This window comes from Dolomitihabitans soli (assembly GCF_022213955.1).
GTDB classification, from domain to species: domain Bacteria; phylum Actinomycetota; class Actinomycetes; order Streptosporangiales; family Streptosporangiaceae; genus Streptosporangium_A; species Streptosporangium_A soli.
Genome location: NZ_JAKNTW010000007.1, coordinates 344,529 through 400,894, shown reverse-complemented (window position 1 = coordinate 400,894; position 56,366 = coordinate 344,529). Strand labels below are relative to the sequence as shown.

Genomic DNA, 56,366 nt, shown 5'->3' with positions numbered 1-56,366 from the left:
GTGAACGTCGTGGTCGGGCCGAGCACGCCGTACGGGAGCTCGAACTGGCCCAGGACCGAGTCGGGACCCATCGCCATGCGGGCCGCGCCCACCCGGGACCTGCCGGACTCGCCGTGCGTGATGAGCACGGTGTGGCACAGGCCGGCCCGGATCGCGGCGGTGGCGTGCCGCACGTGGAAGAGGAAGGAGGAGCCGCCGACGCCCGTGCCGTCGAGCCAGGCCGGGGTGATGCCGAGGGAGTGGGCGATCTGGATGGGGCTGCCGACGCAGGCGACCCCGTCGATGTCGTCCTTGGTCAGCCCGGCGTCGGCCATCGCGTTGCGCGCCGAGCCGAGCTGGAGCTGCAATGTGGACAGGTGGGGCAGCTTGCCGAGCTCGTCGCTCTCCGCCGCCCCTGCGATCACGACCGCGTCCTTCACAGGCCGGCTCCCGTCGGCTCGAAGAGGGGGAGGTGCATGTCGCCGCGCTTCTCGAAGACGACTTGGAGCGGCATGTCGAGTTCCAGGTTCTCGGGGGTGATCTCGACGCCCACGATGTTGGTCATCATCCGGACGCCCTCCTCCAGCTCGACCACGGCGATCGCGTACGGCCCGTCGTCCTCGAAGCCGGGCGCGGGGCGGTGGTTGATCACGTAGGAGTAGAGCGTGGCCCGGCCGCTGGCGGTGATCCACTCCAGCTCGCCCGAGCCGCAGGCGGGGCAGCTCGGCCGGGGGTAGAAGCAGTGCCGGGAGCAGGCGGCGCAGCGCTGCACGCGGAGTTCGCCGGCCGCGGTGCCGTCCCAGAACGGCTGGGTGTCCGGGGTCGGCTTGGGGACCGGCTTTCGGGATGCTGTCATCGTTCTCCTCGGCTGAACTGGTTCCTAGAGGTTCATTCTAGAACTCACCTCTAAGAATGGCGAGGGCGGTGGTATGAAATGTCACACTGTATGAATAGGAGGTGCGCACGTCGGCGGGCCCCAGGGAGCGGTGCGGGGCCGCGGGAACGCGCTGAGGCGAAGCTGAGACGAAGGAGAACGGATGACCGGGCTGCCCCACCTCGACGGGGAGACGCTGCGCGAACTGGTGCCCATGCCGCGTGCCGTACAGGTGCTGGAGGACGCTCTGCTGGCCGGGCTGGACCCCGAGGAGACGCCGAAGCGGCCCGTCGTGGAGGTGCCCGCGGGGCAGTTGCTGCTCATGCCGGCCGCCTGGGGGGCGTACGCCGGGGTGAAGATCGCGACCGTGGCGCCGGGCAACGCCACGCGCGGCCTGCCCCGGATCCAGGGCGCCTATCTGCTGTTCGACGGCCATACCCTGGCACCGCTCGCCACGTTGGACGGGATCGCGCTCACCTCGCTGCGCACTCCCGCCGTCTCCGCGCTCGCGGTCCGGCACCTCGCCGCCCCCGCCGCCGCCTCGATGGTCGTCTTCGGCGCGGGGCCGCAGGCACGCGGGCACGTGACGGCGATGCGCGCGGTCCGCCCGGTCGAACGGCTCACCGTGGTCGCCCGCGATGCCGCCAGGGCCGCCGCCCTCGCGGAAGGCTGCGAAGGACTCCGCGTGACGGCGGTGGCGGCGGATGATCCAGCCGTTCACGCGGCCGTCGCGGAAGCCGAACTGATCGTCTGCTGCACCACCGCCAGAACCCCCGTGTTCCCCGGTAAGCTCGCCGGGGACGGCTCCACCGTCGTCGCCGTCGGCTCGCACGAGCCCGAGGCCCGCGAGCTCGACGGCGAGCTCGTGGCCCGGGCCACGGTGGTCGTCGAGGCCAGGGCCGCCGCCCTCGCGGAAGCCGGCGATCTGATCATTCCGATGAGTGCAGGTATGATCACCGCCGGCCATCCAGCCGGAAATCTGGCGGAGCTGGTGAAGGGGGCCGTCGTGCCGGGAACCGGCCCGCGGGTGTTCAAGGGCGTCGGCATGGCCTGGGAGGACCTGGTCGTCGCCGCCGCCGCGTACGAAGCCTGGACGGCGCGGGACGCGTCGCGCGGACGAGGAAAGGGCATCCGATGACGCCTTCGGCGGACGGCCGGCTCGACCTGCCGGTGGTGGGGGAGCGGCAGAGCCTGCGGGAACAGGTGGCGCAGGCGTTGCGCATCGCCCTGATCACCGGGGAGATGCGTCCGGGCGTCGTCTACTCCGCGCCGGTGCTCGCCGCGCAGTTCGGCGTGTCGGCGACCCCGGTCCGCGAGGCGATGCTCGACCTGACCAAGGAAGGGCTGGTCGAGGCGGTGCGGAACAAGGGCTTCCGGGTCACCGAGCTCTCCGACCGCGACCTCGACGAGCTCACCCACATCAGGGAGCTCATCGAGGTGCCCACCGTGGCCCGGCTGGCCGACGCCGGGCGCGAGACGGAGTTCGAACGGCTGAGGCCGGTCGCCGAGGAGATCGTCTCGGCCGCCGAGCGCGGCGACCTGCTGGCCTACGTCGCCGCCGACCTGCGCTTCCATGTGGAACTGCTGGCGTTGTCCGGCAACTCCCACCTCGTCGGCGTGGTTCGCGATCTGCGCAACAGGGCCCGGTTGTACGGCCTCGACGCGTTGAAGAAGCGCGGGACCCTGGGCGACTCCGCCCGCGAGCACCTCCACCTCCTCGACGCCCTGTGCCGCGGCGACGAGTCCGCCGCGAGGTCGATCATGGCGCACCACATCGAGCACGTGCGCGGAATCTGGGCGCAGAAGGACTGACCGCCTCCCGGACCCGGCGGCGACCGGGCCGACCCGGTGCGGAAACCGGTGCACGCGACCTGGCGACGGGCGGGTGCGCGGACCGGACTCGGTACGTGACTCGACGTCGGCCGGGTGCCGCCAGTCACCGAACAGGCAGTTCGACGTGTGGTTCACGGCGGTCACGTCGATGATCGCGGGCCGGTCGGGTCGATCACCAAGGGCTGATCGGGCGCGACCGATCAAACCACGTGGCAACGCCCTCCGCCGGAAACGTCCGCTTTCTCCATCGAATAAAATTCGGGCACAGGCCAGAGTCGGCGACGCTACGCGCAGATCGTTCGTCTTGCCCGTGTGAGAGTGAAGGGACTGCGTATGGATGCCATCGATCAGGCGATCCTGCGTCGGCTGCAGCGCGACGGCCGGCAGACCAATCGCGAGTTGGCCGAGGCCGTGGGGGTGGCGCCGTCCACCGCGCTGGAACGCACCCGTGCCCTGCGGGCTCGCGGAGTGATCACCGGGTTCCACGCCGCGGTGGACACCGAGGCGCTGGGCCGTGGCGTACAGGCCCTGATCTCGATCAGGATCCGGCCGCAGTCGCGGGAGGCCATCGAGTCGACGCGCGACAGCATGGCCGCGCTGCCCGAGACGCTCGGCGTGTTCGTCGTGACGGGGAACGAGGACATCCTGGTGCATGTCGCCGTCCCCAGCACCCAGTACCTGCGTGACTTCGTTCTGGACCACCTGGCCAGGCGCAAGGAGTTCGTGGACGTCCGCACCACCGTGGTCTACGACTACGTACAGCCGGTGGAACAGACGGAATTTCCGGCGGCGGAAGGGCGTGAACGCCGAAGCCCCTACGGCTGATCCGGCTGATACCCGAGAGTCGCCGACGAAGCTGCGGCCTCTGGCGTCAGTATCGAACTATCTTCGGATGATCGGCTGATGTTCGACACGGACTTCTAGTGTTCCGGAAATGAACCAAAGGAACGATTTCTCAGGCGGTCTCCTGGTGCTCGGGGCTGGGCTGCTGTGGGGCACGGTCGGTCCTGCCCAAGTGCTGGCTCACTCACCTGCGGGGCCGGTGACGCTCGGCGGTGCCCGGATTCTGTTCGGCGGCGCGCTTCTGGTGGCCTTCGCCCTGCTCACCGACCGCGCCGCCTTCCGGTCCCTGACCGTGGCGACCTGGCCGTGGCTGGCAGCCGCGGCCGCAGCCACCGGGATCTTCCAGGCGGCGTTCCTGAGCTCGGTCTCCCGCACGGGAGCCGCCGTGGCCACCGCGGTGACGTTCGGCATCGTGCCCGTCTCCACCGGTCTTTGCCAGCGTCTGTTCCTGCGGACCGCGCTCAGCCGTACCTGGCTGGCCGGCACGGTCACCGCGGTCGCCGGCGTCACGCTCATCATGGTGCCGGCCGGCTCCGCACAGGTTGATCCGCTCGGCCTGGCGCTGGGGATAGTGGCCGGTGGGTGTTTCGGTGTCTACACCATGTCGGCCAAACGACTCCTCGACGACGGGGTGCCGATGCCGGCGGCGGTGTCGGTGACACTGCTGGCCGGTTCGGTGGCCCTGCTTCCCTGGCTGATCGCGGGGCTGCCCGCGCTCGCCGACGCGCGTTCGCTCGGTCTGGTCGCCTGGCTCGCGGGAGCCACCACCGCGCTGGCGTACATGTTCTTCGTGACCGGGCTGCGGCGCGTCACCGCGGCCACGGCCGGCACCCTCAGCCTGGTGGAACCGCTGGTGGCCACCCTGCTCGGCGTCCTGGTCCTCGGTGAACGCATGTCGGGGCCGGTGACCGCGGGCTCGCTCGTCCTGCTGGGCGGGCTCGTCGTCGTCGCCCGCCCAGCAAGATCTCCCAAGGCGAAGCCTCGTCCTGGTTCGCCGACCGCCGGAGAACCTGCCCGGCCGTGAGCCGGAGGCCGATCGTATCGACGTGTAACCCCGCGGCGGAGGTGAACGGTTCCGCCTCCGCGAATGGGTGACTGGGCGTAAGGACTGACCCGCCTCCTGGACCCGGCCGACCCGGTGCGGAAACCGGTGCACGCGACCTGGCGACGGGCGGGCGCGTGGACCGGACTCGGTACGTGACTCGACGTCGGCCGGGTGCGCGGACCGGACGCCCGCCGGGGGAGGGCCGGGTACACGCCCCCACGGCGAGCGGGTGTGCGCAGGTGGCGCTAACCGGCCATCGTCAGCTTGCCCGGTTCGACGGCCAGGACGCGCAGCGTGCGGGCGGGGGTGTCGGCGTCCTCCGGCCGGAGTGTGATCAGGCCGCCGTCCACCGTCCACCGGCCTCGTGCCTGGGGCGATCGGTCGTCGGCGCCGAGCCGATGGTCGACGTAGCCGCCGTCCGGGTGGAGTTCGAGCCGGTGCCGCCACCGCGAGGGCGGCAGCGGATGCCCCAGCGGCCGGTAGACCCTGGCGCCCTCGTGATCCTCCTCCCGGGAGTGCACCCAGTCGCCGGCGGGGTCGATCACGATCCGGCGAACGTCTCGGGCACGCCCTCCGCCATGGCGCCGAGCACCGTCCCGGGTACGAAGGACGAGCGCGGCCCCGCCGTACGGGCGTCCGATCGTTCCGCGGTGAACATGAGCGTCACCCGAACGACCCTAGGCCGATGTGACCTGTGCCGGCCAGTCTCCGAACGGGCAGGCCGCCGTGAGGTTCGCGGCGGTCGCACCGTTCCCTGCGGGGCGTGGGCGGGAGTTGCTCGACAACCCCCATTCCCTGCGGAGCGCGTGCGGGAGTCGCACACCTGCCGGATCACGGGTGGGCGTACAGGGCGGCGATCAGGGATCGGACCCGGGAGTCGCCGCCTTCCAGCAGTTCGGACCCGCGGTTGGGGACGTAGCCGAAGGCGAGCCCGCGGTCCGGGTCGGCGAAGGCGAACGAGCCGGTGGCGCCGTACTGCCCGAACAGCCCGGTGACGTGCTCGGGCGCGGGCCAGAACGGCCCGCCGGGCACGGTGAAGCCGATCCCCCAGGCGGTGTGGACCCGCAGAATCTGGTCGATTCCATTGGTCTGAGGGGTGCGCACCTGCTCGACCAGGCCGGGGCTGAGCAGCCGGATCCCGTCGACCTCACCGATCAGGGCGGCGAAGTAGCGCGCGAGGGAGTGGGCGGAGGCGACGCCGTCCATCGACGGGCTCTCCACCTGGTACGTGCGGGGGTCGTTGGCCGCGTCCCAGTCCACGACGACGCTGCCGTGGAGGGCGCGGAAGGACAGGGTCGCGGGGTCGGTGAACGCCCTGACGAAGTCGGCCAGCTCGGGCACCTCCATGCCGAGCCGTACGGTCTCGGCGTCGGGGACGACCATGCGGGCCAGCCGCGGCATCGCGCTGTCGGGTACGCGGACGTAGCAGTCCAGGCCGAGCGGCCGGGTGATCTCCTGCGCCAGGAACTCGCTCAGCGTCGATCCCGACACCCGTCGGACGATCTCTCCGGCCAGGTGGCCGATGCTGACCCCGTGGTAGCCGTGCGCCGTGCCCGGCGGCCATTCGGGGGCCGAGGCGGCGAGCGTCTCGGTGATCGGCGTCCAGTCACGCAGATCCTCCCAGGTGATGGGTCGCCTGTGCATGCTCGGCAGCCCGGCGCGATGGCCCAGCAGGGTCCGTACGGTGATCTCACCCTTGCCGTTCTGGGCGAACTCGGGCCAGTAGCGCGCCACCGGCGCCGCCAGGTCCACCTCGCCGCGTTCGACCAGCAGCAGCACCGCCCCCGTGGCGAACGTCTTGCAGGTGGAGGCGATGGCGGCGATGGTGTCGCGCCGCCACGGCCGCCGGGTCTCCGCGTCCGCGTACCCGCCCCACAGGTCCACCACGGGCTCCCCGTGCCGGTAGACGGTCACCCCGGCGCCCACCTCGCCGCCTTCGGCGAAGTTCCGCTCGAACGCCTCCCGCACCGCCTCGAATCCGGCCGCGGTCATGCCTTCGATGGCCATGTCCTCACACCCCTTCCTGAATCACCCGACCTACCGGTCGGTCGGGTGTCACGGTAGCCATCGACCGATCGGTAGTCAACCGACCGGTAGGTAGCCTGTTAGGGTGGGGCCCGATGAGAGGAGCGCCGTTGACACGCGCCGGGCAGGGCGACACCCGCTCGCGGATCATCGACACCGCGCGGGAGCTGTTCACCGCGCAGACCTACCGCGCCGCCTCCATGCGGGACATCGCCGAACGGGTCGGCATCACCAAACCCTCGCTGTACCACCATTTCCGGAGCAAGAGCGAGATCCTGGCGAGCCTGGTGGGGCCGCCGATCGACGAGCTGGAGGCCGCGGTCCAGGCCGCCGCGGCCCGTCCGACCCTCGACGAGGTGCGCGAACACCTCATCGGCGGCTGCCTGGACGTCATGCTCGCCCACCGGGAGACCATGATCCTGCTACTCCGCGACGCCTCCATCTACGGCGAGGAGACGACCGAGACCATGTCCCGGGTGCTCGCCCTCGTCGATCAGGCCATCGCACTCCTCGCAGGCCCCGACCCCGACTGGCGCCATCGCGTACGCGCCGCGCAGGCGTTCGCCGCCGCCACCGACCCGATCAGCCAGCTGCCCGACATCCCCGCGGCCGACCTCCGGGCCGAACTGCTCCGCGGTGCCAGGGCGATCCTCACGCCGGCCGCCGGGGACGCGGGAGCATCCGCAGCGGCCGGGCGCTGACCGGCTCAGGCCGGCGTCGGCTCCTGCGACACTCCCTCCCACATGCTGTCGAGCACCACCTTGGGGACGAACGACGAGCGCGGCCCCGCCAGGCAGGCGTCCATCCGCTCCGACTGCCCCTTGGTGAACATGAACATCGACCTGTCCTCGGTGTAGTCCATGTAGTTGACGAACATGTCGCCGTTGGGCGCGTTGCCACAGGTCACCGTGGGGAAACTGGGCGTGCCGAAGTTGGGACCGGCCTGGTTCGGCGTGTCGGTGACGAAGTCGTCGCCCGAGCAGGAGTCGCCGTCATCCCCCCAGATGTGGCGCAGGTTGAGCCAGTGGCCGATCTCGTGGGTGGCCGTCCGCCCCAGGTCGTACGGCGCGCGGGCGGTGCCGGTCGAGCCGAACGCGTGGTAGGCCACGACCACCCCGTCGGTCTCGGCGGGCCCGCCGGGGAACTGGGCGTAACCCAGCCACGGGACCAGGTTGCAGACCCAGATGTTGAGGTAGCGGTCGGCCGGCCAGGCGTCGGAGCCGCCCTTCGCGGCGAACTTCACCCCGTCGTCGTCGCCGAACTCCGCCTTGCGGGTCGACTGCCGCACCACGCCGGTGGTCGGCCCGCCACGCGGGTCGGTGGTCGCGAGCAGGAACTCGATCTTCGAGTCGGCGGCGAGCGGCTGCCAGACCGGGGGGATCGAGGCCGCGTCGGCGTTGGTGAGACGGAAGTCGTAATTCAGCACCGCGAGCTGGCTGTCGATCTGCTCCTGTGAGACGTTGTGCTCCTCCTCCCGGTAGACGACGTGGACCACCACGGGGATGGTCACGACCTCCTGGTGCCGGGGGGCTCGTACGGTCTTCCGCTGGAAGGTGGCGTTCTCGATCGCGGCTCGCGCGATGGTGTACTCGGGCCGGCTGGCGATCATCTGGTGGTGCACGGGCATCGTCGCGCACCAGTGATGCTGGCGCTGCCCGTCGTCGACTGACGACATCGGATCTCCTAGTGTTGCGGGCCCCCTGCGCGGGCCTCCGCCGCCCGCGCGCACCTGACCTCGATATCGTCACCCGGTGTCGCGGCTCGCGCACGAGTACCCGGCTACTCATTTCGCGAGGACCGGAGATGTCACCTGCCCGTCAGGTCGTCCGGGTCGCTCCCACGCTCGCGATCACCACGCAGCCGACCGCCGCCCACTCCCTCAGATGCAGGATTTCGCCGAGCACGACCAGCCCCACCAGAGCCGCCACCGCGGGCTCCAGGCTCATCAGGATGCCGAAGACGCGCTTCGGCATCCGTCGCAGCGCCTCCAGCTCGATCGAGTAGGGGATCACCGAGGAGAGCAGCCCGACGCCCAGGCCGATCAGCAGCAACTCGGGCCGCAGCAGCTCGGCCCCGCCCGCCGCGATGCCCACCGGCGCGACGAGCACCAGCGAGACGACCATCGCGAACGACAGCCCGCCCGCGCCCGGGAACCGCCGCCCGGTCGCGGCCGACAGCACGATGTACCCCGCCCAGAAGAGCGCCGCCAGCAGCGCGAAGCCGATCCCCGGCCAGCTCACCCGGGACGTCTCGCCCCACGGCGCGAGCAGCGCGATACCGGTCGCCGCCAGCGCCACCCACAACAGGTCGAGCCTGCGCCGGGACGCCGCGACCGCGACGCTCAGCGGACCGAGGAACTCGATCGCCACCGCGATCCCCATCGGCAGCCGGGCCAGCGCCTCGTAGAAGGAGAGGTTCATCAGCCCGAGGGTCAGCCCGAACGCCGCCCCGACGCCCAGGTCGCTCCTGCTCAGCCCGCGCAGCCGTGGCCTGGCGATCAGCCCGAGGACGAGCGTTCCGGTAGCGATGCGCAGGAACACGACCGCGCTCGGCGGCAGCTGGGCGAACAGGTCCTTGGCGAAGCCCGCGCCCACCTGCACCGAGAGGATCGCCAGCAGCACCAGGCCGGACGGCGGGATGGCGTCGACGGTGGCGCGCGCCAGCGCGTTCCTGCGCGGGAGGTCCGGCTGGTACGGCTCAGCGGTCACGTCACTCCCAGCGGAAGGTCCGGGCGGCCAGCAGCAGCGACACGGCGGCCCACCCGGCGAGGATCGCCACGCTGGACACGGGCAGGGCCGCCCCCGCGGTGAGGACCGCGCGCAGCCCGCCGGTCAGCGCCGCGATCGGCAGCAGCTCCAGCACCGGTTCGACCGCGGCGGGGAACACGGTCAGCGGGAAGATCACCCCGCCGCAGCCCAGCAGGACCAGGTAGACGAGGTTGGCGCCGGCGAGCGTGGCCTCGGCGCGCAGCGTGCCCGCCATGAGCAGCCCGAGGCCGCTGAACGCGGCGGTGCCGAGCAGGATGAGCACCAGGGCCGCCAGCGGGGAACCCTGCGGCCGCCAGCCGAGGGCGAGCCCGACGCCGGTGATGACGGCCACCTGGATGACCTCGACCACGATCACGGCCAGCGTCTTGGCCAGCAGCAGCCCGGTGCGCGAGAGCGGGGTCGCGCCCAGCCGTTTGAGCACGCCGTACCTGCGCTCGAAACCGGTCGCGATCGCCTGTCCGGTGAAGGCCGTCGACATGATCGCCAGGGCGAGCACGCCGGGGGCCAGGAAGTCGACCCTGCGGCCCGCGCCCAGGTCGAGCAGCGGCATGGCGGAGAAGCCGGCCAGCAGCAGAATCGGGATGATCATGGTGAGCAGGAGTTGCTCGCCGTTCCGCAGGGTCGCGCGCACCTCGGCGCCCGCCTGCGCGGTCACCATCCGGTGCAGCGGCGCCGCCTTCGGCGCGGGCGTGAAGTCGAGGCCGGTCAGCATGGTTCCCCGCAGGTGGTGCCGTGGTGCCGTGCGAATGGGCGGAGGGTCACCGCAACTCCCGGCCGGTCAGTTCGAGGAAGACGTCTTCGAGGGTGCGGCGTTCGATGCTCAGGTCGTCGGCGGTGACGCCTTCCGCGGCGCACCAGGCGGTGACGGTCGCGAGCAGTTCCGGGCCGACCTGCCCCTCGATGATGTAGTGGCCCGAGGGCGACTCCTTGGCGGCGCTCCCGGTGGGCAGCGCGCCGAGCAACTCGTCGAGGTCGAGCCCCGGCCTGGCCCGGAACCTGAGCTGGCGCTCGGCGCCGGTCAGCGTGGCGGGGCTGCCGCCCGCCACGACCCGCCCCCTGTCGATGATCACGACCTGGTCGGCCAGCCGCTCCGCCTCGTCCATGTGGTGGGTGGTGAGCACCACCGACACCCCGCAGGCCCGCAGCTCGCCGACGACGTCCCAGCACGCGTGCCTGGCCTGCGGGTCGAGGCCGGCCGTCGGCTCGTCGAGGAAGACGAGCTCGGGCCGCCCGACCACGGCCGCGGCCAGCGACAGGCGCTGCTGCTGCCCCCCGGACAGCCGGCGGTACGGCGTGCGGGCGTGTTCGGTGAGGCCGAGCCGGTCGAGCAGCGCGGCCGGGTCGAGCGGGTGCGCCGAGAACCGGCTGACCAGGCGCAGCCATTCGCCGGCCCGGGTCGCCGGGGGCACCCCGCCCGCCTGGAGCATCACGCCCACCCTGGCCCGCAGCTCCGGCCGGGAGGGAGCCAGGCCGAGCACGCGGACCGTGCCGCCGTCGGCGCGGCGGAAACCCTCGCAGATCTCGACGGTGGAGGTCTTTCCCGCGCCGTTCGGGCCCAGGATCGCGGTGACCGCACCGCGATCGGCCACGAGGGAGAGGCCGTCCACGGCGGTCGCGCGCCCATAGCGCTTCACCAGTCCGGAGACCTCGACGGCAGGGGAGTCCATGGGCATGAGTGTAGGGACTCCTCCGGGCGCTCCCGCTCGCGGCACGACTGATCCGGGCAGAGGTAAAACCTTGCGGCGAATCCTGTCAAGCACGGAATCGCCCCCACCTTTCCGTGTTCCGCCGCGTGCGAGCCTGCCATCGATGCGTCAGGCGTGAAGGAGGAGGATCGGCATGTCAGAGCGGACGGCATACCGGCCGGGAGTTCCCTGCTGGGTCGGCCTTTCCAGCCACGACATCACCGCGTCGGTCAGGTTCTACCGCGACGTCCTCGGCTGGGACGCGGCGTTCGACGCGCGTCCGGGGGCCGCGGGGGAGGGCCGGTTCACACTGAACGGCAGGGTCGTCGCCGGTGTCGGGCACGCGGCCGGGGACCTGCCCGCGGGCTGGCACACCCACATCGCGGTCGAGGACGCGTGGAAGACCGCCGAGCGGGTCGCCGCGGCGGGCGGGCACGTGGTCAGGGAGCCCTACGCGGTCATGGACGAGGGGCACGCGGCGGGGTTCCAGGATCCGGCCGGCGCGTTCTTCATGATCTGGCAGCCGGGGCGGAGAGCGGGCGCGGAGCTGGTCAACGAGCCCGGCACGTTCACCTGGAACGAACTGGCGACCCGCGACACGGCCACCGCCAGGTCCTTCTACCCGGCCGTGTTCGGCTGGGGGGCCGAGGAGGACGACATGGGCGGCATGGAGTACACCGTGTGGCAGGTGGAGGGCGAACCGGTCGGCGGGATGATGGCGATGGGCCCGCAGTTCCCCTCCGATGTGCCGCCGCACTGGCTGACCTATTTCGCCGTCACCGACTGCGAGGCCACGGTGGCGAGCGTGGAACGGCTGGGCGGCACGGTGTTCGTGCCGCCGATGGATCTTCCGGTCGGCCGGTTCGCCGTTATGGCGGATCCACAGGATGCGGCTTTTGCGGTGATTCAACCCTCAGAAGGCTGATTGCAGGCTTGAATGCCGTGTCATACTAAAAATCGTAAAATTTGGGAATGTGGCTGACCAGATCGTGGTTTGACCCCTTGGCCCGCGTGGGGCCCGTGTGGCCTGCGAGGGAAGGGACCAGCCATGACCGCGACCGTCGTCGCGCCCGACAATGTGACTCCTCCGGTGGTGCGGCGGCGGGGACTGCTGCTGCTCATCCTGGGAGCGCTGTCGGCGATCGGTCCGCTGTCGATCGACATGTACCTGCCGGCGCTCCCGGCGATCGCCGGTGAGATGCTCACCGGGCCGTCCCAGGTGCAGCTCACCCTGACCGCCTGCCTGATCGGCGTCTCGCTGGGACAGGTGGTGGCCGGACCGCTCAGCGACGTGCGCGGCCGGCGGACGCCGCTGCTGCTGGGCATCGCGGGCTACGCCGTGGCCTCCTTCCTGTGCGCCTTCGCCCCCTCGATCGGCGCCCTCATCGCGCTCCGCCTCTTCCAGGGCTTCACCGGCGGGGCCGCACTGGTGATCGTGCGAGCGGTCGTGCGCGACCTGTACGGCGGCGCCGACATCGCCCGGATCTTCGCCACGCTCATGCTGGTCAGCGGGCTGGCCCCGATCCTCGCGCCGATCGCCGGGGCGCAACTGCTGGAGTTCACCTCCTGGCGGGGCGTCTTCGTGGCGCTGGGCGTGGCCGGCGTCCTGCTGCTCGGCGCGGTGCTGCTGGGCGTGAAGGAGACCCTTCCGGCCGAGCGCAGGGAGGCGGGAGGGCTGCGGCACACCGTGGCCACGTTCTGGCTGCTGCTGCGCGACCGGTCGTTCATGGCCTGCGCGCTGGCGGGCAGCTTCGGCTTCGCCGGGATGTTCGCCTACATCTCCGCCTCGCCCTTCGTGCTCCAGGAGATCTACGGGATCTCGCCCACCACCTACTCGCTGATCTTCGGCGTCAACGCGCTCGGCCTGACCGTGCTGGCGCAGGTCGGCGGGCGGCTGGCGGGCCGCGTCAGGCCCGAGCGGCTCGTGCTGACCGGCCTGTTCGTGTCGATGGCCGGGGCGATCGCCCTGTGCGCCGCGGTGCTGACGGGGATCGGGCTGCCCCTTGTGGTGGCCGCGCTGTTCGTCCTGATGTGCGGCGCCGGCCTGACGCTGCCGGGAACCGGCGCGCTCGCCCTCGCGGGCCAGCCCCCGCAGGTCGCGGGAAGCGCCTCCGCGTTGCTCGGCGTGCTGCAGTTCGCGCTGGGCGCGGTGGCCGCCCCGCTCGTGGGCCTGGCGGGCGCCGGTACGGCGGTGCCGATGGCCGTGGTGATGGCGGTTCTCGCCGCCGGTGCCCTGGTCGTTTTCGTGGTTCTGAACCGGACGGCAAAAGTTAGGTAAGCCTTCCCTGCGTGAGCAATTCCATTATGCGCAGCTCGGTCAAGCATTTGTGTGACGGGAAGGAAATAGGTCACACTGATGTTGTGAAAAACATGGCCGGGATGATGAACACCGAGACGGGCGCCGAGCACAGCACTCGCGCGCGCGTGGCTCGGCTCATCCTGGAGCATGGGCCCATCGCCGCCGCCGCCCTTGGCGAGCGGCTGGGCCTGACACCGGCCGCGGTCCGCCGCCACCTGGACGCGTTGCTGGCCGACGGGATGATCGAACCCCGCGCGGCGAGAGCACGGGTCCAGCGCGGGCGCGGGCGGCCGGCCAAACTGTTCGCCATCACCGACGCGGGACGCAGTGCGTTCGAGCACGCCTACGATGACCTGGCGGGGAGCGCGCTGCGCTTCCTGGCCGAGCGCATGGGCGAGGAGGCGGTCGCCGACTTCGCGCGATCGCAGGTGGCGGCCCTGGTCGAGCGTCTCGCGCCGGCGATGCGCGAGGTGCCGGCCGACCAGCGGGTCCGGGTGCTGGCCGAGGCGCTGTCAGCCGACGGCTACGCGGCCTCGGCGAGCAAGGCCCAGCTCGGCGGTGAGCAGCTGTGCCAGCATCACTGCCCGGTCGCGCACGTCGCGGCTGACTTTCCGCAACTGTGCGAGGCCGAGACCGAGGCCTTCGCGGAGATCCTCGGCACTCCTGTCCAGAGGCTGGCGACCATCGCCCACGGCGACGGGGTCTGCACCACACACGTGAGTCCTCACGCGCTAAGTGAAGCCATACATAAGATCAAGAGCAAGGAGACCGGAAGGTGACTATCACCGACCGCCCGGAGCTGGAAGGCATCGGGAATTACAAGTTCGGCTGGGCCGACTCGGACGCGGCGGGAGCCACAGCTCGACGTGGCCTGTCCGAGGAGGTCGTCCGCAACATCTCCGCTCTCAAGAACGAGCCGGAGTGGATGCTCGACCTTCGTCTGAAGGGCCTGCGCCTGTTCGGCAAGAAGCCCATGCCCACCTGGGGATCCGACCTCACCGGCATCGACTTCGACAACATCAAGTACTTCGTCCGCTCCACCGAGAAGCAGGCGGCGTCCTGGGACGAGCTGCCCGAGGACATCAAGAACACCTACGACAGGCTCGGCATCCCCGAGGCCGAGAAGCAGCGCCTGATCGCCGGCGTCGCGGCCCAGTACGAGTCGGAGGTCGTCTACCACAAGATCCGTGAGGACCTTGAGGAGAAGGGCGTCATCTTCCTCGACACGGACACCGGCCTCAAGGAGCACCCCGAGCTCTTCAAGGAGTACTTCGGCTCGGTGATCCCGGTCGGCGACAACAAGTTCGCCGCGCTCAACTCCTCGGTCTGGTCCGGCGGCTCGTTCATCTACGTCCCGCCGAACATCGAGGTCGAGATCCCGCTGCAGGCCTACTTCCGGATCAACACCGAGAACATGGGCCAGTTCGAGCGGACCCTGATCATCGTGGACGAGAACTCCTACGTCCACTACGTCGAGGGCTGCACCGCGCCGATCTACTCGAGCGACTCGCTGCACTCGGCGGTCGTCGAGATCATCGTGAAGAAGGGCGCCCGCTGCCGTTACACGACCATCCAGAACTGGTCGAACAACGTCTACAACCTGGTCACCAAGCGCGCCGTGGCGTATGAGGGCGCGACCATGGAGTGGATCGACGGCAACATCGGCTCCAAGGTCACGATGAAGTACCCGGCCGTCTACCTCATGGGCGAGCACGCCAGGGGTGAGACCCTGTCCGTCGCCTTCGCCGGCGAGGGTCAGCACCAGGACGCCGGTTCGAAGATGGTCCACCTGGCGCCGCACACCAGCTCCAGCGTCATCTCCAAGTCGGTGGCGCGCGGCGGCGGCCGTACCTCCTACCGCGGTCTGGTCCAGATCGAGGAGGGCGCGCACGGCAGCGCCAGCACGGTCAAGTGCGACGCGCTGCTGGTCGACCAGATCAGCCGCTCCGACACCTACCCCTACGTCGACGTCCGCGAGGACGACGTCTCGATGGGCCACGAGGCCACCGTCTCGAAGGTCAGCGACGACCAGCTGTTCTACCTCATGAGCCGAGGGCTGGGGGAGGACGAGGCGATGGCGATGATCGTGCGCGGCTTCGTCGAGCCGATCGCGCGCGAGCTCCCGATGGAATACGCGTTGGAGCTCAACCGGCTGATCGAGCTGCAGATGGAAGGAGCGGTGGGCTGACGATGGGTCTCGAGACCAAGCCTCTCTCGACCCTGCACGAGAAGGCGTCGTACGACCTGGCCGACTTCGAGGTGCCCGGCGGCCGTGAGGAGGCGTGGCGGTTCACACCGCTGTCCCGCCTCAAGGGCCTGCAGAACGGCACCGCGGAGGTCACCGGCCAGGTGCTCACGCAGGCGTACACCCCGGCCGGGGTGACCGCGGAGTGGGTCGGCCGCGACGACGCCCGGATCGGCAAGGCCTACGTGCCCGCCGACAGGGTGAGCGCGCAGGCCTACAACACCTTCGAGAAGGCGCTGGTGGTGACCGTGCCGAAGGAGGCCGTGCCCGCCGAGCCGATCACCATCGAGATGCGGGGGAGCGGCGCCGAGGGCGCGTCCTACGGCCACATCGTGATCAAGGTCGAGCCGATGGCCGAAGCCGTGGTGATCATCGAACACCAGGGCAGCGCGACCTACGCCGACAACGTCGAGTTCGTGGTGGGCGACGGAGCCACGCTCAAGGTCGTCAGCCTGCAGGACTGGGCCGCCGACTCCGTGCACGTCTCCCACCACCACGCCCAGCTCGCCCGGGACGCCTCCTTCCGGAGCTTCGTGGTGACCCTGGGCGGCGACCTCGTACGGCTGTCGCCCAGCGTCTCCTACACCGGCCCCGGCGGCGACGCCGACCTGTCCGGCCTGTACTTCGCGGACGCGGGCCAGCACCTGGAGCACCGCCTCCTGGTCGACCACTCCCAGCCCAACTGCAAGAGCAACGTGGACTACCGCGGAGCCCTGCAGGGCGACGAGGCCCACACGGTCTGGATCGGCGACGTGATCATCAGGGTCGAGGCCGAGGGCACCGACACCTACGAGCTCAACCGCAACCTCATCCTCACCGACGGCGCCCGCGCCGACTCGGTGCCCAACCTGGAGATCCTCACCGGCGAGGTGACCGGGGCGGGCCACGCGTCCACCTCCGGCCGCCTCGACGACGAGCACATCTTCTACCTGCAGGCCCGCGGCATCCCCTTCCACGAGGCGCGGCGCCTGGTCATCCGCGGGTTCTTCGGCCAGCTGATCGAGAAGATCGGCGTTGAGGAGATCCGCGAGCGGGTCATGAGCGCGGTGGAAGCGGAGCTCGAGAAGTGAGCTTCGAGAAGGTGTGCAAGACGAGTGACGTCCCGGAAGGCGGCGTCATAGGGGTCGAGGTGGGCGAGACCCCGGTCGCTCTGGTCAACACCGGGGGCGAGATCTACGCCCTGCACGACGTGTGCTCGCACGCCGAGGTGAAGCTGAGCGAGGGAGACGTCTACGACGGCACCCTCGAGTGCTGGCTGCACGGCTCGTGCTTCGACATCCGCTCGGGCAAGCCCACCGGCCCGCCCGCCAACAAGCCCGTCCCCGTCTACAGAGTGAAGATCGACGGCGACGACGTCTACGTCTCGCTCTCGAAGGAGTCATAACCGTGTCCACGCTTGAGATCCGTGACCTGCATGTCGCCGTCGGCGACAAGACGATCCTTACGGGCGTCAACCTCACCGTGCGCGCGGGCGAGACCCACGCGATCATGGGCCCGAACGGCTCGGGCAAGTCGACGCTCGCCTACGCGGTCGCCGGTCACCCGAAGTACACCATCACCGGCGGCCAGGTGCTGCTCGACGGCGACGACGTGCTCGACATGACGGTCGACGAGCGCGCCCGCGCGGGACTGTTCCTGGCGATGCAGTACCCCGTCGAGGTTCCCGGCGTCTCGGTCTCCAACTTCCTGCGCAGCGCCGTGACGGCCGTGCGCGGCGAGGCGCCCAAGCTCCGCCAGTTCACCAAGGAACTGAAGAGCGGGATGGACGACCTGGCCATCGACGCCGTCTTCGCCCAGCGCAACCTGAACGAGGGCTTCTCCGGCGGCGAGAAGAAGCGCCACGAGATCCTCCAGCTCGAACTCCTCAAGCCGAAGATCGCCATCCTCGACGAGACCGACTCCGGCCTCGACGTCGACGCGCTGCGCGTGGTGTCCGAGGGCGTCAACCGGTTCCGCGAGGGCGGCGAGACCGGCGTGCTGCTGATCACCCACTACACGCGGATCCTGCGTTACGTGAAGCCGGACTTCGTGCACGTCTTCGCCGGCGGCAAGATCGTCGAAGAGGGCGGCCCCGAGCTCGCCGACCAGCTTGAGGCAGAGGGTTACGAGCGCTTCGCCAAGGCGTCGGCGTGAGCCTTCCCACCCTTGACGTGGAGAGGATCAGGAAGGACTTCCCGGTCCTCTCCCGCGAGCTGCCCGGAGACCGCCCGCTGATCTACCTCGACTCCGGAAACTCCTCGCAGAAGCCGCTGCAGGTCATCGAGACCATGCGCGACCACATGACCATGCACTACAGCAATGTGGGCAGGGCCATGCACGTGCTCGGCGCCGAGTCGACCGAGGCGTTCGAGGACGCCAGGGACAAGATCGCGGCGTTCATCGGCGCCCCGTCGAGGGACGAGGTGGTCTTCACCAAGAACGCCTCCGAGGCCCTCAACCTGGTCGCCTACGCCTTCGGCAACCCGGCGGGCGAGGACCCGCGTTTCCGGCTCGGCCCCGGCGACGAGATCGTCATCTCCGAGATGGAGCACCACTCCAACATCGTGCCGTGGCAGCTGCTCGCGCAGCGGACCGGCGCGACCCTGCGCTGGTTCCCCGTCACCGACGAGGGCCGCCTGGACCTGTCGGGCATCGACGACCTCGTCACCGAACGCACGAAGATCGTGTCGATCGCGCACCAGTCGAACGTGCTCGGCACGGTCAACCCCGTGGCCGAGGTCCTCGCGCGGGCCCGTCAGGCCGGCGCGCTGCTGATGCTCGACGCCTCCCAGTCCGTGCCGCACCACCCGGTCGACGTGGCCGCGCTGGGCGTCGACTTCGTGGCCTTCACCGGCCACAAGATGGCCGGTCCGTCCGGCATCGGCGTGCTGTGGGCCCGGGGTGAGCTGCTGGCGGCGATGCCGCCGTTCCTCGGCGGCGGCGAGATGATCGAGGCGGTCTGGATGGATCGCTCGACCTACGCGCCGGCGCCCCACAAGTTCGAGGCGGGCACGCCGCCGATCGTCGAGGCCATCGGTCTCGGCGCCGCCGTCGACTACCTGACAGCCGTCGGCATGGACGCGATCGAGGCGCACGAGCGCGAGCTGACCGCCTACGCTCTCGGCGCGCTCGCGGAGCTCCCGTCGCTGCGCCTCATCGGCCCCGGCACGCTTGACCAGCGCGGCGCGACGGTCTCCTTCACCCTGGAGGGGATCCATCCGCACGACGTCGGGCAGATCCTCGACGATGTGTTCGGCGTCGCGGTACGGGTAGGTCACCACTGCGCGCGCCCGCTCCACCTCCGGTTCGGAATACCCGCGACCACCCGGGCGTCGTTCTACCTGTACAACACCACGGGCGAAATCGACGCCTTGGTGCGCGGCCTCCACCACGTTCAGAAGGTGTTCGCCTAGTCATGATCGCCGAGTCGATGTACCAGGAACTCATCCTCGAGCACTACAAGCACCCGCAGGGCCGGGGGCTGCGTGAGCCGTACGATGCCGAGGTCCACCACGTGAACCCGACGTGCGGTGACGAGATCACCCTGCGGGTGAAGCTCGGTGACGGGGGCAAGGTCGAGGACGTCTCCTACGACGGCCAGGGCTGCTCCATCAGCCAGGCGGCGGCCTCGGTGCTGCACGAGCTCACCAGCGGCTCGACCGCCGAGGAGACCCTGGTGGTGGTCGACGAGTTCACCCGGCTCCTGCAGGGCAGGGGAAAGATCGAGCCGGACGAGGATCTGCTCGGTGACGCGGTGGCGTTCGCCGGGGTGGCCAAGTTCCCCGCCCGGGTGAAGTGCGCGCTGCTGGCTTGGATGGCCTACAAGGACGCTTTGGTGAGGAGTTCCGCATGAGCAAGCCCGTTGAGACCCCGACCGCGGCCTACGAGGGCGAGACGAGTCTGGAGGAGGTCATGGAGGCCCTCAGGGACGTCGTCGACCCCGAACTCGGCATCAACGTCGTCGACCTGGGCCTCATCTACGGCGTCAACCTCGACGCCGCCGAGGGCGCGGCCGCTCCCGTGGCCACCATCGACATGACGCTCACGAGCGCGGCCTGCCCGCTCACCGACGTGATCGAGGACCAGGCCCATTCGGCTCTGGACGGCATGGTCTCCGACGTCAAGATCAACTGGGTGTGGCTGCCGCCGTGGGGCCCGGACAAGATCACCGATGACGGGCGTGAGCAGCTCCGCATGCTCGGCTTCAACGTCTGACCGGCTTCCGGAGAGTGCCGCCGCCTACGTGTGCGTGCGGCACTTGAGGGCGTCCCCGCGGCGGGCGTCTACGGTGGCGAAGTGTCCCGGCTCGAAGAAATTTTGGAGAGCTGGGAACAAAGTGGGTAGTGGGATGGTTATACCTACTTGTGGCTCCCAAGAGGGCCGTTGATGCGTTCGTGTAGCCCGGCGCTGCGAAGGTCGGGTATGTTTGATCGTGGTCTGACTCTGAGCGGGTAGACTGGCGTCGCCCGCCCTGTGCGGTGCCTGAATGTCGCTGCTCGACATGCATCGCACAGCACCCGGCACCCAAGGGTGCCCGATCGGGCGCGGTCCATACGACCGCGCGTTCCAGGCTCGTCCTTTCGCAGAAGTGACGTGCCGCGTACTTCTACGGAAAGGCACGAAACTTCGTGACCATGCTCGACGCTGCCCTGCCCGAAACCACTGACGCCCAGGTGACCCCCGCTCCGTCGGAGTTCGCCCTGCTCGGCCTCCCCAGGCCGCTGGTGTCGGCTCTCGTGAGGCAGGGCATCACTGCCCCCTTTGAAATTCAGCGGGCTACCATTCCCGACATTCTCGCCGGAAACGACGTGCTCGGCCGTGGCCAGACGGGCTCCGGCAAGACCCTCGCGTTCGGCCTCCCGGCCATGACGCGCATCTCCGGCGTCAAGGCCCGGCCCGGCCGCCCGCTGGCCGTCATCCTGGTGCCGACCCGCGAGCTCGCCCTGCAGGTGCACGACGCCCTTGAGCCGCTGGGCCGCGGCCTGTCGCTGCGCATGAAGACCGTCGTCGGCGGAATGTCCATGGGCAAGCAGATCGAGGCGCTGCGGCGCGGCGTCGAAGTCGTCGTCGCCACCCCCGGCCGCCTCACCGACCTCGTCCAGCAGGGCGAGTGCTCGCTCGAAGAGGTCCAGGTGACCGTGCTCGACGAGGCCGACCACATGTGCGACCTCGGCTTCTTCCCCGTCGTCACCGCGCTGCTCGACCAGACCCCCGCGGACGGCCAGCGCCTGCTGTTCTCCGCCACCCTCGACGGCGACGTCGACAAGCTGGTCAGGCGCTTCCTGCACAACCCGGTGACGCACTCGATCGCGCCGGCGACCTCGCCGGTGGACACCATGGAGCACCACGTGCTCCAGGTGACCCGCGACGACAAGTTCCCGATCACCGCCGAGATCGCCAACCGAGAGGGCAGGTCCATCCTGTTCGTGCGCACCCAGCACGGCGTGGACCGGCTCGTCAAGCAGCTCGCCCGGGTGGGCGTGAAGGCCGGCGGCCTGCACGGCGGCAAGCGGCAGAACCAGCGCACCCGGATCCTGGCGGAGTTCCGCGAGGGCACGATCATGGTGCTGGTCTGCACGGACGTCGCGGCCCGCGGCATCCACGTCGACGACGTGAGCCTGGTGCTGCACGTCGACCCGCCGCAGGACTCCAAGAGCTACCTGCACCGTGGCGGCCGTACGGCCCGCGCCGGTGAGCGTGGCACCGTCATGACCCTGGTGCTGCCGAACGAGCGCCGCTCGACCGACCAGCTGACCCGCCAGGCGGGCATCAAGCCGTTCAGGCTCAGGGTGACCCCCGGGCACCCGAGGCTCGAAGAGGTCGTCGGCGCCAAGCAGCCGAGCGGCGAGGAGATCCCGGTCTGGGAGCCCGCCGCGCCGGTGAGCGCCCGCCGTCAGCGTCGTGACGGCGGTGGCGGCCACTCCGACCGCCGCCCGCGCCGCTTCCGCGACCGTCAGGGGTACGGCTCCGCCGGCTCCGACAACCGTGGGCGCTTCGCCGACCGGGCTCCGGCCGGGGAGGCGGGCACCCGCTCCGACACCCGCGCGCCGTACCGCACGGACGACAACCGCGGTGACGCGCGGCCGTTCCGCACCGACCGGCCCGAGCGCAGGGGAGCGCCGGCTCGCGATGGCGCTGCCGGCGGCGGATACCGCGGCCCCCGCGAGGGGGCGGCGGGCGGCGTGCGCGCGCCGCGCGAGGCTGGCTCGACCGGCGGGTTCCGCGGGTCGCGCGACGGCTACCGGGGCGAGCGCCGTGAGGGCGCCCGTGCCGAGAGCACCGACCGTGGCGGCGCGACCTCCGGTGACCGCCGTGAGGGCTTCCGCTCCGACTTCCGGTCGGACCGCGGCGGTTCCTTCCAGGACAACCGTTCCGGCGGACACCGCTACGGCAGCTGACCGGCACGGGACTCTGCTCGACTGAAGAAGGTCGGCTGAAGAAGGTCGACTGAAGGGCGGGGACGGCTTGACGCCGTTCCCGCCCTTCGTCGTTCCCGGGGTCAGCCCTTGACGCCGCTGAGGACGATGCCCCGGGTGAAGTAGCGCTGGAACACCAGGAAGAAGATCACCGTGGGCAGCGAGGCGAGGAATCCGGCGGCCATGATGGTGCCGTAGTGCTGGGCGCCGCCGAAATAGGAGCTGAGACGGGCCAGGGCCACCGGGACGTTGGCCATCTCGTCGCTCTGCACGATGATCAACGGCCAGAGGAAGTTGTTCCACTCGGCGAGCACGATGAAGATCGACATGGCGGCGAGGGCGGGCCGGAGCAGGGGCAGCACGATCTGCCACCAGATCCGCCACTCCCCGGCGCCGTCCACCCGCGCCGCCTGGATGAGCTCGTTCGGGATCGACTGCAGGAACTGCACCAGGAAGAACAACACGAACGCCTTGGCGAGCGCCGGGACGATGTAGCCCGCGTAGGAGTCGAGCCAGCCGAGGTTCCGCATGATCACGTAGTTGGGGATCAGGGTGGTCTGCCAGGGGATCATCATCGAGGCGATGATCATGATGAAGATCACCCGGCGGCCCTTGATCTCGTGCTTGGCGATCACGTAGGCGGCCAGTGACGCGATGAGCAGCGAGCCCACGGTGATGGCGATCGTGATGATCAGGCTGTTGAACATGAAGCGGCCGAAGCCGAAGTCGACCTGGAACCGCTGGAAGACGCCCTGCAGGTGGCCGGGGTTGATCTGGGTGGCCGACCAGTCGGGGTCGTAGAAGTTGTTCAGGGTCGGACTGCCGGGCACGAAGGACGGCGGGTGCCGGTTCAGCTCCGTGGGCGTCTTGAAGACGCTGATCAGCATCCAGTAGAACGGGGCGATCATGGTCAGCGCGAGCAGGTAGAACGGCAGGCGGAGCAGGTGGCCGCGCCGCTTCCGGCGGCGCTCGTCCCGCTCCGGCTCTCCTGCGTCGAAGCTCGCACGAGGGCGGGTCGGGGCCGGGGCGGTGGTCATCACAGCTCCTTCATGGCGCGGCCGAGACGAAGATTGATCATGCTGATCACAAAGATGATCGCGAAGAGCACCCAGGCGATCGCGGAGGCGTAGCCGAGCTGGAAGTGCGTGAACCCCTGGTCGTAGAGATAGGGAACGATCATGAGGCCGGAGTCGAGCACGCCGCCCACGCTGTTGGTGCCGCGGAAGACGATGTAGACCGCCTCGAAGATCTGGAACGCGCCGATCAGGCCCGTGACCACGACATAGGTGGTCACCGGGCGGAGCAGCGGCAGGGTGATCGAACGGAACTGCTGCCAGGCGGTGGCCCCGTCGATGCGGGCCGCCTCGTAGTACTCGCCGGGAATGGTGTTGAGCCCGGCGACGTAGAGGACCATGCCGTATCCCATGCCGCCCCACACGGACATGAGCACCAGGATGGGGATGGTCAGCGACGGGGTGGCCAGCCACTGCACGGTGCTTCCCCCGAGCCAGCCGACCACGGTGTTGGCCAGGCCGACGTCGCTCGGGAAGAAGATCCACTTCCACATCAGCATGAGCGCGATCGACGAGGTCACCGAGGGCAGGAAGAAGATCGTGCGCATGATCCGGTGCGGCCAGCTCGAACCGCTGAACGCCAGCGCGAGCCCCAGGGAGAGCAGGGTGCCGATGACGACCGAGGCGAGCACGTAGATGAAGGTGTTGCCGAGGGCGTGCCGGAACCGGTCGTCCTCGAAGAGCAGGTTGCCGAAGTTCTCCAGGCCGGTGAGCCGCGCCGGGGTGATCCCGTCGAAGTCGGTGAAACTGAGGAAGAGCGAGTTGGCCAGCGGCCAGACCAGGAACGCCAGGAACAGTGCCAGGAAGGGCAGCAGCATGGCGTAGGAGGTGGCGTAGCGTCGCAGTCTCGCACGCTGGGGCTGGGCGGTATGGGTTCCCACGGTGTGTCTCCTTCGCGCCAGGCGGCGGGCGGGCCGCCGGGCCCGCCCGCCCTGATCCGTCAGCCCGCGTTCTTCTCCATGATCTTGGCGGCCTCGGTCAGCGCGGTCTTCGCGTCCGCCTTGCCGAGAATCACCGACTGCAGCTGCTTGCTGACGTCGGGGGCGCTCTCGTCCCAGCCGGGGCAGCCGGGCGCCGCGACGCCCGACCTGATCGACGCCTCGAACACGGCGGACTGCTCGGGCGTGAAGGTCGACTGGCCGATCTTGTCGGCGCGCGCCGAGATGAACGGCAGGTTGCGGCCCGAGGCCTCCTTCACCATCACCTGGACGGCCTGGTCGGTGTAGAGGAACTTGACGAACTCCGCCGACTGGGCCACGTACTTGCTGAACGCGGTGACGCCGATCGCGCGGCCGCCGACGAAGGTCTTCGCTCCCGCCGGGCCCGCGGGGAGCGGGACCATCGCCCACTTGTCCTTCAGCTTGGGTCGGTCGATGTCCAGGCCCTTGGCGATCCAGCTGCCCGCGGAGACCATCGCGGTGCCGGTGTCGAGCGCGTCGCCCCCCTCGACGGTCGCGGTGGGCGCGCCGTGCTGGCGGTAGAGGTCCACCCAGAACTTCAGGGCCTGCTCCGCCTGCGGGGTGTCCAGCGACGGCTTGCAGTCGTCGGTGTAGAAGCTGCCGCCGGCCTGGTACAGGTAGTTGAAGTAGCCGATCCAGTCGAGGTTGCCCCAGTCCTGGCTGAACGCCTTCTTCACGCCCGCCTTCTTGAGCGCCTCGATGGTGCCGGTCAGCTCCTCCCAGGTGGTCGGCGGGGACTTGATGCCGGCCTTCTCGAACAGGTCGGTGCGGTAATAGAGGGCGTGCGTGGACATGTCGAGCGGCACGCCGTACACGGTGCCGTCGGGGGCGATCGCCGACTCCCACTGCGCGGGCAGGGCCTGGGCCTTGAGCGTGTCGATGCCGTGCTTGCGCAGGTCGACCATGGCGCCGCGGATGCCGAACTGGATGGTCCAGGTCATCCCGCCGGAGATGACGTCGGGGCCGCTGCGGCTGGTGGCCGCCGCCAGGAGCTTGGCGTAGGCGTCGTCCCAGGCGAGCGTCTGCACCTTGACGGTGACGTTCGGGTGCGACTGCTTGTAGAGGTCGGCCGCCTTCTGGAAGATCGCCGTCTCGTCGTCGCCGCCGGTCGACCAGAAGCTGATGGTCGCGGGGGCGCTGGTGTCGGCCTGCTTCGTCTCGGTCTGGCCGCCGGTGGCGCAGCCCGTACCGAGGGTGAGCACGCCTGCACAGAAGACTGCCATTGTCCGTCGCATGCGGGTCTCCGATCTGACAGGGGCCGTGAGGTCAGGTCACGGTGAGGGAGATCTCAGCACTTAAACGGGTAAGTTTCCATAGCGCGAAGTGGAGACCTTAGGTTCAGCGCCCCGGAGAACTGCTGTTGAGCTGGGCTATCGCTGTCTTAATCTCAATGAAACGGTTCAGTAACGCTCGACGTCCGGCGCTGTGCGGTGAGCTTGTCAAGGCCGACACGCCGGACGGCTCCGTCGCGTTCGGGAGCGCTCCCACCGCCGGCGCGGGTCCCTGCCGCCCTGCCTGATCCCCGGTGCGCCGACGGCCGCTCAGGCAGGGGGCGCGGTGCTGCCGCGCGGGACCAGCCGGGCCCCCTCGTCCTCGAACCCGGTGACCTCCTCGCCCGCGATCAGTGCGAGCAGCCGCCGGGCGGCGTGCGCGCCGTACGCGGGGATGTCGCGGGTCAGCGCGGTGAGCGCGGGCCGGACGACCTGGGACAGCGGCGAGTCGTCCCAGGCGACGACCGACAGGTCGGTGGGCACGCCGAGGCGCATCTCCTGGGCGACGGAGAGCCCGGCGACGGCCATTATGTCGTTGTCGTAGGCGATCGCGGTCGGCCGCCGGGGTGAGCTGAGCAGCCGCCGGGTGGCCCTGGCGCCCTCTTCGCCGGTGTAGTCGGTGTGCACGGTGACGTGCTCGGTCACGCCGAGCTCCACGCACACCTCGGCGAAGGCGCGGTCGCGGATCGCCGTGTGCGCGAGCCGGGGCAGCCCCGCGACGCGCGCGATGCGCCGGTGGCCGAGCGCCACGAGGTATTCCACGGTCTCCCGTACGGCGGCGCCCTCCTCGGACCACACCGGCACCAGCGAGCCCGACGCCGACGGGTGCCCGAGGACCACCACCGGCATGCCGAGGGCCTCGATCTCGGGCACCCGGGGGTCGGCGACGTGCAGATCGACCATGATCGCCCCGTCGATGCGCCCCTCGCCCCACCAGCGGTGGTAGACCGCCATCTCCGCCTCGTGGTCGGTGACGACCTGGAGCATCAGCGCGGAGGAGCGGGCGGCCAGCTCGGACTCGATGCCGCTGATCAGCTCCATGAAGAACGGTTCGACGCCGAGGATCCTGGCCGGTCGGCACAGGGCGAGGCCGATGGCGTCGGCGCGGGCGCCGTTGAGCGCGCGGGCCGCCCGGTTGGGACGCCAGCCGATCTCCTCGGCGATCGCCCGGATTCGGGTCCGGGTGGCTTCGGAGACCCCCGGCTGGCCGTTCAGCGCGTAGGAGACGGCCCCTTTGGAAACGCCGGCGCGCTTGGCGATGTCCGCGATCGTCGGTCTGTTCAACATGTCCCTTGCAGCGTGAGGACTGAATCGGTCCAGTCAAGGTCTCATTGATATCACACCCCCTCCTAACTCTATTGACACTGATGACACGTCGAATTTACGGTCGCGGTACTTTCCCGGTTCAGGAATGGATCCCGAAAGATTGGGAGCGCTCCCATTGGGAAGCGAGGTTGATTGCGAGTTCCGGTGCTCCGGAGCCTCCGGGGGGCACGGCCTGCCAGATGTTCGAGCTGGACCTCAGCGAGGGTGCAGAGCCCCGCGAGGACGAAGGAGAACTCCGATGCGAAACCGCTCACGGTTTCTGATCATGTGCTTCGCGGCCTCCCTGACGGTGGCGGGTTGCACGAGTGGCGGCCCGGCACCGGCCGCGAGCGCCCCGCCCACAGGCAGCGCCGCCGCTCCGGCCCCCGCCGCGAACGGCGCGTTCCCCCGTAACCAGACTCTCTACACCAGCGGCACCCAGTACGGCCCGCCCGCCAACTGGAACCCGATCCGCGAATGGGACTCCGCGACCGGCACCAAGGGCCTGGTCTACGAGACCCTGTTCCTGTTCGACCCGCAGAAGGGCGACTTCACCCCGTGGCTCGCCGAGAGCGGCAGCTGGACCGGCGACAACGAGTACACCCTGAAGCTGCGGCCCGGCGTCACCTGGTCCGACGGCAAGCCGCTGACCGCCGAGGACGTCGTCTTCACCTTCGAGCTCGGCAAGATGGAGACGATCCCCTACCACCCGCTGTGGACCTTCCTGAAGAGCGCGGAGGCGGTCGACGCGACCACCGCGAAGTTCACCTTCACCAAGCCCAACTACCAGCAGTGGGCCAACCACCTCTACAGCAGGGCGATCGTGCCCAAGCACCTCTGGGAGGGGCGCGACGAGAAGGAGGTGCTCGACGGGGTCAACGAGAAGCCCGTCGGCACCGGCCCGTACGCCTACCAGAGCCACGACCAGGACCGCATGGCCTGGGTCAAACGTGACGGCTGGTGGGCCACCAAGGCGCTCAACCTCGACGTCAAGCCCAAGTACATCGTGGACATCGTCAACGGCAGCAACGAGGTGGCGCTGGGCCTGCTGCTGCAGAACGGCCTCGACCTCAGCAACAACTTCCTGCCCGGCATCGCCAACCTGGTCCAGGGCAAGTTCGGGGTGCAGACCTACTACCCCGAACCGCCCTACATGCTCTCGGCCAACACGGCCTGGCTGGTGCTCAACACCGAGAAGAAGCCGATGGACGACCCCGCCTTCCGCAAGGCGATGGCGAGCTCCATCGACATGAAGACGATCGTGGAGAAGGTCTACGGCAACCTGGTGCTCCCGGCGAGCCCGACCGGCCTGCTTCCCCAGTGGGACAAGTACATCGACAAGGACGTGGTCGCGAAGAGCGGCTTCTCCTACGACGAGGCCAAGGCCAAGAAGCTGCTGGCCGACGCGGGATACAAGGACGCCGACGGCGACGGGTTCGTGGAGAACAAGGACGGCTCCAAGATCCAGCTGGAACTCATCGTGCCGAACGGCTGGACCGACTGGATGGAGGCCATCCGGGTCATCAGCGGCAGCGCGAAGAAGGCCGGGATCAACGTCGAGCCCGCCTTCCCCGAGTATCCCAAGCTGGTGGCCGACCGGGGCACCGGCAAGTTCGACATGCTGCTGAACAATGAGCGCCAGCTCAGCAACACGCCCTGGATGTACTACGACTACATCTTCCGGCTGCCCATCCAGAAGCAGCAGAACACCACCAACTTCGGCAGGTACGAGAACAAGAAGGCCTGGGACCTGGTCCGCGACCTCGACAACCGCCCGACCGACGACGCCGAGGGCATGGCGAAGATCACCTCCGAGCTGCAGCAGATCCAGCTCGACGACATGCCGGTGATCCCGCTTTGGTACAACGGCCTGTGGGCCCAGAGCACCTCGACGGTCTGGAAGAACTGGCCGTCCGCCGCGCCGGGCGCGCCGAAGAACGCGCCGACCCTGTGGCGTAACTGGATCGAACTCGGCGGCATCTACACCCTCACCGAACTCCAGCCGGTCGCCGGAGGCTGATCCTCTGTCCGAGCCCCCTCCCTTCTCGCCGGGAGGGGGCGTCGATCGCAGCCCTCACAGGAGGATCCGCTTGCGACAGTACTTCGGCAGGAAGGCGCTGATCTACGCCCTGACGTTCTTCGTGGCCGTGACGATCAACTGGATGATCCCGCGCTTCATGCCCGGCGACCCCATCCAGGGCCTGGTAGCCAGGGCCCAGGTGGCCGACCCGGCTTCGGTCGACGCCATGCGGGCGCACTACACCAACCTGTTCGGGCTCGACGTGCCGTGGTGGCAGCAGTACGTCAACTTCTGGGCCGCGCTGCTCCGGGGGGACATGGGGATCAGCATCTGGGCCTTCCCCACGCCGGTCACCGACCTCATCATCCGGGCCGTGCCGTACACGCTGGGGTTGCTGATTCCGGCGATCCTGCTGAGCTGGTGGGCGGGGAACAGGTTCGGCGCGTTCGCCGCGCGCAGGAAGTGGCTGGACAACACGGTCCTGCCGATCGGCTACCTGCTGACGGCCACGCCGTACATGTGGCTGGCGCTGTTGCTGGCCTGGACGCTGGCGATCCTCGCGGGGATCTTCCCCGTGTCGCACGCCTACAGCTTCGCGGTGCAGCCCTCCTGGTCGTGGGAGTTCCTCGGCAGCCTGGCGGTGCACTGGGTGCTGCCGTTCTCCTCGCTGTTCCTGGTGATGTTCGGCGGCTGGGCCATCGGGATGCGCAACCTGATCATCTACGAGCTGGAGTCCGACTACGCCAACTACCTTCAGGCGCTGGGCGCGCGGAGCCGGCTGGTCCGGGGGTACGCCTTCAGGAACGCGGTGCTGCCGCAGATCACCGGGCTGGCCCTGCAACTGGGCACGATCGTCGCCGGCGCGCTGGTGACCGAGATCGTCTTCTCCTATCCCGGCATCGGCCACCTGATCCTGCAGGCCATCAACAACCAGGATTTCTTCCTGCTGCAGGGGGCCTTCCTGTTCATCGTGCTGGGGGTGCTGGTCGCCAACTTCATCATCGACGTCGTCTACACCCTGGTCGATCCGCGGACCCGGATCCGGATGCAAGGGAACGCCGTATGACCCAGACCGACCAGATCGTCCTCCCGGCGAAGCGGCGGGGAGGCGAGACCCTCCATTTCGCGCTGCGGAACAAGAAGCTCCTCGTCGGGGCGTTCGTCGTGCTGGCCGCCCTGGTGCTCGCGATCGCCGGGCCGATCCTGCACGACGTGTCCCCGACGGAGTACATCGGCGTGCCCGGGCAGGCTCCGGGCGGCGACCATCTGCTCGGCACCACGATGTTCGGGCAGGACGTCTACAGCCAGTTCGTGCACGGCCTGCGCTCCACCTTCCTGGTCGGCCTGCTGGGCGGGGGCCTGGCCGCCGTGGTGGGGATGGTCGTCGGCTTCGTGGCCGGCTACCGGGGCGGCTGGGTGGACGAGATCCTCAACATGGTCACCAACATCCTGCTGGTCATCCCCACGCTGGCCGTGCTCATCATCATCGCGGCCTACCTGAAGGTGCGCGGGGTCATGGTCGAGGCGTTGTTCATCGGGTTCACGTCCTGGCCCTGGGCGGCACGGGCGGTCCGGGCGCAGACCCTCACCCTGGCGTCCAGGGACTTCGTGGACCTGGCCAGGCTGAGCGGGGTGCGCACCTGGAAGATCATCACGCGTGAGATCGCGCCCAACATGAGCTCCTACCTGTTCATGACCTTCATCCTGCTGTTCGGCGGCGCGGTGCTCGCCGCGGCCACCCTCGACTTCATCGGCCTGGGCCCGACCGACGGCATGTCGCTCGGCCTGATGATGAACAACGCGGTCAAGTGGAGCGCGCTGCAACTCGGTCTGTGGTGGTGGTTCGTGCCGCCCGGCATCGGCATCACGGCGGTGGTGGGCGCGCTCTACGTGATGAACGTGGGGCTCGACGAGGTGTTCAACCCGCGGCTGAGGGAGACCTGATGGGACTGCGGGTGAACGACCTGAAGGTCTACTACCAGACGCTCAGGGGCGAGGTGAAGGCCCTCGACGGCGTCACCTTCGCCGTCGGGGACGGTGAGATCCTCGGGCTCGCGGGGGAGTCGGGCTGCGGCAAGACGACCCTGGGCAAGAGCCTGATCCGGATGGACGGGCGGATGCGGCACACCGGCGGGACCGTCGAGCTCGACGGGGCCGAACTGCCGATCGGCGACGACCGGCGGATGAACCGCTTCAGGTTCAGCGAGGTGTCCATCATTCCGCAGTACGCCATGAGCGCGATGAATCCGACCCGCAAGATCGGCAAGATGGTCGCCGACCTGCTGGAGTCGCGCGGCCTGCGCTACCGGAACCTGGCCGGGGAACTGGAACGCCGCCTGGACCTGGTGGAGCTGCCCCGCGAGGTGCTCGGCAGCTACCCGCTGGAGCTCTCCGGCGGCATGAAGCAGCGCATGGTGATGGTCATCTCGACCCTGCTCGACCCCTCGCTGCTGATCGCCGACGAGATCACCTCCGCGCTGGACGTCTCCACCCAGAAGGCCGTGGCCAGGACCCTCGTCGGGTTCCGCGACCGGGGCTTCGTGCGCAGCGTGATCTTCATCACCCACGACATCTCGCTGACCTACCAGATCGCCGACACGATCATGGTGATGTACGCGGGCAAGGTCGCGGAGAAGGCCCGCGCCGACGTGATCGTCAACGCGCCGCGGCATCCTTACACCAAGCTCCTGATCTCCTCCCTGCCCGAGGTGGGCGTCCGCTACGCCGACCGCAAGCTCGCGGGCATCCCCGGCAGCCCGCCCTCGCTGCTGGACCCCCCGACCGGCTGCCGGTTCCGCGACCGCTGCCCCCTCGCCCACGACAAGTGCGCGGAGGAACCGCCGGCGGTCGAGGTCGAGCCGGACCACTTCGTCGCGTGCTGGAAGGCCTGATGCTGAAGCTCGACGCAGTCGCCAAGATCTACAAGGTGGGCGCCTTCGGCGGCCGCACCCTGACCGCCGTCGACGACGTCGGCTTCGAGATCCGCTCCGGCGAGGTGGTCTCGCTGATCGGCGAGAGCGGCAGCGGCAAGAGCACCGTCGGCAGGATGGTGCTCGGGCTGACCGCGGTCACCCGCGGATCGATCACCTACGACGGCGCCGACATCGCGACCCTGCCGCGCAAGGCCTACTACCGCAGCGTGCAGGGCGTCTTCCAGGACCCCTTCAGCTGCTACAACCCCGTCTTCAAGGCCGATCGCGTGTTCCGGATGATCAAGGAGGAGTACTTCCCCCGCGTCGCCGCCCCCGAGTGGGACGCCAAGATCGAGGAATCCCTCGACGACGTGCGGCTCAACCCGGCTCAGGTGCTCGGCAAGTACCCCCACCAGCTCAGCGGCGGCCAGCTCCAGCGCCTGCTGATCGCCAGGGCGCTGCTGCTCGACATCAAGTTCCTGGTCGCCGACGAGATCACCAGCATGCTGGACGCCTCCACCCGGATCGACGTGCTCAACCTGCTCGCCGACCTCAAGTCGCGCGGCCTGGGCGTGCTGTTCGTCACCCACGACCTCTCGCTGGGCAACTACGTCAGCGAGCGCACCGTGGTCATGCACCGCGGCCACGTCGTGGAGATGGGCCTCACCGACAAGGTGTTCACCGACCCGCGCCACCCCTACACCGCCAAGCTGCTGTCATCGGTACCGCAGCTCACCACCAAATGGGACGACACACCCGCCGTGCCACTCGACATCCTCGATTACGGCGCCGCCGCCCTGGTCGAGGTCGAACCTGGTCACCTGGTACGGCAGGAGCAGAGCCTGAGGAGCGTCAATTGAGGAACCTGCACGACGGCTGGACCCTGTCCAGCACGTCGGGTGAGATCCGTGTGCCCGCGAACGTCCCCGGATGCGTGCACACCGATCTGCTCGCCGCCGGCCGGATCGAGGATCCCTACCTGGCCGACAACGAGACCGCGCTCGGCTGGATCGGACGCTCCGAATGGGTCTACGAGACGTCCTTCGCCTGGCGTCCCGACGGCCACGACCGCGCCGACCTCGTCTGCGAGGGCCTCGACACGGTGGCCACCGTGCTGCTCAACGGCGTCGAGGTGGGCGGCACGGCCAACCAGCATCGCTCCTACCGCTTCGCCGTACGGGATCTGCTCCGGGAGGGGGGCAACACGCTCACGGTGCGCTTCGGCTCGCCGTACGAGTACGCGGAGCGGCAGCGGGCGGCGCTCGGCGACCGGCCGGGCGCCTACGCCGAGCCGTACCAGTTCATCCGCAAGATGGCCTGCAACTTCGGCTGGGACTGGGGGCCCACCCTGGTCACCTCCGGCATCTGGCGGCCCATCGGCCTGTCCGCGTGGAGCGGCGCGCGGCTCGCCGCCGTACGTCCCCTGGTCACCATGGACGGCCGCGACGGGCGGGTGGCCGTGCACGTCACCGTCGAACGCGCCGGCGACCTTCCCCTGACGGTGACCGCCGAGGTCGCGGGCGTCACCGGCGAGGTACGGCTGGCCCCGGGCGAGACCTCGGGGGTCATCACCCTGCAGGTGCCGGAACCCGGCCTGTGGTGGCCGAGAGGGTACGGCGAGCAGACCCGCTACCCGCTCACCGTCTCGCTGGGGGAGCCTGGTTCGCCGGGAGAGCCGGGAGAGCCGGGCGGACAGGGCGAGCCGGGGGAGCAGGTGTGGCGGCGGGAGATCGGATTCCGGTCGGTCCGGCTGGACCAGACCGGCGGCGCGTTCACCCTGCACGTCAACGACGAGCCCGTCTTCGTGCGCGGCGTGAACTGGATCCCCGACGACTGCTTCCCGGATCGGGTGACCCGCGCCCGGCTGGCCGAGCGCTTCGAGCAGGCCACCGCCGCCAACGTCAACCTGCTCCGGGTGTGGGGCGGCGGCCTCTACGAGAGCGAGGACTTCTACGACCTCGCCGACGAGATGGGCCTGCTGGTCTGGCAGGACTTCCCCTTCGCCTGCGCCGCCTACCCCGAGGAGGAGCCGTTCGCCACCGAGGTGGCGGCCGAGGCCAGGGAGAACGTCACCCGCCTGGCGTGGCGGCCGTCCCTGGTGCTGTGGTGCGGCAACAACGAGAACCTGGAAGGCCACGCCGACTGGGGCTGGCAGGCCGACCTGGCGGGCCGTACCTGGGGCGAGGGCTTCTACCACGACCTGCTGCCCCGCGTCGTCGCCGAACTCGACCCCACCCGCCCCTACTGGCCGGGCAGCCCCTACTCCGGAGCCCCCGGCCTGCCGCCCAACGACCCCGCGCGCGGCACCGTGCACATCTGGGACGTGTGGAACGCCCGCGACTACACCCACTACGCCTCCTACCGGCCCAGGTTCGTCGCCGAGTTCGGCTTCCAGGGGCCGCCCGCGTACGCCACCCTGCGCCGCGCCGCCCCCGGTGGGCCGCTCACCCCCGCCTCCTCCCACCAGAAGGCCGACGACGGCGCCGCCAAGCTCCTCCGCGGCCTCGGCGACCACCTTCCCCAGCCGGCGACCTTCGACGACTGGCACTACTACACCCAGCTCAACCAGGCCCGCGCGATGTCCTTCGGCATCGAGCGGTTCCGCGCCCTGGCCCCGCACTGCGCGGGCACCATCGTGTGGCAGCTCAACGACTGCTGGCCGGTCACCTCCTGGTCCGCCGTCGACGGAGACGGCCGCCGCAAACCCCTGTGGTACGCCCTGCGCCGCGTCTACGCCGACCGCCTCGTCACGATCCAGGACGACACCGCCGTGGTCGTCAACGACGGCCCCGCGCCCTGGTCGGGCGACCTGACCGTCATCCGCCGGAACCTCGCGGGCGAACCACTGGCCAAGGAGTCCTTCCCGGTACGGCTGCCGCCGCGCGGCCGGGTGGCGATCGACCTGCCCGCCGCCGTGACGGAACCGGGCGACCCGGCGCGCGAGGTCCTGACCGCCGGGCTCGGCGACGTCACGGCCGTGCGGTTCTACGTGGAGGACACCGAGGCGGACTTCCCGCCCGCCGGGTTCGACGCGGTCGTCGAGCCCGTCGAGGGCGGCGTTCGGGTACGCGTCACCGCCAGGACCATCCTGCGCGACCTCGCCCTCTTCCCCGACCGGCTCGACCCGGACGCGAGCGTGGACACCATGCTCCTGACCCTGCTGCCGGGGGAGACCGCCGTCTTCCACGTGACCACCACCGCGGACCTCGACCCCGCGGCCCTGACGAGCCACCCCGTGCTGCGGTGCGTGAACGACGCGGGGAGGTGACACGTGCCCGAGACGCCACGAGTCATCGGCGTCCAGTGAGGTGACGCACGTTCGGTGTCCGGGCGGCGTTAGGCTGGACGTACACGCCACCGATCGCCGAGAGAGATCATGAAGACCTTCGAAGAGCTGTTCGCCGAGCTGTCTGACAAGGCGCTAACCCGGCCCCCCGGCTCGGGGACCGTCGCCGCGCTCGACGCCGGCGTCCATGCCATCGGCAAGAAGGTCGTCGAGGAGGCCGCGGAGAGCTGGATGGCGGCCGAACACGAGTCGGACGAACGTGCGGCCGAGGAGATCTCCCAGCTCCTCTACCACGTGCAGGTCCTCATGCTGGCGCGCGGAATCGGGCTGGAGCAGGTCTACAAGCATCTGTAGGCCGCCCGGCCCGCCCCGCCGCCCACTCCCAGCCATCTGAGGAATCCGTCATGCTCCGTCTCGCCGTACCCAACAAGGGCGCGCTCACCGAAGCCGCCCAGTTGATCCTGAAGGAAGCCGGTTACCGCCAGCGCAAGGACAACAAGGAGCTCGTGGTCGTCGACCCGGAGAACTCCTGCGAGCTGTTCTTCCTGCGGCCCCGCGACATCGCCGTCTACGTCGGCGAGGGCACTCTCGACGGCGGCATCACCGGCCGCGACATGCTCTACGACTCCGGCGCCCCCGCCGAGGAGATCCTTCCTCTCGGCTTCGGCCGCTCCACCTTCCGCTTCGCCGCCGGCCCCGGCGACTTCACCTCCGTCGCCGACCTCGCCGGGCTGCGCGTCGCCACCTCCTACACCGGGCTGCTGGAGAAGCACCTGGCCGAGGCCGGCGTCGAGGCCCGCGTCCTCAAGCTGGACGGCGCGGTCGAGACCGCGCTCAGGCTCGGCGTGGCCGACGCCGTGGCCGACGTCGTGGAGACCGGCACCACCCTGCGCAACGTCGGCCTCGAAGTCTTCGGCGAGCCGATCATGAAGTCAGAGGGAATCCTGATCAAGCAGGCCGGGGCCGCCACCGCCCCGGCCCTCGACCAGCTCATCCGCCGCCTCCAGGGCGTCCTCGTCGCCCGCGACTACGTCATGATCGACTACGACATCCGGGCCGAGCAGATCGACAAGGCCATCGCGATCACTCCCGGCATGGAGGGCCCCACCGTCTCCCCACTGCACCGCGAGGGCTGGGTCGCCGTCCGCGCCATGGTTCCCCGCAAGGGCCACCAGCAGGTGATGGACCAACTCTGGGACATCGGCGCCCGAGCCATCCTGGTAACCGACATCTACGCCGCGCGCCTCTGACGCGCCCTGCCATCCGCCGCACGATCGAGCGTTCGCGGTCGGGCCTGGCTGCGGGCGTGCGGCCAGGCCGATCGACACGGTGACCGCCTGCTCACCCTGCCGGCACCGGACCCGGTCCGACATCTGGATGCCCGCTCATGACTGATCGGCCACGGTCGTCGACGAAGGCGCCGGCTCGGGCTGCGGTGAGCGCCACGGTGACGGCCCGCGCGGCGGCATGGGAGTCGATCGGCTCCCGGCTGACGACCGCGCGGTAGTACAGCGGCGCGGAGATGGCCCGGATGACGTCGGCGGAGTCGGTGCCGGCGGGAAGTTCTCCTCGGTGAACGGCGAGGTCGACACGGTGCGTCCACTCGCCGATGCGCCGTGCGTAGAACGCGTGGAGCGCCGTGGCAGCGGCGTCGTCGCAGGTCGCTGCCGCGATCATCGCCTGGAGCGTTGCCCCGAGCCGCGGGTCGGTGAGTGCGTCGAGCACGCTGGTGGCGTTCTCGAGCAGATCGGCCTCCAGGTCGCCGGTGTCCGCATGGGCCACCGACCGATCGGCCAGATCTGCCATGAGATCGGTGATCAGCCCGATCGGCCCGCCCCAGCGCCGGTACACGGTGGTCTTGCCGACACCGGCCCGGTCGGCGATCTGATCCATGTTGAGGCCGTGGAATCCGTGCTCTCCGAGCGCGTCCTGGGTGGCCTCGAGCACGGCTTCGCGGACCCTTGCGGTACGGCCGCCAGGCCGGAGGGTTCCGGGTGACACATCCACAGTGACGCTCCTGACTCGGTTCTCTGGCAGCTTAACGAATCTCGAATCCCATTAGCGCAGGCTTGAGGATCAGATCGTGGACCGCGGAAGAACCGCCGCGGCTTTCGGCGAACTCGCGGGAGCCGGAAGATCGGAAACGCCGCCTTGATCATGCTCCGGCAATGGCGAGGTCCGTCAGTACGAGGCGTCCGCGCTACGGGGTCTCCAACTGGCGGGCGCTGTCGCGAAGCTGCGCCACCGCGCGGGCGATGAGGTCGCCGCGGCGCCGATCCCGGCGGGCGTGGACGACGATGCGCCGCAGGACGGCGGGGCGAACCACGGGCCTGGCAACGAGTCCGTCGGGGAGCTCCGCGACGGCCAGGCGCGGGAGGACGGTGACTCCGATGCCCGTCGCCACCAGTCGCAGCGCCGCCCGATGATCGTCCAAGCGAGCGGCGTAGCGCGGTGTGAATCCGGCGGCCCTGCATGCGCTCAGCACGATCTGCCCGATCGGGCTGTCGTAGATGTCGTGATCTACCCAGGGCTCACCTTCGAGGTCCCGGAGGGCGAGTTCGGGAGCATCGGCGAGCGGGTGCGTACCGGGGAGCACGGCGACGAGCTCCTCGACGGTGAGTTCATGACGTTGGTAGCCGTCCAGGTGCACTTCGGCTCCGTCGGCGGGCTCGGTGCGGATGTCGAGGTCGGGTCGCCGGCGGCCGCGCCCATCGAAGGGTTCGTTGAGGCTGATCTCGACGGTGAGGTTCGGTTGGTGCCGACGAACGGTCCGCACGACCTCTGGTATCCAGCACTCGGCCGCAGAAGCGAAGCAGGCGATCGCCAGATGCTGCGCCTGACCGCTCCGGAGGTCCGCGACGACTCGGTCAAGGCGTCCGAAGTCGGCGAGGAGCGACTGAGCTTGATCTGCCAGGTGCCGTGCGGCATCGGTGGGGCCGATGCCGCGTCCTTGCTTCTCGAACAGGATCAGCCCGGTTTCCTTCGCCAGGGTGGTCATGTGCTGGCTGATCGTCGCAGGCGAGTAGCTGAGGTTCCGTGCCGCTTTGTTGATCGACCCAGCCGCCAAGACCGCGCGCAGGATCGCGAGACGTCGCGGGTTGAGCATGGCACCACAGTAAGGCAATACCGAATGATAAGTCGTATTTGTTTGCTTGTTACGACTGTTGTCGCCGCCCGAAGATGGCATCTGGCACATTCGGCGTCGTCTCGGGCGCGGTCAGAGAGGGTTGGCGATGGACACCACGTTTTGGGATGAGGCGGACCGCCTCCTGATCCGCTACGGCGCCGGCTTCACCCCGCGGGTCATCGAGCGTGCCTCGGGCGCGCATGTCTTCGATCGCCAGGGCAGGCCGATTCTCGACTTCACCTCAGGGCAGATGAGTGCCATCCTCGGCCATGCGCACCCCGATATCGTGGCGACGGTCTCGTCCGCGGTCGCGTCGCTGGACCACCTCTACAGCGGCATGCTCAGCACTCCGGTGGTGAAGCTCGCCGACCGGCTCACCGCGACCCTGCCCGCCACCCTGGGCAAGATGCTGCTGCTCACCACAGGTGCCGAGGCGAACGAGGCCGCGATCAAGATGGCCAAGCTCTCCACCGGCCGCTATGAGATCGTCTCCTTCGACCGCTCGTGGCACGGCATGACCCAAGGGGCGGCCTCCGCGACCTTCTCGGCCGGGCGGCGCGGCTACGGTCCGCCGACACCGGGGAACCTCGCGCTGCCCGCACCGTATGCCTACCGGTCGCCGTTTCGATCCTCCGACGGGTCACACGACTGGGAGGCTGAGCTCGCCTACGGCTTCGCTCTGGTCGACCAGCAGTCCGCCGGGAGTCTCGCCGCCTGCCTCATCGAGCCCATCCTGTCCTCGGGCGGGATCATCGACCTGCCGCCCGGGTATCTTCGTCGCCTCAAAGAGATGTGTGACGAGCGCGGGATGCTGCTCATCCTCGACGAGGCGCAGACCGGTCTCGGCCGCACCGGGGCGATGTACGCGTTCGAGCGCGACGGGGTCACCCCCGACATCCTGACGTTGTCGAAGACCCTCGGAGCCGGGTTGCCCGTGGCGGCCGTCGTCACGTCTGCCGAGATCGAGCAGGTCTGCCACGACCGGGGGTTCCTCTTCTTCACCACGCACGTCTCCGACCCGTTGGCGGCTGCCGTCGCGCTGACGGTCCTTGACGTCATCGACCGCGAGAAGCTCGTCGCGCGTGCCGCGGAGCTGGGCGAGCAGCTCACCGGCCGGCTGCTGGCGCTTCGCCACAGCTACGAAGTCGTCGGTGACATCCGCGGCCGAGGCCTGCTCCAAGGTGTCGAGCTCGTGCGGGACAAGAAGAGCAAGGCGCCTGCCGACGCGCTGGGCAACGCGGTCACCTCGGCCTGTCTCGAACGAGGCCTGCACCTGAACATCGTCCAGCTCCCTGGAATGGGCGGCATCTTCCGCATCGCCCCGCCTCTCACGATCAGCGACGACGAACTGCACACCGGCGTGGACATCCTCGAGGCGTCTCTCAAGGCCGTGCTCGACGACGCCGCCGGGTGAGGTGATCCCGCCGTCGGCGTCAACAGATCCTCAAGGCTGGTAACCGGTTACTAGGCGACGCCTCGACGCCGGGGAAAGTTTCATTCTGGCGTCAGGAGCCGCCCGGGGCGCTGGTGGCGACGGTTGACGGCCGGTTGGGCTGGTGGGTGGTTTTTCTGCCGCAGGTGGCGGAGGTTAGAGCATGACATGTCAAGAAATGTGGCAGTAATCGTTTCTTGACGCGGTCTGATCTCCGCGTTTAGCGTCCGGATCAAACGTCTAGTAACCGGTTACCCCGGCATCGGCACCGATCAGTCCCCCACATGAGAGGTGACCCCGATGGACAGACCCAGCTGGAGCGGCATCAAGGGCTGACCAGTCGAGGATCCTCCCAGAGAGGAGTCTTCCCATGCGCCGCTCCCGAATCGCGACCTTCCTGGCCGCGCTGTGCCTCGCCGTGACCGGCACGCTGCCACCCGCCGCACCCGCGCAGGCCGTACCCGCGCAGGCCGCGCCCGTCACCGTGCCGGTCGGCGCCCAGTTCACCGACACCGGCGGCAACCCCCTGCACGCCCACGGCGGCGGGGTGCTGAAGGTCGGCGCCTATTACTACCTGTTCGGGGAGAACCGCAACGCCAACGGCACCTTCCGCTACGTCTCGGCATACCGGTCGACCGACCTGCGGAACTGGGAGTTCCGCAACAACGTGCTCACCCAGTCGAGCGCGGCCGAGCTGCAGGTCGCCAACATCGAACGGCCCAAGGTCATCTACAACGCGAGCACCGGCCGGTTCGTCATGTGGATGCACAAGGAGAACGGCAGCGACTACGGCGAGGCACGGGCGGCCGTGGCGGTGTCCTCCACCGTGGACGGGAACTACACCTACCTGCGTAGCTTCCGCCCGCTCGGCCACATGTCAAGAGATATCACCGCATTCGTGGACACTGACGGGGCCGGCTACATGATCTCCGCCGCCGACGAGAACTACGACCTGCACGTCTACCGGCTCACCCCGGACTACACCGACATCGCGGCGCTGGTGCGCGTGTGGGACGGCGACCACCGGGAGGCGCCGGCCATGTTCAAACGCAACGGCGTCTACTTCCTGATGACCTCGGGCGCGACGGGCTGGCAGCCCAACCAGGCGAAGTACGCCACCGCGACCAGTATCGGCGGCACCTGGAGCGCCTGGCAGAACGTCGGCGACTCACTCACGTACGGCTCGCAGTCCACGTTCGTGCTGCCGATCCAGGGCACCCAGACCACCTCCTACCTGTACCTGGGTGACCGCTGGGCCGGCGCCTGGGGCGGTCCCGTCAACGACTCCCGGTACGTGTGGCTGCCGGTGCAGTTCTCCGGCAACACGACGATGAGCCTGTCCAACGCCCGGCAGTTGACCATCGACGCCGCGACCGGCACGATCGCCGCCACCGGATCGGGCTACGACCGGCTCACGGTGCGCCACTCCGGCAGATGCGCGGACGTCAGGTCCCATTCCACCGCCAACAACGCCGCCGTCGTGCAGTACGCCTGCGGCACCGGGACCAACCAGCAGTGGCGCATCCAGTCGATCAGCGGCGGCTACGTGCAGATCGTCGCCCGCCACTCCGGGAAGTGCCTGGACGTGAACGGGGTGAGCACCGCCGACTACGCCACGGTCCAGCAGTACACCTGCGGCAACGGCGCCAACCAGCAGTGGACGCTGCAGGACTACGGCGGCAACCTGCGGCTGGTCGCCCGCCACTCGGGCAAGTGCCTGGACCTGCCGAGCAGTTCGCAGAACGACAACGTGCAGTTCCAGCAGTACTCCTGCGGCGGCGGCGCCAACCAGCAGTTCACCCGCACCCCGCTCTGACCGTCCCGCCGGCAGGACGAGAGGCAGGACGAGAGGCAGGACGAGAGGCAGGACGAGAGATGGGCCGGGTGAGCCACCCGGCCCGCCCGCCGGGCAGGACAGACGTCGTCGCGAGCGCGTGCTCGATCCCGCCGCGCATGCCACCGCATCGAGGCCGCCGCCGCGCCCGCCCGCCCGCAGGACTGTCTTTGATCTACATCGTAAAGGCGGTCACCTGGCGACCTCCCGGATCAGATCGCCGACCCGCAGGATGCCCAGGCAACGTCCGACCTCGTCGGTGACCACCAGATCGTCGTAGATCCGCGTCGCGTCCCTGCCCGCCACCTGCATCGCGGCGATGGCCGGGGTGGTCTTCGGCACCGTGCGGGGCGGATCGGCCAGCCGCGCGGCGGGCTTGCTCCCGTGCAGGGCGTACCCGTACCGCCCGGCGATGGACAGCATGAACCGGCTGCGGTCCAGGCTCCCGCGCGGCCGCTGGTACTCGTCCACCAGGATCACGCTCGTGATCGACGGCTCGCTGCCGAACGTCTCCGCCGCCTGCTCGGCGGTCGCCTCGGCGGGAAGGGTGACGGCCGGCAGGAGGAACTCCTGCACCCTCGGGCCGAGCGCCCGCCCCGCCGGCTCCTGCGGAACCGGCAGCGGCACGGTCACCCGTCCGGACGGTCCGGGCGCCAGCAGCGGCCCGTGCGCCAGCCGTACGCCCCAGCCGCGCACCGCGGCGAGCTGCGCCTCGTCGGTCACGCCGGGGGCCAGCATGTGCGCGCCGATGCCCCGGGCGAGCACCGTCAGCGACTCCCCGACCGCCGCCCGCCGCGGATCCCGCGGGATCCGCGCGATCAGGTCGGGGGAGAGCATCATGAGGTACGGCATGGCGTCGCTCAGCAGGTCGAGCGGGACGTGGGCGGTGCCCAGATCGCCGATCGCGACCAGGTAGCCGATCGCGCGCAGCCCGTCGAGGCCGACGAGCAGCGCCCGCCGGTCCTCGTGGGCGATCTCGCCCTCGACGGCCAGGATCACCTCGCGCGGCCGCCGCCCCGACACCCGCAGGACCTCGTGCAGCGGCGCGAGACTCCCCGACCCGCCGATCACGGCCCGTGCGGGGAGACCGAGCACGATAGGGAGAAGGGCCTCGCGCCGGGCGGCGTCGAGGGAGGCACGCGCCATGGAGGCCGCGTCACCGAACCGCCGACCGGTGATCGCCCGCAGCGCGATCACACCCCCCGTGTCGAGGTCGACTATCGGTGTGATGAGCGCGTTGCCCGCCTCTGCGGGCGGCGGGGCGGAGAGTTTGCTCGACACGTACAGATGATGTCGCGCCACCCATGGTCACATATAGACACGTGCAGCGATGTTCACCGATATTTCGCCGGGTGTTGGAGGCATCGGCAAGCCCCTGACCTCGATGTTTGACAAGAAGCGACGGATCATGGTTCGGGCGGTGCCGCGGTCGCCGGGCGGCGGCGGTGAGGGTAGCCTCACGGCGTGAGCGGACGGCCGGCGCGCGGGGGAGGGCACTGGGTCTCGGTGTCCCCCGAGCGGTTCGAGGGGTGGGCGGGAAGATTCGGCGAGCGGCACGGCCCGCCGGCGGTGTCCGCCGACGACCGGATCGTACGGCTCGCGGCCCCGGACGGCGCGCTCGCCGAATGTCACGTGCCCTTCCCCCCGCTGGCCGGAACGGGCGATCCGGTGGCGGCGCTGGCCGGGCACGCGAGGCGCGACCGGCTCGTCGGGGTGGTGCTGGTGCGGCTGGGCGGTTACGCGGCGGGGATCTTCGCGGGGAGCGTGCTGGTGACCTCCAAGGTGGGATCGCGGCTCGTGCAGGGGCGTACGGCCGCGGGCGGGTGGTCGCAGCACCGGTTCGCGCGCCGCAGGGAGAAGCAGGCCGGGCAGGCGCAGGGCGCCGCGGCGGACGTCGCCGCCCGGGTGCTGGCACCGCGCCTGGCCGAATTGGACGCGGTGGTGTTCGGCGGCGACCGGCGTTCGGTGGACGCGCTGCGGGGCGACCGCCGGCTCGCGGCCGTCTTCGCCCTGGAGGCCGAGCCGTTCCTGACCGTGCCCGACCCGCGGCTGGTGGTCCTCCAGGACACTCCCAAGACCTTCCGGGCCGTGCGTGTCCGCGTCGTCGAACCCGGTTCCGAGGCGCGCTGAGAGCCGGCGGTGACGAGAAGTCACGCCATGGTGGGGCCCTGGTCAACGTACACTGATCGGTATGCGCACTCCCGACTGATGGCCCTCCACGCCACAGCTGTCCCTTCCCGACCCCGGCCTGGGAGTGTTACTCCAACTATGATCATTGCCTCTGATATCGAACTGCGCGCAGGATCGCGGCTGCTCATCGAGAGCGCGTCCTTCCGGGTGAACCCGGGCGACAAGATCGGCCTGGTGGGCCGCAACGGCGCGGGCAAGACCACACTCACCCGCGTGCTCGCCGGCGAGGGCATCCCCTCGGGGGGCACCGTGACCGCCACCGGCGACGTCGGCTATCTGCCGCAGGACCCGCGCACCGGTAACCTGCAGGAACTCGCGCGCGACCGGATCCTGTCGGCGCGCGGGCTCGACGAGGTGCTGCGCGACCTGCGCGCGGCCGAGTCCGGCATGGCCGCCACTGACGAGCGGGTCAGGGACAAGGCCGTGCGCGCCTACGGGCGGCTCGAAGATCGGCTGCACGTCCTGGGCGGCTACTCGGCGGAGGCGGAGGCCGCGTCGATCGCGTCCAGCCTCGGCCTGCCCGACCGGGTGCTCGGCCAGCCTCTGCAAACGCTTTCCGGTGGACAGCGACGGCGTGTCGAACTTGCGCGAATCTTGTTCAGCGGCGCGGAGACTCTCCTTCTTGACGAGCCGACAAACCACCTCGATGCAGACTCGATCGGGTGGCTTCGTGATTTTTTGCGCTCCCATCAGGGCGGCTTGATCATCATCAGCCACGATGTCGGCCTTCTTGAAGCGACGGTAAACAAGGTTCTGCACCTCGACGCCAATCGTTGTGTGATCGATACGTACAACGTCGGCTGGAAGACCTACCTGGCCCAGCGGGAGACCGACGAGCGGCGCCGGAAGCGGGAGCGGGCCAACGCGGAGAAGCAGGCGTCGGTCCTCATGTCACAGGCCGATCGGATGCGCGCGAAGGCCACCAAGGCCAAGGCGGCGCAGGACATGGAGCGCCGCGCCAAGCGCCTGCTGGCCGGCATCTCCGAGGAGCGCAGGTCCGACAAGGTGGCGAAGCTGCGGTTCCCCAGCCCCGCCTCCTGCGGGCGCACCCCGCTGACCGCGGTGGGCCTGTCGAAGGCGTACGGCTCGCTCGAGGTCTTCACGGACGTCGACGTCGCCGTCGACCGGGGGACCCGGGTGGTGATCCTCGGCCTGAACGGCGCCGGCAAGACCACTCTGCTGCGTCTGCTGGGCGGCATCGAGACGCCCGACACCGGTGAACTGCGCCCGGGGCACGGGCTGAAGATGGGCTACTACGCCCAGGAACACGAGACTCTCGACGCGGGCCGTACCGTCCTGGAGAACATGCGATCGGCCGGTCCGGACGTCGCCGACGTCGATCTGCGCAAGGTTCTCGGGTCCTTCCTCTTCTCCGGCGACGACGTGGACAAGCCCGCCGGAGTGCTGTCGGGAGGGGAGAAGACGCGGCTGGCGCTGGCGACCCTGGTGCTGTCCGCGGCGAACGTCCTCCTGCTCGACGAGCCTACGAACAACCTGGATCCAGCCAGCCGCGATCAGGTACTTTCGGCACTTAGGTCCTATTCTGGGGCGATCGTCCTCGTCACGCACGATGAGGGCGCCGTGGAGGCACTACGACCGGATAGGGTGATCTTGCTGCCAGACGGAGTCGAGGACGCTTGGAGCGACGAATTTTCCGATCTTGTGGCACTTGCCTGATCTTAATTTGAGCGGGTACGGATCTTTTCCCGTGGAGTAGGTAGCCGATCCGGCTGAAATGACTGATCATGGCGTGAGTAACGCTGCGGAAGTCTGGCACTACAGGAGGTACTCGTGGCCGAGACTCTGAAGAAGGGCACCCGGGTGACCGGGGCCGATCGCGAAAAACTGGCCGCCGATCTCAAGAAGCGCTATGCCGCGGGTGAAAGCATCCGCGCTCTGGCGGCTTCCACCGGCAGGTCATACGGGTTCATCCACCGCATCCTCAGCGAGTCCGGTGTGACTCTGCGGGGGCGCGGCGGGGCGACCCGAGGCAAGTCCAAGCGCTAAACGGCCGCCTCGGAACGCGCGACCGCAGCCGCTCGTCCCCGTCAGTCGCAGCCGCCGCGCCCGAGCCAGTAGAACCATATTCTATGGGAATCGATAGGCTCGGGCGCGACGGATCCAGACAGGCGGAGAGAGCGATGGCGGAAGTGGCTGTTGGGGGGAGAGCGGGAGCGATCGAGGCGAGCGAGCTCGCCGAGATCGGACTGCGCTTCGAGGTGGACGGCGAAATCGCGACGATCACCCTGGACCGGCCGGACAAGCGGAACGCGCAGACGTTCGCGACTTGGTCGGCGCTGGCCAGAATCGGTGAGAGCCTGCCCGAGCAGGTGCGGGTCGTCGTGGTGGAAGGTGAGGGGCCGTCCTTCTCGGCAGGCATCGACCTGCGGATATTCACCCCGGAAGGGGTTCCGGGGCAGACGTTCTTCGCCGCGAACGCGGCGCGCGACGACGAGACTCTCGAACGGGGAATCGCGGAGGCGCAACAGGGTTTCCTGTGGTTGCGCCGCCCGGAGATCGTCTCCATCGCGGCGGTCCAGGGCCACGCGATCGGTGCCGGCTTCCAGCTGGCTCTGGCGTGTGACCTGCGGATCCTCGCGGAGGACGCGAAGCTGTGCATGAAGGAGCCCGCGCTGGGCCTGGTGCCCGATCTGACCGGCACCAAGCCACTCGTCGACATCGTCGGCCTGCCCAGGGCCATCGAGATGTGCCTGACGGCACGGACGGTGGACGCGCGGGAGGCGCTCGCCCTCGGCCTGGGCGAGTTGATGGTTCCGGGGGAGGAGCTCAAGCAAGCCGTACGGGATCTCGCGGCCGCCGTGCTCGCCACGGATCGGGGGGCCGCCACGGCGACCAAGCGGCTGCTCCAGGGCGCTCGGGGGCGCTCGCTGGAGGAGCAGTGCGCCGCCGAGCGCCGTGAGCAGGCCGTACGGCTCAAGACGATGTTCGCCCGGAGCTGATCGGGGAATCGAGCGCTCTCTCCCGGTGCTGCGCATGAGTGACTCGACCGGGAGAGGTGTCCGACCCGGGGGTGACAGGGCCGGGAAGGGCGTGCGCGAATGACGATGATGGGCGGGGGTTACGGACCCCAGATGCGTTCGCTGCGCCGTGACGAGTCGGTGACCAAGGAGCGGCTCTCGCCGGGCACCGTGAAGCGGATCGCTCGCTACGGCCGCCCCTACGCACGCCAGATCGCCGCCTTCCTGGCGCTGGTGGTGCTCGGCGCCGTGGTGGTCGTCGCCAACCCGCTGCTGATGAAGGCGATCATCGACGACGGCATCGAGAGCAAGCAGGCCGGGGTCGTCGTCGGGCTGGCCGCCGCCATCGCCGGTCTCGCCGTGCTCGACGCGGTGCTCGTGTTCGCCCAGCGGTGGTTCTCCGCCCGCATCGGCGAGGGCCTGATCTACAACCTGCGCACCGAGGTCTTCGACCACGTCCAGCGGATGCCGGTCGCCTTCTTCATGCGGGCCCAGACCGGCGCGCTGGTCTCCCGGCTCAACACCGACGTGATCGGCGCCCAGCGCGCGCTGACCACCACCCTGTCCTCCGTCCTGTCCAACGTGATCAGTCTGGTGCTCGTGCTGGGCGCCATGCTGGTGCTCTCCTGGCAGATCACCCTCGTCGCGCTGGTCCTGCTGCCGATCTTCCTGCTGCCCGCCCGCTGGGTGGGGCGGCGGATGTCGAAGCTGACACGTGAGCAGATGGAGCTCGACGCGGAGATGAGCTCGGTGATGACCGAGCGGTTCAACGTCGCGGGCGCGATGGTCGCCAAGCTGTACGGCAGGCCCGACGAGGAGGCCGTCCACTTCGCCGGGCGGGCCGGCCGGGTCCGCGACGTGGGCGTGACCGTGGCGATGTACGGCACCGTGTTCAGGGTCGCGCTCGGCCTGGTCGCCGCCCTCGCGACGGCCCTGGTGTACGGCGCGGGCGGCGTGCTCGCCGTCGGCGGCGCCTTCGAGATCGGCACCCTGGTCGCCCTGGCGGCGCTGCTGATGCGCCTGTACGGCCCGCTGACCAGCCTGTCGAACGTGCACGTCGACGTGATGACGGCGCTGGTGAGCTTCGACCGGGTCTTCGAGGTGCTCGATCTCAAGCCGATGGTCGCCGAGCGGGCCGACGCCAGGCCGGTGCCCGGCGGGCCCGCGGTGATCGAGTTCGACGACGTGGTGTTCAACTACCCGTCGGGTTCGGAGGTGTCGCTGGCCTCACTGGAGTCGGTCGCGCGGCCGGACACCGGTCCCTCCGCGCGGGTGCTCGACGGGGTGAGCTTCACCGCGGGGCCGGACGAACTGGTCGCGCTGGTCGGCCACTCGGGCGCGGGCAAGACCACGATCACCTCGCTGGTGTCCCGGCTCTACGACGTCACCGGGGGCGCGGTCCGGGTCAACGGGCTCGACGTCAGGGAGGCGACGTTCGCCTCGCTGCGCGACACCATCGGCGTCGTCATGCAGGATGCCCACCTGTTCCATGACACGATCGCCGCCAACCTGCGTTACGCGCGTCCGGAGGCGAGCGACGAGGAGCTGTGGGAGGCGCTGCGCGCCGCCCAGATCGGCGAGCTGGTCGAAGGGTTGCCCGACGGCCTGGAGACGATCGTCGGCGACCGCGGCTACCGGATGTCGGGCGGGGAGAAGCAGCGCCTGGCACTGGCCCGGCTGCTGTTGAAGGCGCCCAGCGTGGTCGTGCTCGACGAGGCCACCGCGCATCTGGACTCCGAGTCGGAGGCGGCCGTGCAGCAGGCGCTGAAGTCGGCGCTCGCGGGCCGTACGTCCCTGGTCATCGCGCACCGCCTGGCCACGATCCGGGAGGCCGACCAGATCCTCGTCGTCCAGGACGGGCGGATCGTCGAGCGCGGGCGGCACGAGGAGCTGCTCGCGCACGGGCGCGTCTACGCCGAGCTCTACCGGACCCAGTTCAGCCATAGCTGAGGCGTTCGAGCTCCTCGCGGGCCACCCGCTCGAACAGGCCGGCGTCGCTCGGGCGCAGCCGGGAGCGCCAGGAGCCGACCTTGGGGACGGCCCTGCCGTAGAAGGCCGTCTTGGACACGGGGGTCTCCAGGAAGTCGGACAGCGACGCGACCGCCTTGCCGGGCGCGGAGACGAGGTCCTCGTAGCGGAGGGTGAGGAGCTGCTCGCGGGGGAGGTCCTGGCGGAGCACGGCGCTGAGCCGGACGGCGCTGCGCCAGCGCAGGGCGCACTTGCCCGCCGTGGGCATCCCCTTCCAGCGGTCGCGGTGCTCGTCGCGGTTGACGCCGAGGAACGGGTTGGGGAACTCGGTCTCCTCGCTGAGCATGATCGGCTTGAACCAGGCCAGGCAGGCGGGGTCGGCCATCATGTCGGCGGCCACGTCGCGCCCGTCGCGGATGAGCTGCACGAACCGCGCGTCGGGAAAGGCGCGAAGTAGCACGGGGGCGCTGTAGAGCAGGTCGGGGCTGGCGTCGCCGAACCTGGCGACCGAGCCCGCCGAGGTGCACGGGCCGGGCCCGGTGAGGCCGCCGGCCTCCCGGCAGATCGCCGGGCACTCGCCGCACGCGCCGGGGCTGATCTGCCAGGACTCCGCGAGGGCGTCGCGCAGCACCCTGGCCGCTCCGCCGCCGCCGTTCCTGGTGACGATCGAGGGCCTGCGCGCGAAGGCGTAGACCACGTGGGTCACGGCGGTCCTGCCCATGGTGACGTGGAAGCCCGGGGAGCGCTTGAGGGCGCGGGCCAGCAGATCCGCGCCGGAGTGCGGAGCGGCGAGCACGAACACCGGCCGACGGACCTTGATGCCGTTGACCACGAGGATGTGGGTCGGAGGTCGCATATGTGTGGACAGTGTGGCACCGTTTGGCGGATGAACGAACCGGCTACGCCCATCTTGGTCCGGACATATGGGGCCACCTTGGCAAACGTCGCAATGAGAGTGGGTAGCTCTTCTGGTACCGGCCGATCCGGGAGGCTGTGAATGGCTGAGCCCCTGCGTATGCCGCCGCCGCTGCTCCAGGGCGACACGGTGGCCGTGGTCGCGCCCTCGGGCCCGCTGGACCCCGAGTCGCTGGCCAGGGGCGTGCGCGTGCTGACGGACCTGGGTCTGCGGGTGGTCGTCGGCAAACACGCGCTGGAGCGCGAACGCTACCTGGCGGGCGCCGACGCCGGCCGCGCGGCGGACCTGCAGGAGGCGTGGTGCGACCCCTCGGTGGCCGCGGTGATCTGCGCCCGCGGCGGGTACGGCGCGAGCAGGCTGCTCGGCCTGCTCGACTGGGAGTCGATGGCGGAGGCGGCGCCGAAGACGCTGCTGGGCTCCAGCGACGTCACCGCGCTGCACCAGGCGCTGGCCGTACGGCTCGGCGTGGCCGGGTGCTTCGGGCCGATGGCCGCCAACGACCTCGTCGGCGGCGAGGACGGCCCGGAGCCGCTGAGCTTCGAGCACATGACCGCGGCGTTGTTCGGGGAGCAGAAGCCGATCGCCGGCGATCAGGTGCTGGTCCCCGGCCGGGTCGAGGCGCCGCTGACCGGAGGTAACCTCAGCCTGCTCGCGGCGCTGTGCGGCACGGCCTTCGCGCCGCGCTTCGAGGGCCGGATCGTGCTGCTGGAGGACATCCACGAGGCGCCCTACCGCGTCGACCGGATGCTGACCCAGCTCCTGGAGACGGGCGCCTTCGACGGAGTCGCGGGCATCGCGCTCGGCTCCTGGGTCGGGTGCGGCGACGTCGCGCCGGTGCTCGCCGACCGGCTGATTCCGCTCGGCGTGCCCGTGCTGGCCGGTCTTCCGGTAGGTCACGGGTCACCACAGTTGACGGTGTGGCTGGGGGGACTTGGTGTTATTGATACCCAATCGTGCTCCCTGACCGGTCTGTTCCACCGCTCGGAGGAGGCAGTGTAGGTCGAGGTCTGGAGGAAACGGCAGAAAGGACGGACGCGTGAGGTTCTTCCGGCGGCATCGTGACCGGCCGGCCGAGACGCCGAGGCGTCCGGTCGAAGAAGTGGACCTGGACTCCCTGCTCGCCCTGGTGGGCGACTCCATGGGATTCGAGTGCTCCTTCGCCCCCGACGGCGCGGTGCTCTCCCTCACCGGGTCGCTCCCCGGTCGCAAGGACGTCACCATCCGCCTGACCGGGCTGCGCCGCGAGGCCGTCCGCCGGGCCCGGGAGGACTGGCCGATGCTCGTCTCCGAGCACCTGTCGCACGCCCTCGCGGTCGCCGACGAGCCGCTGGACGCCTGCGACCTGACCCAGATCCGCCCCCTGCTGCGCACCCGCGTCCATCTCGCCGACGAGCTGGAGGGCGCGAAGGTCGTCGGCCGCCACCTCACCACCGACCTGATCGAGATCCTCACCCTCGGGTACGGCGGAGCCGTCCGGCCCGTCCGGCCGGAGGAGGCGGGCTGCTGGCCGATCCCCGCCGGCCAGGCCCTCGACCTCGCGCTGCTCAACGCCCGTGACGACGAGCGCCTCACGGTGGCACGCGTCGACCTGGGCGGCGTGGACGTCTGGCGGCTCAGCGGTCCCACCGCCGGGGCCGCCGCCCACCTGCGCAACCTCGACGACTACGTGCCGGTGCCCGACGACGGCGCGCTGGTCGCCCTGCCCAGCTCCGGTACCCTCGTGGTCCACCCGGTCCAGGGCATCGGCGTGGTGCGGGCCATCGAACGGCTGCGGCTGTACGCGCAGCGGGAGGCCGAGGAGCACGCCGAGGGCCTCAGCTCGCAGGTCTACTGGTGGCGGGCGGGACGGCTGACCCTGATCAGGGCCGACGTGATCGCGCGGAACGGCCAGACCCGCCTGGTCGTCGCGCCGCCGCCGGAGTTCGCCCGCGTGCTCGCGGCGATCGCGACCCGCCCGCCCCGCTGACCGGCCGCCCCTCAGGACCCGTCCGCCTCGCCGGCCACCCGCTGACCGTGCCGCTCCCCGCGCCGACCCGCTCGGCCGCTGACCGTGCCGCTCTCCGCGCTGATCCGCTCGGCCGCTGACCGTGCCGCTCCTCACGCCGACCCGCTCCGCCGCCGACACCGCCGCGTCCGGCGGCCGGTCACGACAGGGCGCGGGCCGTGTGCACCAGCGGGACGTGGCTGAAGGCCTGCGGGAAGTTCCCGACCAGCCTGCCGAAGCGCGGGTCGTACTCCTCCGAGAGCAGCCCGACGTCGTTGCGCAACTCCAGCAGGCGCTCGAACAGCCGCCGGGCGTCGTCGCGTCTGCCGGTGACCGCCAGCGCCTCGGCCAGCCAGAAGCTGCACGCCAGGAACGCGCCCTCGCCCCCGGCCAGGCCGTCGACCGAATTGTCCTCGGCGGTCGGGTAACGGAGCACGAAGCCGTCGACCGTCAGCTCCCGTTCGATCGCGGCGATCGTGCCGTGCACCCTCGGGTCGCCGGGTGGCAGGAAGCCGACCAGCGGGATCATCAGCAGTGCCGCGTCGAGCTCCCGCGAGCCGTACGACTGGGTGAAGGTGCCTCGCACGGAGTCGAAGCCCTTGTCGCAGATCTCGGCGTGGATCCGGGCGCGCAGCGCCTTCCAGCGATCCACCGGGCCGCTCCGGCCGAACCGCTCCACCTCCTGGACGGCACGGTCGGCCGCGACCCAGCACATCACCTTGGAGTGCACGAAGTGGCGGCGCGGCCCGCGGACCTCCCACAGCCCCTCGTCGGGCTCGTCCCAGTGGTGCTCCACGTAGTTCATCAGCTCCCGCTGGATGGCCCAGGCGCGGTCGTCCCCGGCCAGCCCGGAGATCCGCGACACGTACAGCGAGTTCAGCACCTCGCCGTAGACGTCGAGCTGGAGCTGGCCGACCGCGCCGTTGCCGATCCGGACGGGCCGTGACTCCTCGTAGCCGGGCAGCCAGGGGATCTCCAGCTCGGGCAGCCGCCGCTCGCCCGCCACGCCGTACATGATCTGGAGGTCCTGCGCCCGGCCGGCGATGGCGCGGAGCAGCCAGCCGCGCCAGTCGCGGGCCTCGTCGAGGTAGCCGGAGCCGATCAGCGCGTCGAGGGTCATGGTGGCGTCACGGAGCCAGCAGAAGCGGTAGTCCCAGTTCCGCGAACCGCCGATGTCCTCGGGGAGGGAGGTGGTGGGGGCGGCCACGATGCCGCCGGTGGGGGAGTAGGTCAGCGCCTTGAGGGTGATCAGGGAGCGGACCACGGCCTCCCGCCAGGGGCCCCGGTAGGTGCAGCGGGAGACCCATTCGGTCCACATGGCCTCGGTCTCGTCCAGCTGGACGTCCGGGTCGATCTCGACCGGCATCGGTTCGTGGGAGGGGTGCCAGGTGTAGACGAAGGACAGCCGTTCGCCCGCCGCGACGTCGAAGGTGGCGCTGTGGGCGTAGTCGCCGCCCTTGAGGGGCACCGGGGAGTGCAGCCAGACCGAGTCGGGGCCACCGACGGCCTGCAGGTGGCCGTCGCTCCTGCGCACCCACGGCACGATCCGGCCGTAGTCAAACCTGATCCGGATCTGGGTGGACATCTCCACTGTGCCCGAGATGCCCTCGACCACGCGCACCACGTCGGGGTTGGCGTGCCTGGGCGGCATGAAGTCGGTCACCCGTACGGTGCCCGTCCCGGTGTCCCACTCGCTCTCCAGGATCAGCGTCTCGCCCCGGTAGCGCCGCCGGGTGGCCAGCGGGCGGCCGGTCGGGCCGAGCCACCAGTGGCCGTTGCGCTCGCCGCCGAGCAGCGCGGCGAAGCAGGCGGGGGAGTCGAACCTGGGCAGGCAGAGCCAGTCGATGGAGCCGTCGCGGCCGACGAGGGCGGCCGACTGCATGTCTCCGATGAGGGCGTAGTCCTCGATCCGCATCCCCCGACGCTAGCGCGAAAGGCGGGCCGGCCGGTCCTTCGGCCGCATGACCGGCATGAAGAACTGGGTGAGCGGGCCGATGGCGAGCGCGAAGACGACGGTCCCGATCCCGACCGTGCCGCCGAGCAGCCACCCGATCGCCAGCACGGCGATCTCGATGAGCGTGCGGGCGAGCCTGATGGACAGTCCCAGGCGGTGCAGCCCCGTCATCAGCCCGTCGCGGGGTCCGGGGCCGAGGTCCGCGCCGATGTAGAGGCCGGTGGCGGCGGCCACCATGACGACGGCCGTCAGCATGAGGGCCCAGCGCGCCGCCAGGTGGCCGGCGGTGGGCAGCAGCCAGATGGTGGCGTCGGCGAACAGGCCGACGAGGACGACGTTGCTGATCGTGCCCAGGCCCGGGCGTTGCCGCAGCGGGATCCAGAAGACCATCACCAGGGCGCCGACCACGATGATCCAGACGCCGATCGACCAGCCGGTGAGCACGGAGAGGCCTTGGTGGAAGACGTCCCACGGGTCGACGCCGAGGCCGGCCTCGACCTGCAGGCCGATGCCGGCGCCGTAGAGGGCGAGGCCGATGTAGAGGCGCACCAGGCGCGAGGGCAGGGAGCCGGAGATGGGGACGGACGGTTCGCTCATGATGTCGTACATCCTCCGGAACGGGCGAGTTGCTAATAAAGGGCCAATAACGAAAAGTGGCCTTATGGAACGACACGTGAGCGCGAGGCAACTGGCCGGGCTGGTACGGCTCGACCCGGCCGACCGGCCCTACTACCGGGCGCTGGCGCAGGGCGTCCGCACGCTCGTCCTCGACGGACGGCTCGCCGTACGGGTCCGGCTGCCGGCCGAACGGCACCTCGCCGCCGCGCTCGGGATCAGCCGCACCACGGTCACCGCCGCGTACGACCGGCTCAGGGAGCAGGGCTACCTGGACAGCAGGCAGGGCGCGGGAAGCTGGACCGCGCTGCCCGACCCGGCGACGCTCGGCGCGGAGAATCCCTGGCTGGCCGCCGAGGACGAGGGCATGCTGCCGATGCACAGCGCGGCCCCGGCCGCCACCGCGCAGCTGCCGCGCGCGATGGCGCTGGCCGCCGAGGACCACCCCCGGTACGCCCTGGGCATCGGCTACCACCCGATGGGCCTGCAGGTGCTCCGCGAGGCCGTCGCCGCCCGCTACACCGCGCGCGGGGTGGCCACCCGCCCCGAGCAGATCCTCGTCACCGCCGGCGCCCAGCACGCCATCCACCTGGTGACGAACCTGCTGCTCCGGCGGGGTGACGCCGCGGTCGTGGAGTCGCCGACCTATCCGCACGCGCTGGACTCGGTGCGCTCGCGCGGCGCCCGGCTGGCATCGGTCGGGCTGACCGCGGGCGGCTGGAACCTCGACCTGATCGTGGCGGCGATGAAACAGTCCGCCGCCACGATGGCCTACCACATCCCCGACTTCCACAACCCGACCGGCCGCCTGATGGACGACGCCGGTCGTGCCGCCCTGGTGGACGCGGCCAGGCGGAACGGCACGGTGCTGGTCATCGACGAGTCCTGGGCCGAGCTCGCGCTGCAGGACGTGCCGCAGGTCACCCCGACGGCCGTCTTCGACACCGGCGGCAACGTGATCACCATCGGTTCCGCGTCCAAGCTGTGGTGGGGCGGGCTGCGCATCGGCTGGATCCGCACCACGGCGACGCTGGTCCGGAAGCTGGCCGCGCTGCGCGCCTCGGTCGAGATCGCCTCCCCGGTCTTCGAACAGCTCGTGGTGGCCAGGCTGTTCGAGCACATCGAGGAGACCAGGGCCGAGCGCCGCCGTACGCTCTCCGCCTCGCGTGACGCCATGGCCGCCGCGCTGCGCGCCGAGCTGCCGTCGTGGAGCTTCGAGACGCCCGCCGGCGGCGGCTCGCTGTGGATCCGGCTCGACACGCCGTCGGCGACCGCCCTCACCGACGCCGCGGCCTGTCACGGCGTACGGCTGGCGCCCGGTCCGTGGTTCGGCGTGGACGGCACCCTGGAGAGCCACCTGCGCCTGCCCTTCACCCAGTCGCCGCAGGTGCTCGCCGCCGCGCTGCCCAGGATCGTCGCCGCCAGGACCCGGGGCGGGCACGGTTCGCGTCCGGCCGAGTCGCTCACTCCGGTTCTGTGACCCCGCGGGCCAGCGGCGCCCGCAGGCCGTACCTCATGGCCAGGATGCGCAGGGTGAAGGCCAGCACGGCGGCGGCGAGCGTCGTCGGCCAGCCGTGCAGGCCGTTCTGGTAGAGCGAGGCCATGGTCACCGCGCCGAGGAGGGCGGGCACGGCGTAGAGCTGCCGGTCGTACAGGAGACTGGGGATCTCGCCGGCCAGGATGTCGCGCAGGATCCCGCCGCCGACCGCCGTGGTGACGCCCAGCAGCGTGGCGTGCAGCGGGCTGAGACCGACGATGAGCGCCTTCTCGGTGCCGACCGCGCAGAACAGGCCGAGGCCCGCCGCGTCGAAGACGAGTACGGCCGGCATCAGGCGCTCCACGTGCGGGTGCCAGAAGAAGACGATGGCGGTGGCGACGAGCGGGACCAGGACGTAGCCGACGCTCTCGAAGGCCGCCGGGCGGAGGTTGAGGATGAGATCGCGCAGGATGCCGCCGCCCAGAGCGGTCATCGAGGCGATCACCGCCATGCCGACCACGTCGAGTCTCTTGCGCACGCCGAGCAGCGCCCCCGAGATGGCGAAGACGAAGATTCCGGCGAGATCGAGCACCTCGTTCACGCGGGGATCATTTCATGGCGGCCAGGGCTTGTCGGAGGCCGATGCCGTGTGTTCCCATGCTCCAAAAGTGAACACTTTCTGGAGGCGCGTGATGGCTGACTCCCCGATCCTGCGTGAACGAGCGGCGATCGAGACCGAGATCGCCGGCCGTACCGTCTGCGATCAGTTGCGGGAGACCGCCGAGGAGCATCCCGACGCCCCCGCCTACTCCGACCCGGCCGGCGACGGCTGGTCCACGCTCACCTACTCCCAGGCCAGACGGCGCATCCTGGAGATCGCCGCCGGGTTCGCCGCACTCGGCGTGCGTCCCGGCGACGCGGTGGCCCTGATGATGGTCAACCGCAGCGAGCACGTGCTGGCCGACCTCGGCGCGGTGCACGCGGGCGCCACCCCGTGCTCGGTGTACTCCACCTTCGCGCCCGGCCAGGTCGCCTTCGTCGCGAACGACGTGGGCGCGAAGGTCGCGGTCCTCG

General features: G+C 70.1%; 55 protein-coding genes (2 of these 55 cut by a window edge). 35 read left to right on the top strand and 20 right to left on the bottom strand.

What is annotated here, in order from left to right; genetic code table 11:
• Together MBA17_RS17335 and MBA17_RS17330 are read right to left on the bottom strand one after the other, a co-directional pair.
• Positions 1-419, bottom strand: the beginning of a protein-coding gene (locus tag MBA17_RS17335) for a thiolase C-terminal domain-containing protein (protein WP_238497508.1). 724 nt of this gene lie to the left of the window's left edge; only the first 419 of its 1,143 coding nucleotides appear in the window; the start codon lies at positions 417-419; its stop codon lies off the left edge, out of view.
• Positions 416-835, bottom strand: a complete 420-nt coding sequence (locus MBA17_RS17330) for a Zn-ribbon domain-containing OB-fold protein (RefSeq protein ID WP_238497507.1) — start codon at positions 833-835, stop codon at positions 416-418. Before MBA17_RS17330 ends, MBA17_RS17335 begins: the two co-directional genes overlap by 4 nt.
• A gap of 181 nt (positions 836-1,016) precedes the next feature.
• On the opposite strand from MBA17_RS17330, the gene MBA17_RS17325 reads away from it, so the two are divergent.
• From MBA17_RS17325 to MBA17_RS17310, 4 genes are all read left to right on the top strand, one after another.
• Positions 1,017-1,991, top strand: coding sequence for an ornithine cyclodeaminase family protein (locus MBA17_RS17325; RefSeq protein ID WP_238497506.1), 975 nt, complete (start codon positions 1,017-1,019; stop codon positions 1,989-1,991).
• Complete coding sequence (locus tag MBA17_RS17320; RefSeq protein ID WP_238497505.1) at positions 1,988-2,665, top strand: GntR family transcriptional regulator; 678 nt, start codon at positions 1,988-1,990, stop codon at positions 2,663-2,665. Before MBA17_RS17325 ends, MBA17_RS17320 begins: the two co-directional genes overlap by 4 nt.
• A 354-nt stretch (positions 2,666-3,019) precedes the next feature.
• On the top strand, positions 3,020-3,511 hold the full coding sequence (locus MBA17_RS17315; protein ID WP_238497504.1) for an Lrp/AsnC family transcriptional regulator: 492 nt from the start codon (positions 3,020-3,022) through the stop codon (positions 3,509-3,511).
• 109 nt (positions 3,512-3,620) lie between these two features.
• Complete coding sequence (locus MBA17_RS17310; RefSeq protein ID WP_238497503.1) at positions 3,621-4,553, top strand: DMT family transporter; 933 nt, start codon at positions 3,621-3,623, stop codon at positions 4,551-4,553.
• Positions 4,554-4,819: 266 nt separating this feature from the next.
• Here the strand turns inward: MBA17_RS17310 and MBA17_RS17305 are convergent, their stop codons facing one another.
• From MBA17_RS17305 to MBA17_RS17300, 3 genes are all read right to left on the bottom strand, one after another.
• Complete coding sequence (locus MBA17_RS17305; protein WP_238497502.1) at positions 4,820-5,119, bottom strand: hypothetical protein; 300 nt, start codon at positions 5,117-5,119, stop codon at positions 4,820-4,822.
• Positions 5,116-5,241: a hypothetical protein gene (locus MBA17_RS49500; protein WP_274385509.1), complete on the bottom strand. Its 126-nt coding sequence runs from the start codon at positions 5,239-5,241 to the stop codon at positions 5,116-5,118. Before MBA17_RS49500 ends, MBA17_RS17305 begins: the two co-directional genes overlap by 4 nt.
• 164 nt (positions 5,242-5,405) lie before the next feature.
• Positions 5,406-6,581 (bottom strand): serine hydrolase domain-containing protein, encoded by a 1,176-nt coding sequence (locus MBA17_RS17300; protein ID WP_238497501.1) that lies wholly within the window; start codon positions 6,579-6,581, stop codon positions 5,406-5,408.
• Positions 6,582-6,709: 128 nt separating this feature from the next.
• On the opposite strand from MBA17_RS17300, the gene MBA17_RS17295 reads away from it, so the two are divergent.
• Positions 6,710-7,300 (top strand): TetR/AcrR family transcriptional regulator, encoded by a 591-nt coding sequence (locus tag MBA17_RS17295; protein ID WP_238497500.1) that lies wholly within the window; start codon positions 6,710-6,712, stop codon positions 7,298-7,300.
• 5 nt (positions 7,301-7,305) lie between these two features.
• On the opposite strand, the gene MBA17_RS17290 is transcribed toward MBA17_RS17295, so the two are convergent.
• The 4 genes from MBA17_RS17290 to MBA17_RS17275 form a co-directional block, all read right to left on the bottom strand.
• On the bottom strand, positions 7,306-8,274 hold the full coding sequence (locus MBA17_RS17290; RefSeq protein WP_238497499.1) for a zinc metalloprotease: 969 nt from the start codon (positions 8,272-8,274) through the stop codon (positions 7,306-7,308).
• Between the two features lie 142 nt (positions 8,275-8,416).
• Entirely contained in the window at positions 8,417-9,307 is an 891-nt protein-coding gene (locus tag MBA17_RS17285) for an EamA family transporter (protein WP_238497498.1), read from the bottom strand.
• A 1-nt stretch (position 9,308) separates the two neighbouring features.
• Entirely contained in the window at positions 9,309-10,079 is a 771-nt protein-coding gene (locus MBA17_RS17280) for an ABC transporter permease (protein WP_238497497.1), read from the bottom strand.
• A gap of 46 nt (positions 10,080-10,125) precedes the next feature.
• Positions 10,126-11,034 (bottom strand): ABC transporter ATP-binding protein, encoded by a 909-nt coding sequence (locus MBA17_RS17275; protein WP_238497496.1) that lies wholly within the window; start codon positions 11,032-11,034, stop codon positions 10,126-10,128.
• A gap of 172 nt (positions 11,035-11,206) precedes the next feature.
• Here MBA17_RS17275 and MBA17_RS17270 point away from each other — a divergent pair, with 172 nt between their 5' ends.
• From MBA17_RS17270 to MBA17_RS17220, 11 genes are all read left to right on the top strand, one after another.
• Positions 11,207-11,977 carry a VOC family protein gene (locus MBA17_RS17270; protein ID WP_238497495.1) on the top strand — a complete coding sequence of 257 codons (771 nt, stop codon included), beginning with the start codon at positions 11,207-11,209 and terminating at the stop codon, positions 11,975-11,977.
• A 123-nt stretch (positions 11,978-12,100) separates the two neighbouring features.
• Entirely contained in the window at positions 12,101-13,330 is a 1,230-nt protein-coding gene (locus MBA17_RS17265) for a multidrug effflux MFS transporter (RefSeq protein WP_238497494.1), read from the top strand.
• A gap of 101 nt (positions 13,331-13,431) precedes the next feature.
• Positions 13,432-14,130, top strand: a complete 699-nt coding sequence (locus MBA17_RS17260; protein ID WP_238497493.1) for a helix-turn-helix transcriptional regulator — start codon at positions 13,432-13,434, stop codon at positions 14,128-14,130.
• Positions 14,127-15,539 carry a Fe-S cluster assembly protein SufB gene (gene sufB / locus MBA17_RS17255; protein WP_238497492.1) on the top strand — a complete coding sequence of 471 codons (1,413 nt, stop codon included), beginning with the start codon at positions 14,127-14,129 and terminating at the stop codon, positions 15,537-15,539. The genes MBA17_RS17260 and sufB overlap by 4 nt, the downstream gene beginning before the upstream one ends.
• A 2-nt stretch (positions 15,540-15,541) precedes the next feature.
• The gene (gene sufD, locus MBA17_RS17250; RefSeq protein WP_238497491.1) at positions 15,542-16,666 is read left to right on the top strand and encodes a Fe-S cluster assembly protein SufD; all 1,125 of its coding nucleotides are present in this window, start codon (positions 15,542-15,544) and stop codon (positions 16,664-16,666) included.
• Positions 16,663-16,980 (top strand): non-heme iron oxygenase ferredoxin subunit, encoded by a 318-nt coding sequence (locus MBA17_RS17245; protein ID WP_238497490.1) that lies wholly within the window; start codon positions 16,663-16,665, stop codon positions 16,978-16,980. The genes sufD and MBA17_RS17245 overlap by 4 nt, the downstream gene beginning before the upstream one ends.
• Positions 16,981-16,982: 2 nt before the next feature.
• Entirely contained in the window at positions 16,983-17,729 is a 747-nt protein-coding gene (sufC, locus tag MBA17_RS17240) for a Fe-S cluster assembly ATPase SufC (protein ID WP_238497489.1), read from the top strand.
• A complete protein-coding gene (locus MBA17_RS17235) occupies positions 17,726-18,988 on the top strand; it encodes a cysteine desulfurase (RefSeq protein WP_238497488.1) in 1,263 nt (420 codons plus the stop codon). Before sufC ends, MBA17_RS17235 begins: the two co-directional genes overlap by 4 nt.
• Before the next feature lie 2 nt (positions 18,989-18,990).
• A complete protein-coding gene (gene sufU / locus MBA17_RS17230; RefSeq protein WP_238497487.1) occupies positions 18,991-19,428 on the top strand; it encodes a Fe-S cluster assembly sulfur transfer protein SufU in 438 nt (145 codons plus the stop codon).
• Entirely contained in the window at positions 19,425-19,790 is a 366-nt protein-coding gene (locus MBA17_RS17225) for a metal-sulfur cluster assembly factor (protein WP_238497486.1), read from the top strand. The genes sufU and MBA17_RS17225 overlap by 4 nt, the downstream gene beginning before the upstream one ends.
• A gap of 419 nt (positions 19,791-20,209) precedes the next feature.
• Positions 20,210-21,973, top strand: a complete 1,764-nt coding sequence (locus tag MBA17_RS17220) for a DEAD/DEAH box helicase (RefSeq protein WP_238497485.1) — start codon at positions 20,210-20,212, stop codon at positions 21,971-21,973.
• A gap of 101 nt (positions 21,974-22,074) precedes the next feature.
• Here the strand turns inward: MBA17_RS17220 and MBA17_RS17215 are convergent, their stop codons facing one another.
• The 4 genes from MBA17_RS17215 to MBA17_RS17200 form a co-directional block, all read right to left on the bottom strand.
• Positions 22,075-23,028: a carbohydrate ABC transporter permease gene (locus MBA17_RS17215; protein ID WP_238497484.1), complete on the bottom strand. Its 954-nt coding sequence runs from the start codon at positions 23,026-23,028 to the stop codon at positions 22,075-22,077.
• Positions 23,028-23,945, bottom strand: a complete 918-nt coding sequence (locus MBA17_RS17210) for a carbohydrate ABC transporter permease (RefSeq protein ID WP_238497483.1) — start codon at positions 23,943-23,945, stop codon at positions 23,028-23,030. Before MBA17_RS17210 ends, MBA17_RS17215 begins: the two co-directional genes overlap by 1 nt.
• A gap of 59 nt (positions 23,946-24,004) precedes the next feature.
• Positions 24,005-25,246: an extracellular solute-binding protein gene (locus MBA17_RS17205; RefSeq protein WP_238497482.1), complete on the bottom strand. Its 1,242-nt coding sequence runs from the start codon at positions 25,244-25,246 to the stop codon at positions 24,005-24,007.
• 318 nt (positions 25,247-25,564) lie between these two features.
• Positions 25,565-26,578, bottom strand: a complete 1,014-nt coding sequence (locus MBA17_RS17200) for a LacI family DNA-binding transcriptional regulator (protein ID WP_455432780.1) — start codon at positions 26,576-26,578, stop codon at positions 25,565-25,567.
• 280 nt (positions 26,579-26,858) lie between these two features.
• Here MBA17_RS17200 and MBA17_RS17195 point away from each other — a divergent pair, with 280 nt between their 5' ends.
• The 8 genes from MBA17_RS17195 (at position 26,859) to hisG (ending at position 36,067) form a co-directional block, all read left to right on the top strand.
• On the top strand, positions 26,859-28,619 hold the full coding sequence (locus tag MBA17_RS17195; protein WP_238497480.1) for an ABC transporter substrate-binding protein: 1,761 nt from the start codon (positions 26,859-26,861) through the stop codon (positions 28,617-28,619).
• Between the two features lie 70 nt (positions 28,620-28,689).
• A complete protein-coding gene (locus tag MBA17_RS17190; RefSeq protein WP_238497479.1) occupies positions 28,690-29,685 on the top strand; it encodes an ABC transporter permease in 996 nt (331 codons plus the stop codon).
• Positions 29,682-30,563, top strand: a complete 882-nt coding sequence (locus tag MBA17_RS17185; RefSeq protein WP_238497478.1) for an ABC transporter permease — start codon at positions 29,682-29,684, stop codon at positions 30,561-30,563. Before MBA17_RS17190 ends, MBA17_RS17185 begins: the two co-directional genes overlap by 4 nt.
• Positions 30,563-31,510, top strand: coding sequence for an ABC transporter ATP-binding protein (locus MBA17_RS17180; protein WP_238497477.1), 948 nt, complete (start codon positions 30,563-30,565; stop codon positions 31,508-31,510). The genes MBA17_RS17185 and MBA17_RS17180 overlap by 1 nt, the downstream gene beginning before the upstream one ends.
• Entirely contained in the window at positions 31,510-32,391 is an 882-nt protein-coding gene (locus MBA17_RS17175; RefSeq protein WP_238497476.1) for an ATP-binding cassette domain-containing protein, read from the top strand. Before MBA17_RS17180 ends, MBA17_RS17175 begins: the two co-directional genes overlap by 1 nt.
• Positions 32,388-34,799: a glycoside hydrolase family 2 protein gene (locus tag MBA17_RS17170; RefSeq protein ID WP_238497475.1), complete on the top strand. Its 2,412-nt coding sequence runs from the start codon at positions 32,388-32,390 to the stop codon at positions 34,797-34,799. The genes MBA17_RS17175 and MBA17_RS17170 overlap by 4 nt, the downstream gene beginning before the upstream one ends.
• Before the next feature lie 108 nt (positions 34,800-34,907).
• Complete coding sequence (locus tag MBA17_RS17165) at positions 34,908-35,171, top strand: phosphoribosyl-ATP diphosphatase (RefSeq protein WP_238497474.1); 264 nt, start codon at positions 34,908-34,910, stop codon at positions 35,169-35,171.
• A 50-nt stretch (positions 35,172-35,221) separates the two neighbouring features.
• Positions 35,222-36,067 (top strand): ATP phosphoribosyltransferase, encoded by an 846-nt coding sequence (hisG, locus tag MBA17_RS17160; RefSeq protein WP_238497473.1) that lies wholly within the window; start codon positions 35,222-35,224, stop codon positions 36,065-36,067.
• A gap of 91 nt (positions 36,068-36,158) precedes the next feature.
• On the opposite strand, the gene MBA17_RS17155 is transcribed toward hisG, so the two are convergent.
• Both MBA17_RS17155 and MBA17_RS17150 read right to left on the bottom strand, forming a co-directional pair.
• Positions 36,159-36,824, bottom strand: a complete 666-nt coding sequence (locus MBA17_RS17155; RefSeq protein WP_238497472.1) for a TetR/AcrR family transcriptional regulator — start codon at positions 36,822-36,824, stop codon at positions 36,159-36,161.
• Positions 36,825-37,017: 193 nt separating this feature from the next.
• On the bottom strand, positions 37,018-38,004 hold the full coding sequence (locus MBA17_RS17150) for a LysR family transcriptional regulator (protein WP_238497471.1): 987 nt from the start codon (positions 38,002-38,004) through the stop codon (positions 37,018-37,020).
• Between the two features lie 46 nt (positions 38,005-38,050).
• On the opposite strand from MBA17_RS17150, the gene MBA17_RS17145 reads away from it, so the two are divergent.
• Positions 38,051-39,358, top strand: coding sequence for an aspartate aminotransferase family protein (locus MBA17_RS17145; protein WP_238497470.1), 1,308 nt, complete (start codon positions 38,051-38,053; stop codon positions 39,356-39,358).
• 388 nt (positions 39,359-39,746) lie between these two features.
• A complete protein-coding gene (locus MBA17_RS17140) occupies positions 39,747-41,192 on the top strand; it encodes an RICIN domain-containing protein (protein WP_238497469.1) in 1,446 nt (481 codons plus the stop codon).
• Positions 41,193-41,402: 210 nt separating this feature from the next.
• Here the strand turns inward: MBA17_RS17140 and MBA17_RS17135 are convergent, their stop codons facing one another.
• Complete coding sequence (locus MBA17_RS17135) at positions 41,403-42,491, bottom strand: EAL domain-containing protein (protein WP_238497468.1); 1,089 nt, start codon at positions 42,489-42,491, stop codon at positions 41,403-41,405.
• A 183-nt stretch (positions 42,492-42,674) separates the two neighbouring features.
• On the opposite strand from MBA17_RS17135, the gene MBA17_RS17130 reads away from it, so the two are divergent.
• The 5 genes from MBA17_RS17130 to MBA17_RS17110 all read left to right on the top strand — a co-directional run bounded on the left by MBA17_RS17130 (position 42,675) and on the right by MBA17_RS17110 (position 48,328).
• Positions 42,675-43,340 carry an acVLRF1 family peptidyl-tRNA hydrolase gene (locus MBA17_RS17130; protein ID WP_238497467.1) on the top strand — a complete coding sequence of 222 codons (666 nt, stop codon included), beginning with the start codon at positions 42,675-42,677 and terminating at the stop codon, positions 43,338-43,340.
• 138 nt (positions 43,341-43,478) lie between these two features.
• Positions 43,479-45,077 (top strand): ABC-F family ATP-binding cassette domain-containing protein, encoded by a 1,599-nt coding sequence (locus MBA17_RS17125; protein ID WP_238497584.1) that lies wholly within the window; start codon positions 43,479-43,481, stop codon positions 45,075-45,077.
• A gap of 114 nt (positions 45,078-45,191) precedes the next feature.
• On the top strand, positions 45,192-45,407 hold the full coding sequence (locus MBA17_RS17120) for a helix-turn-helix domain-containing protein (protein ID WP_093173121.1): 216 nt from the start codon (positions 45,192-45,194) through the stop codon (positions 45,405-45,407).
• Between the two features lie 134 nt (positions 45,408-45,541).
• On the top strand, positions 45,542-46,360 hold the full coding sequence (locus MBA17_RS17115; RefSeq protein WP_238497466.1) for an enoyl-CoA hydratase/isomerase family protein: 819 nt from the start codon (positions 45,542-45,544) through the stop codon (positions 46,358-46,360).
• 99 nt (positions 46,361-46,459) lie between these two features.
• A complete protein-coding gene (locus tag MBA17_RS17110; RefSeq protein ID WP_238497465.1) occupies positions 46,460-48,328 on the top strand; it encodes an ABC transporter ATP-binding protein in 1,869 nt (622 codons plus the stop codon).
• On the opposite strand, the gene MBA17_RS17105 is transcribed toward MBA17_RS17110, so the two are convergent.
• Positions 48,315-49,202, bottom strand: a complete 888-nt coding sequence (locus tag MBA17_RS17105) for a sulfotransferase family protein (RefSeq protein WP_238497464.1) — start codon at positions 49,200-49,202, stop codon at positions 48,315-48,317. The genes MBA17_RS17110 and MBA17_RS17105 overlap by 14 nt on opposite strands.
• 141 nt (positions 49,203-49,343) lie before the next feature.
• Here MBA17_RS17105 and MBA17_RS17100 point away from each other — a divergent pair, with 141 nt between their 5' ends.
• Complete coding sequence (locus MBA17_RS17100) at positions 49,344-50,261, top strand: S66 peptidase family protein (RefSeq protein WP_238497463.1); 918 nt, start codon at positions 49,344-49,346, stop codon at positions 50,259-50,261.
• A gap of 37 nt (positions 50,262-50,298) precedes the next feature.
• Complete coding sequence (locus tag MBA17_RS17095; RefSeq protein WP_238497462.1) at positions 50,299-51,228, top strand: hypothetical protein; 930 nt, start codon at positions 50,299-50,301, stop codon at positions 51,226-51,228.
• A gap of 178 nt (positions 51,229-51,406) precedes the next feature.
• Here the strand turns inward: MBA17_RS17095 and MBA17_RS17090 are convergent, their stop codons facing one another.
• Positions 51,407-53,161, bottom strand: coding sequence for a glycoside hydrolase family 15 protein (locus MBA17_RS17090; RefSeq protein ID WP_238497461.1), 1,755 nt, complete (start codon positions 53,159-53,161; stop codon positions 51,407-51,409).
• A 9-nt stretch (positions 53,162-53,170) separates the two neighbouring features.
• Positions 53,171-53,797, bottom strand: a complete 627-nt coding sequence (gene yczE, locus MBA17_RS17085; RefSeq protein WP_238497460.1) for a membrane protein YczE — start codon at positions 53,795-53,797, stop codon at positions 53,171-53,173.
• A 76-nt stretch (positions 53,798-53,873) separates the two neighbouring features.
• Between yczE and yczR the strand changes: the two genes are divergently transcribed.
• Positions 53,874-55,295, top strand: coding sequence for a MocR-like transcription factor YczR (gene yczR, locus MBA17_RS17080; protein ID WP_238497459.1), 1,422 nt, complete (start codon positions 53,874-53,876; stop codon positions 55,293-55,295).
• Here yczR and MBA17_RS17075 read toward each other — a convergent pair.
• Positions 55,279-55,893, bottom strand: coding sequence for a trimeric intracellular cation channel family protein (locus tag MBA17_RS17075; protein ID WP_238497458.1), 615 nt, complete (start codon positions 55,891-55,893; stop codon positions 55,279-55,281). The genes yczR and MBA17_RS17075 overlap by 17 nt on opposite strands.
• Before the next feature lie 91 nt (positions 55,894-55,984).
• On the opposite strand from MBA17_RS17075, the gene MBA17_RS17070 reads away from it, so the two are divergent.
• Positions 55,985-56,366, top strand: the beginning of a protein-coding gene (locus MBA17_RS17070; protein ID WP_238497457.1) for an AMP-dependent synthetase/ligase. The gene runs 1,460 nt beyond the window's last position; only the first 382 of its 1,842 coding nucleotides appear in the window; it begins with the start codon at positions 55,985-55,987; the stop codon falls past the right edge of the window.

Coding starts and splice junctions, on each gene's coding strand:
- MBA17_RS17330 (WP_238497507.1), bottom strand. CDS start 835: ATGACAGCATCCCGAAAGCCGGTCCCCAAGCCGACCCCGGACACCCAG.
- MBA17_RS17325 (WP_238497506.1), top strand. CDS start 1,017: ATGACCGGGCTGCCCCACCTCGACGGGGAGACGCTGCGCGAACTGGTG.
- MBA17_RS17320 (WP_238497505.1), top strand. CDS start 1,988: ATGACGCCTTCGGCGGACGGCCGGCTCGACCTGCCGGTGGTGGGGGAG.
- MBA17_RS17315 (WP_238497504.1), top strand. CDS start 3,020: ATGGATGCCATCGATCAGGCGATCCTGCGTCGGCTGCAGCGCGACGGC.
- MBA17_RS17310 (WP_238497503.1), top strand. CDS start 3,621: ATGAACCAAAGGAACGATTTCTCAGGCGGTCTCCTGGTGCTCGGGGCT.
- MBA17_RS17300 (WP_238497501.1), bottom strand. CDS start 6,581: ATGGCCATCGAAGGCATGACCGCGGCCGGATTCGAGGCGGTGCGGGAG.
- MBA17_RS17290 (WP_238497499.1), bottom strand. CDS start 8,274: ATGTCGTCAGTCGACGACGGGCAGCGCCAGCATCACTGGTGCGCGACG.
- MBA17_RS17280 (WP_238497497.1), bottom strand. CDS start 10,079: ATGCTGACCGGCCTCGACTTCACGCCCGCGCCGAAGGCGGCGCCGCTG.
- MBA17_RS17275 (WP_238497496.1), bottom strand. CDS start 11,034: ATGGACTCCCCTGCCGTCGAGGTCTCCGGACTGGTGAAGCGCTATGGG.
- MBA17_RS17270 (WP_238497495.1), top strand. CDS start 11,207: ATGTCAGAGCGGACGGCATACCGGCCGGGAGTTCCCTGCTGGGTCGGC.
- MBA17_RS17265 (WP_238497494.1), top strand. CDS start 12,101: ATGACCGCGACCGTCGTCGCGCCCGACAATGTGACTCCTCCGGTGGTG.
- MBA17_RS17260 (WP_238497493.1), top strand. CDS start 13,432: ATGATGAACACCGAGACGGGCGCCGAGCACAGCACTCGCGCGCGCGTG.
- sufD (WP_238497491.1), top strand. CDS start 15,542: ATGGGTCTCGAGACCAAGCCTCTCTCGACCCTGCACGAGAAGGCGTCG.
- sufU (WP_238497487.1), top strand. CDS start 18,991: ATGATCGCCGAGTCGATGTACCAGGAACTCATCCTCGAGCACTACAAG.
- MBA17_RS17225 (WP_238497486.1), top strand. CDS start 19,425: ATGAGCAAGCCCGTTGAGACCCCGACCGCGGCCTACGAGGGCGAGACG.
- MBA17_RS17220 (WP_238497485.1), top strand. CDS start 20,210: ATGCTCGACGCTGCCCTGCCCGAAACCACTGACGCCCAGGTGACCCCC.
- MBA17_RS17215 (WP_238497484.1), bottom strand. CDS start 23,028: ATGACCACCGCCCCGGCCCCGACCCGCCCTCGTGCGAGCTTCGACGCA.
- MBA17_RS17205 (WP_238497482.1), bottom strand. CDS start 25,246: ATGGCAGTCTTCTGTGCAGGCGTGCTCACCCTCGGTACGGGCTGCGCC.
- MBA17_RS17195 (WP_238497480.1), top strand. CDS start 26,859: ATGCGAAACCGCTCACGGTTTCTGATCATGTGCTTCGCGGCCTCCCTG.
- MBA17_RS17185 (WP_238497478.1), top strand. CDS start 29,682: ATGACCCAGACCGACCAGATCGTCCTCCCGGCGAAGCGGCGGGGAGGC.
- MBA17_RS17180 (WP_238497477.1), top strand. CDS start 30,563: ATGGGACTGCGGGTGAACGACCTGAAGGTCTACTACCAGACGCTCAGG.
- MBA17_RS17175 (WP_238497476.1), top strand. CDS start 31,510: ATGCTGAAGCTCGACGCAGTCGCCAAGATCTACAAGGTGGGCGCCTTC.
- MBA17_RS17165 (WP_238497474.1), top strand. CDS start 34,908: ATGAAGACCTTCGAAGAGCTGTTCGCCGAGCTGTCTGACAAGGCGCTA.
- hisG (WP_238497473.1), top strand. CDS start 35,222: ATGCTCCGTCTCGCCGTACCCAACAAGGGCGCGCTCACCGAAGCCGCC.
- MBA17_RS17150 (WP_238497471.1), bottom strand. CDS start 38,004: ATGCCATCTTCGGGCGGCGACAACAGTCGTAACAAGCAAACAAATACG.
- MBA17_RS17145 (WP_238497470.1), top strand. CDS start 38,051: ATGGACACCACGTTTTGGGATGAGGCGGACCGCCTCCTGATCCGCTAC.
- MBA17_RS17140 (WP_238497469.1), top strand. CDS start 39,747: ATGCGCCGCTCCCGAATCGCGACCTTCCTGGCCGCGCTGTGCCTCGCC.
- MBA17_RS17125 (WP_238497584.1), top strand. CDS start 43,479: ATGATCATTGCCTCTGATATCGAACTGCGCGCAGGATCGCGGCTGCTC.
- MBA17_RS17115 (WP_238497466.1), top strand. CDS start 45,542: ATGGCGGAAGTGGCTGTTGGGGGGAGAGCGGGAGCGATCGAGGCGAGC.
- MBA17_RS17110 (WP_238497465.1), top strand. CDS start 46,460: ATGACGATGATGGGCGGGGGTTACGGACCCCAGATGCGTTCGCTGCGC.
- MBA17_RS17105 (WP_238497464.1), bottom strand. CDS start 49,202: ATGCGACCTCCGACCCACATCCTCGTGGTCAACGGCATCAAGGTCCGT.
- MBA17_RS17100 (WP_238497463.1), top strand. CDS start 49,344: ATGGCTGAGCCCCTGCGTATGCCGCCGCCGCTGCTCCAGGGCGACACG.
- MBA17_RS17090 (WP_238497461.1), bottom strand. CDS start 53,161: ATGCGGATCGAGGACTACGCCCTCATCGGAGACATGCAGTCGGCCGCC.
- yczE (WP_238497460.1), bottom strand. CDS start 53,797: ATGAGCGAACCGTCCGTCCCCATCTCCGGCTCCCTGCCCTCGCGCCTG.